The sequence below is a fragment of the Acinetobacter sp. 231_lipA genome (genome assembly GCF_058243005.1).
The window spans coordinates 461,373-519,043 of the sequence record NZ_JBZAYU010000001.1 but is presented as its reverse complement, the minus strand read 5'-3'; the positions used below and the strand labels follow the sequence as shown (position 1 = coordinate 519,043).

The window sequence follows — 57,671 nt, the reverse complement described above, 5'->3', positions numbered from 1 at the left end:
GCTGCTGCTGACCGTACAGGTCACGCACTTCTTCACACGCTTTATCAAAGCAACGTGAAAATGGGTACACAATTCTTTGTTGAATGGATCGCACTTGACCTGATCCGTAACGAAGCGGGTGATGTACTCGGTGTAACTGCATACGACCAAGAAACGGGTAAAATTGCAGTATTCCAAGCCAAAGCGACATTGTTTGCTACAGGCGGTGCGGGTCGTGTTTACCGTGCATCTACAAACGCGTATATCAACACTGGTGACGGCCTTGGTATGGCTGCGCGTGCAGGTATTCCACTACAAGATATGGAATTCTGGCAGTTCCACCCAACAGGTGTTGCGGGCGCAGGCGTATTGTTGACAGAAGGCTGTCGTGGTGAAGGCGCAATCCTTCGTAACGATGCTGGTGAGCCGTTCATGGAACGCTATGCGCCTACTTTAAAAGATTTGGCACCACGTGACTTCGTATCACGCTCTATGGACCAAGAAATTAAAGAAGGTCGTGGCTGTGGTCCGAAGAAAGACTACATCTTGCTTGATATGACGCACTTGGGTGCTGAAACGATCATGAAACGTCTTCCATCTGTATTTGAGATTGGTAAGAAATTTGCGAACGTTGACATCACCAAAGAGCCAATTCCAGTTGTACCAACAATTCACTACCAAATGGGTGGTATTCCAACGAATATCCACGGTCAAGTGGTTGTGCCTGAAGGTTCTGAAACTGAAGCATTTGCAGCACATTATGACAAAGATAGCGATATCTATTCGACTAATGCGGGCGATCGTAACTTTACGAAACCTGTTAAAGGCTTCTATGCAATTGGTGAATGTTCTTGCGTGTCTGTACATGGTGCAAACCGTTTAGGTACCAACTCGTTACTAGACTTGGTTGTATTTGGTAAAGCTGCGGGTGAGCACATCATTGACTACGTGACTAAACATCACGGTGATGAATACCAACCGCTTCCTACGACTGTACTTGAGCAAACTGTTGCACGTATCCGTAAATTGGATGATTCAACAACTGGTGAAAATGCCCAAGAAGTTGCAGATGCAATTCGTGACATCGTTCAAGATCATGCTGGTGTATTCCGTACAACTGCACTTCTTGAAGAAGGTGTGAAGCAGATTCTTGCGATTGAACCGCGTGTACGCAATATTCACTTGAAAGACAAATCTAAAGTATTTAACACTGCGCGTGTAGAGGCTTTAGAAGTTGAAAACTTGTATGAAGTGGCTAAAGCAACATTGATCTCAGCAGCAGCTCGTAAAGAGTGCCGTGGTGCGCATACGGTTGTAGACTTTGAAGAGTCGCCAGATCATCCAGCTTACCCATATGGTCGTCGTGATGATGAGTGGATGAAGCACACATTATGGTTCTCTAGCGATAACCGTCTTGAGTACAAGCCAGTACGTTATAAGCCATTGTCTGTTGCTGCAATTCCACCTAAACCACGTACATTCTAATTGGGAGAAGTAAGATGAGTAGAGGTACTCGTACATTTAATATCTACCGCTACGATCCTGATAAGGATGCAGCGCCGTACATGCAAACTTTCAAGTTAGAGTTGACTGATAAGCACCGTATGTTGCTTGATGCGCTTCTTGCATTGAAAGTACAGGATGAGTCATTAACATTCCGCCGTTCATGCCGTGAAGGTATTTGTGGTTCGGATGGTGTAAACATCAATGGTAAAAATGGTTTAGCGTGTCTTTGGAACCTAAACGACTTACCAGAAGTGATCACAGTTCGTCCTTTACCTGGTTTGCCGGTGGTTAAAGATTTAGTTGTGGATATGAATCAGTTCTACGATCAGTACAACAAAATTCACCCATTCTTGATCAACAACCAACCTGCGCCGCCAAAAGAGCGTTTACAGTCTCCTGAAGAGCGTGAACACTTAGATGGTTTATACGAATGTATTCTTTGTGCATGTTGTTCAACTTCATGCCCGTCATTCTGGTGGAACCCAGACAAGTTCTTGGGTCCTTCAGCATTGTTGAATGCATACCGTTTCATCATTGACTCTCGTGATACAGCAACTCAAGAGCGTTTGGCTCGTCTAGACGACCCATTCTCGCTATTCCGTTGTAAAGGTATTATGAACTGTGTATCAGTGTGTCCTAAAGGTTTGAACCCAACTAAAGCAATCGGTCACATCCGTAACATGCTTTTAGATGCTGCGGGTTAATCTGTAGGCTGATTTATCAGTTAGAAAAAGCACACCTATAGGGTGTGCTTTTTTATTTTATAGCAAGATTTTTGCTGTAAAAAATAAAGTTGAGTGAAAGCGTGAGGTTGGCACTATTTTTGTTTGTGATAGGTGGCTTTTGTATAAATTGCACCAGATTGGTGAAAAGCGCGGCGATTTAAAACAAATGTTATAAATAAGTGCAAGTATGAGTCTGCAAAAAAAGTTATGAAGATGTTAATATGGATGTTGTTGATGGGGAGGGCATATTGAAAGATGATGCTCTCTTTTCGTATGTGTTTTTTGGAGTAGACTTTGGTCTACGTTGAAACTCGGTTTTATTTAAAGCACCATATATTAGATGAAATTTTGATATGTGTATTTCGCCAATTTATGAAAGGTATGTGTCAAAAAAATCAATTGAAATATGGGGAGTATGTTAAAATTTTTGCACATTTATATTTAAAAAATGCGCGCTAAATATGTACATTAATTCAACATTTAAGCTGCATTAGAGCGAGTATAAATGAGGAGTTAGTCGCTTTAGAAAAAATAATGCAATGCCTTATTTTTTCTAAGTCGATTTGCAAAAAAATTGCTCGGTTTTGGCCGGGTATGAATGAGTGATGATGCCGCTGAGGGCGTTATGATTCATTGTCACATTGGGTAATTCTAATGTAGTGATAACGCCTCATGGCATCCGCCTTATGGGGACTAATGTCATGTTACCAATTTGACATTACTAATCATGGGTTCGCTTAAAAAGCATCCTGAAATGTTTTTGCAATAGGAAATGGGTCCACAAATGCAAGAAGTTGCTGACGCATTGCGTCTTGACACTGAACTTTCCGCTGATAGTGCAGCGTATATTGAAGAACTTTATGAGCAGTACTTGGCTGCACCAGACTCAGTAGAAGCTGACTGGCGTGCATACTTCGATAAATACCCGAAAGGTGATCAACCACACAGCAATGTACGTGAGCAATTCTTATTACTAGGTCGTAATTCAAGTCGTGTTCAAGCAGTGGTACAAAGTTCTGTTAGTACAGAACATGAACGTCGTCAAATTGGCGTACTACAACTAATCGCAGCGTACCGTAACCGCGGTCACCAAAAAGCGAAGCTTGATCCTTTAGGTTTGGCAAAACGTGAAATCGTGCCAGATCTTGACCTTGCTGCACATGGCTTAACCCAATCTGATTTAGACACTGTATTCAACACAGGTAATCTTTTGATTGGTAAAGACGAAGCAACTCTAGGTGAAATGGTTCAAGCCATGGAAGCAACGTACTGTGCTTCAATTGGTGCAGAATACATGCACATTGTTGATACCAAAGAAAAACGTTGGATTCAACAACGCCTTGAAGGTGCACGTGGTCAATTCAACTTCACTGCAGAACAGAAAAAACACGTATTAGAGCGTTTAACTGCGGCTGAAGGCCTAGAAAAATTCCTAGGTAATAAATACGTTGGTGCAAAACGTTTCGGCGTGGAAGGTGGTGAATCTTTCATTCCAATGGTTGATGCTTTGATTCAACGTGCAGGTTCTGTAGGTTGTAAAGAAGTGGTCATTGGTATGCCACACCGTGGTCGTTTAAACCTTCTTGTAAACATCATGGGTAAAAACCCAGCAGACCTATTTGGTGAGTTTGAAGGTAAGAGCTTACATAAAAAAGGTTCTGGTGACGTTAAGTACCACCAAGGTTTCTCTTCAAACGTAATGACTCCAGGTGGTGAAGTTCACTTGGCATTGGCGTTTAACCCATCACACTTAGAAATCGTTGGCCCTGTGGTTGAAGGCTCAGTACGTGCACGTCAAGTTCGTCGTAAAGACATTGGTGGTGATGACGTATTGCCAGTAATTGTTCATGGTGATGCTGCATTTGCAGGTCAAGGTGTTAACCAAGAAACCTTCCAAATGTCACAAACACGTGGCTATACAGTGGGTGGTACGGTTCACATTGTGGTGAATAACCAAGTAGGTTTCACAACGTCTGATCCACGTGATGCGCGTTCTACAGAATACTGTACGGACATCGCGAAAATGATCCAAGCACCGATTTTCCATGTGAACGGTGATGATCCTGAATCAGTATTGTTTGTTGCGCAATTGGCACATGACTTCCGTCATACTTTCCGTAAAGACGTTGTCATTGACATGTTCTGTTACCGCCGCCGTGGTCACAACGAAGCGGACGAGCCAGCTGCAACTCAGCCAATGATGTATCAAGTCATCAACAAGAAAACGACAACGCGTGCGCTGTATGCAGACCAATTGGTTCAAGAAAGCGTCTTAGACCGTGCTAAAGCAGATCAAATGGTTGAAGACTACCGTGCTGATTTAGAAGCAGGTAAGCACGTTGCCAATGCATTGGTACTTGAACCAAATACAAAAATGTTTGTAGATTGGGCACCGTACTTAGGACATGACTATACAGACGTATGGGATACAACATGTTCTGAAGATCGCTTAAAAGAACTTGGTCGCAAAATGCGTGAGCTTCCTGAGGGCTTCGTAATGCAGCGTCAGGTTGCAAAAGTGATTGATGATCGCCTGAAAATGCAAACTGGTGAAATGCCATTGAACTGGGGTGCTGCTGAAACTTTAGCTTATGCATCACTTTTGGATGAAGGTTTCCTTGTTCGTTTAACAGGTGAAGACGTTGGTCGTGGTACATTCTCACACCGTCATGCGAAGTTGCATAACCAAGTAGATGGTTCAACGTACATCCCACTTTGCCACATTAAAGAAAATCAACCACGTACAGCAATTTATGACTCATTATTGTCAGAAATGGCGGTGTTAGGTTTTGAGTATGGTTATGCAACCACGCTTCCTAAGAGCTTGGTGATTTGGGAAGCGCAATTTGGTGACTTCGCAAACTGTGCACAGGTTGTAATCGATCAGTTCATCGCATCAGGTGAAACCAAGTGGGAGCGTGTATGTGGTTTAACGCTACTTCTTCCTCATGGTTTTGAGGGTCAAGGGCCAGAGCACTCATCTGCACGTTTAGAGCGTTTCTTACAGCTATGTGCTGAAGACAACATGCAAGTGATGACACCAACTACACCTGCACAGATTTTCCATGCTTTACGTCGTCAAGCGATTCGCCCAATTCGTAAGCCAATGATCATCATGTCACCGAAGTCTTTACTTCGTCACAAGCTTGCAACGTCTACTTTAAGTGAACTTGCAAATGGTACATTCCAAACTGTGATTGATGAAATCGACAACATCAACAAAGCAGACGTAACACGTTTAGTACTTTGTGGTGGTAAGGTTTACTACGACTTGCTTGAGAAACGTCGTGAGCAAGAGTTGAATAACACTGCAATCGTTCGTATTGAACAATTGTATCCATACCCTGAACAACGTATTGCTGAAGTTCTTGCTCAATATCCAAATGTGAAAGACATCGTTTGGACGCAAGAAGAGCCGAAGAACCAAGGTGCTTGGTTATTTATTGCTCCTCGTCTATATGATGATGTAATGAAGTCGGCTAAACCAGTACGTATCAGTTATGCAGGTCGTGAAGCTTCTGCTGCACCGGCTTGTGGTTCACCATATTTGCATGCAAAACAACAAGCTCAGCTCGTAAATGACGCTTTAGCGATCGTAGCTGAATAACAGGAGATTCTTAGTAATGGCAACCGAAATTAAAGCACCGGTATTCCCTGAGTCAGTTGCGGATGGAACAATCGCAACTTGGCACAAACAACCAGGTGAAGCAGTATCACGTGATGAAGTGATCTGTGATATTGAAACAGATAAAGTTGTTTTAGAAGTTGTTGCTCCTGCTGACGGTACAATTGCATCGATCATTAAAGGTGAGGGTGACACTGTTCTTTCAAATGAAGTGATTGCACAGTTTGAAGAAGGTGCTGTATCTGGCGCTGCGCAAACTGAAGCAGTTCAATCTGAATCGAAAGTAGAGCAAGCGGTTGTTCAAACTGAAGCAGGTGCTGCACCAGTCGTTGAACGTGCTCAAGTTGCTGATCAAGCGCCTGCTGTACGTAAGGCATTGACTGAGTCTGGCATTCCAGCTGCTGATGTTGCGGGTACAGGCCGTGGTGGTCGTATAACGAAAGAAGATGTGGCAAATCATCAAACTAAACCAGCAGCTCCAGCTGCAGCACCATTAAGTGTTGCTGTGGGTGAGCGTGTTGAAAAGCGTGTTCCTATGACACGTCTTCGTAAGCGTGTTGCTGAGCGTCTACTTGCTGCAACGCAAGAAACTGCAATGTTGACAACGTTTAACGAAGTGAACATGAAGCCAATCATGGAAATGCGTGCACAATACAAAGACGCATTTGAGAAGCGTCACGGTGCGCGTCTTGGCTTTATGTCTTTCTTTGTTAAAGCGGCAACTGAAGCACTTAAACGCTACCCAGCAGTTAACGCTTCAATTGACGGTGATGACATTGTTTACCACGGTTACTATGACATCGGTGTAGCAGTATCTTCTGAGCGTGGTCTAGTTGTACCTGTGCTTCGTGATACAGATCGCATGAACTATGCTGAAGTTGAAAATGGTATCCGTGACTTTGCTTACAAAGCACGTGATGGCAAATTGGGTATCGAAGACATGACTGGCGGTACATTCACCATTACTAACGGTGGTACTTTCGGTTCATTGTTGTCGACTCCGATCTTGAATACACCACAAACTGCGATTTTGGGTATGCATAAAATCCAAGAGCGTCCAATGGCTGTAAACGGTCAAGTAGAAATCCTACCGATGATGTATTTAGCGCTTTCTTATGACCACCGTCTAATCGATGGTAAAGAAGCAGTTGGTTTCTTGGTAACAATCAAAGAATTGTTAGAAGAACCAGCTAAATTGATCCTTGACCTTTAATTCTAAAGAATAAAACATGGGCTTAGAGCGATCCTCTAAGCCCATTTTTGGAGATAAAAATGTCTCAACAATTTGATCTTGTTGTAATTGGCGGTGGCCCAGGTGGTTACGAAGCAGCAATTCGTGCAGCGCAGCTTGGTTTTAAAGTTGCGTGTATTGAAAAACGTATTCACAAAGGTAAACCATCTTTAGGTGGGACGTGCTTAAACGTGGGTTGTATTCCGTCTAAAGCATTGCTTGATTCTTCTCACCGTTATGAAGATACAGTGCATCACTTAGCTGATCACGGTATTACAACAGGTGAAGTGAACTTTGATTTGTCTAAACTCCTTGCACGTAAAGACAAAATTGTTGACCAACTGACCATGGGTATTGATGGCCTTTTAAAAGGTAACGGTATTGAGTGGTTAAAAGGTACAGGTAAATTACTTGCAGGTAAAAAAGTAGAATTTGTATCTCACGAAGGTGAAACTCAAGTTTTAGAGCCTAAATATGTGATTCTTGCGACAGGTTCTGTGCCAATTAACATTCCATCAGCACCAGTTGATCAAAACATTATCGTTGACTCAACTGGTGCTTTAGAATTCCAAGAAGTACCTAAGCGTTTAGGTGTCATTGGTGCGGGTGTAATCGGTCTTGAGCTTGGTTCAGTATGGCGTCGTCTAGGTGCTGAAGTTGTTGTATTTGAAGCAATGGATGCATTCTTACCAATGGCTGATAAAGCTTTGGCAAAAGACTACCAAAAACTGTTGACTAAGCAAGGTCTTGATATCCGTGTTGGTGCTAAAGTTGCTGGCACAGAAGTTAATGGTTCTGAAGTCACTGTTAAATATACTCAAGGCGGCGAAGAAAAAACTCAAGCGTTTGATAAGTTGATCGTTTGTGTAGGTCGTCGTGCATACGCTGAAGGTCTATTGGCTGATGATTGCGGCATCAAACTTACTGAACGTGGTTTAGTTGATGTGAATGATTGGTGTGCGACTTCTGTTGAAGGTGTATATGCAATTGGTGACTTAGTACGTGGTCCAATGCTTGCACATAAAGCAATGGAAGAAGGCGTAATGGCTGTTGAGCGTATTCACGGTCATGCAGCTCAAGTTAACTATGACACCATCATTTCTGTGATTTACACACACCCAGAAGCGGCGTGGGTCGGTTTAACAGAACAGCAAGCGATCGAGAAAGGACATGAAGTTAAAACGGGTCAATTCGGTTTCGCTGCAAACGGCCGTGCAATGGCTGCGGGTGAAAATGCTGGTTTCGTGAAGTTTGTTGCTGATGCAAAAACAGATCGTTTACTGGGTATGCACGTGATTGGACCTGCTGCATCTGACATCGTACACCAAGGTATGATTGCACTTGAGTTTGTATCTTCGGTTGAAGATCTACAGTTGATGACTTTTGGTCACCCAACATTCTCAGAAGTGGTTCATGAAGCTGCACTTGCAGTGGATGGTCGAGCGATTCACGCAATCCAGCGTAAACGCAAATAAGACAACGAAAAGAGCGACTACGGTCGCTCTTTTTTGTTTCAGGTGTTGTCTTCTCATGAAGAATCATCTAAAAATAAAGATAAGAAGTTTTAAAAATCCAAAATGGTTACTGTGATAGTAAACAGTTTCGGTGCAACAAAAAGTAAATAAGCAGTAATAAAAAGGTTAGTCGATGAATTTACATGAATATCAAGCTAAAGCGCTATTAAAAAAATATGGTATGCCTGTCCAAGAGGGCGTACTTGCCACCACCCCAGACGAAGCAGTAAAAGCCTTTGAACAAATAGGCGGAAAATTTGCTGTCATGAAAGCCCAAGTGCATGCGGGTGGTCGTGGTAAGGCGGGTGGCGTAAAAGTTGTAAAGTCAGTAACGGAAGCTGCTGAATATGCAAAAAGCATCATCGGGACCAACCTTGTTACCTATCAAACCGATAGCCATGGCCAACCTGTAAATAGCGTACTTGTCGCGGAAGATGTGTATCCTGTAGAGCGTGAACTGTATTTAGGTGCAGTGGTTGACCGCTCAAGTCGTCGTGTGACCTTTATGGCTTCAACCGAAGGTGGCGTTGAAATTGAAAAGGTTGCTGAAGAAACCCCAGAAAAAATTATCAAAGTTGAAGTCGATCCTTTGGTTGGCTTATTGCCATTTCAAGCACGCGAAGTTGCATTTAAGTTGAACCTTAAAGATGGTCAAGTGAATCAATTTGTGAAAGTCATGTCTGCTGCGTATCAAGCATTCATTGAAAATGACTTTGCTTTATTTGAGATTAACCCGTTATCTGTGCGTGAAAATGGTGACATCCTATGTGTCGATGCCAAAGTGGGGATTGACTCAAACGCGCTGTACCGTTTACCAGAAATTGCTGCGCTACGTGATAAGTCACAGGAAAATGAACGGGAGTTGAAAGCGTCTGAATTTGACCTCAACTACGTCGCGCTTGAAGGCAACATTGGCTGTATGGTCAATGGTGCGGGCCTTGCGATGGCAACCATGGATATTATTAAACTCTATGGCGGCCAACCTGCGAACTTCCTTGATGTTGGCGGTGGTGCAACCAAAGACCGTGTGATTGAAGCATTTAAAATTATTCTGGCAGATACCTCTGTACAAGGGGTATTGATTAATATCTTCGGTGGAATTGTACGTTGTGACATGATTGCTGAAGCAATTATTGCAGCGGTTCAAGAAGTAAATGTGGCCGTACCTGTGGTTGTTCGTTTAGAAGGGAACAATGCTGAATTAGGTGCCAAATTACTTGATGAATCAGGTTTAAAACTTATTTCTGCAAATGGCTTATCGGATGCCGCAGAAAAAATTGTTGCTGCAGTAAAAGCGTAAGGAGTATCAATATGAGCGTATTAATTAATAAAGACACCAAAGTATTGGTACAAGGTTTTACAGGCAAAAATGGTACATTCCACTCAGCACAAGCGCTAGATTATGGAACCAAAGTCGTTGGTGGGGTTACACCGGGTAAAGGCGGCACAACTCATCTAGATTTACCTGTATTTAACACCATGAAAGATGCAGTTGCCGGTACAGGTGCAGATGCGACTGTGATTTATGTGCCGGCTCCGTTTGTATTAGATTCAATTATTGAAGCAGTGGATTCAGGTGTTGGGCTGATTGTGGTCATCACAGAAGGTGTGCCAACTTTAGACATGCTCAAAGCTAAGCGTTATCTTGAAACAAATGGTAATGGTACGCGTCTGATTGGTCCAAACTGTCCGGGTATTATTACTCCGGGTGAATGTAAGATCGGGATTATGCCTGGTCATATTCACCAACCGGGTAAAATTGGTATTATCTCTCGCTCTGGTACATTGACGTATGAAGCGGTTGCGCAAACGACTAAGCTTGGTTTAGGTCAATCCACCTGTATTGGTATTGGTGGTGATCCAATTCCGGGCATGAACCAAATTGATTGTTTGAAACTGTTCCAAGAAGATCCGCAAACTGAAGCGATTATCATGATTGGTGAGATTGGCGGTACGGCTGAAGAAGAGGCAGCTGAATATATTCAATCGCATGTGACTAAACCTGTTGTGGGTTATATTGCAGGTGTAACGGCGCCGAAAGGCAAGCGTATGGGGCATGCGGGAGCGATTATTTCTGGTGGTAAAGGTACTGCGGAAGAAAAGTTTGCAGCATTTGAAAAAGCGGGGATGGCGTATACACGTAGCCCAGCAGAACTCGGTTCAACGATGTTCCAACTTTTAAAGGACAAAGGTTTAATTTAAGCCTTTACATTTTAAAATAAAAAGCCGTAGGTGTTAATTGCACATGCGGCTTTTTTGTGGGGAGTATTTTGGTTTGCTCTAAGACAAAAAATAATATGAGGGTTTAGAGTAACTTAATCCCTGTTGAAAATTATATTCAGCCGCATTGAAAAGCCATACTGAACAAAAGATAAAATGGTGAAATTAGAGCAAGATTTGCTATGTACCTACCAATCTGAGTATCGATAAATATTTAGTGTGCACTGTTTCTATAGGGGAGTATGCTATATTCATAATTAAAATAATTCTTTTGAAGACATAGTATTGCAGATGTTAAAGCCGATTCATTTATTGTTTTTCTGCTGCTTATTCTTATTCGGGTTGGCGGTTAATAGCGCTTATGCTGAAAATGAAGATGTCTATTTGGCAGAGTCTTTGAGTGATGATATCTTCCACCATTATCAGCAGTTAGCTGCACAACATGATGAAGAGGAAAACGATTATACCTTGATCAATAATGATTTTTATGAGAATGAATATATTCGTGTATTTAACTACTCGGCCTACAACTCGGATAGTTTGAGCCATAAATTAGGGACAGGGGAGTTTCATAGTTCAGACTTGGATGCACTCAGCATTTCATTTGGGTATGGTATTGAAATTAAAATCAACAAACGAAATAAAGTTGGATATGAGTACCTTTCAAATTTTCCTTATGATCGTGGGCAATTGATCCGTTTCTTTTGGGTGCGTTTGCACTAAATGGATTAACTCAATTTATTTATAAAAACGTTGCAGTTATACATCGTTTAGAATATTTTCACTCAATTGTAGTGTTTAGGATGTTTACATTACTTCTTTGCATTTTCTGATGGTCGACGAATCGTTTACCAAGCTAAACTAACTTAAATTTTTATAATAGATGATAGGCTTACTATGCTGAGTGAATTAGAGGGTCTATCGTTTAAAAAGCTTAAATGTGTATTTTGTAGAAAGTTGAATATTAAAGCAGATGATAAAAACGCGACAGATCGTCGCGTTTTTTGATTGTAAGTCTAACTACTATTGAGCTTTGCTTTGCGGTTTTAAGCTTTGGGTTAAACCATTGATGTCGCCGCCTTGAATCCCCAGTTCATTCATCAAGCTATCGATTAGTGGTGCTTGGGTACGATAGCGTAGCGCACTATTCACCACTTGATCAGACAAAGCAACTTGTGAAGATTCCGTACCATCACCTCCAGTTGTAGCTGAACCGACATTGCCTAAACCATTAATCTGTAGAATTTTGATGTCATCAATGTTTTCCATCGGTTTAACACTTTCACGAATGATCTCAGGTAAGTATTTTAACAATGCTAGGCGAATTTGCATTTCGACTTGCTCTGGAGATAAGATGTTGTTGGCTTCATTGACAGCACGTGTACCATCTGCGTCGACTTGGTATTGTTTTTCCATTGCTTGAGCCAACAGTATTTTGGCATCTGCTTCACCTTTGGCTTTTAAGCGAGCTTGTTCGGCTTGAGCTTCCGCTGCAATACGAACGGCTTCGGCATCATCTGCAGCGGCTTGTTTGCCTGCTTCAGCTGCAACCGTAATTGCAATCGCATCTTTTTCTGCAGCTTGTTTCGCCGCAACCAACTCAACTGCTTTTTGACGCTCAGCACGCTGGGTTTCGCGTACCGTAATCACTTCTTCTTCAGCTTTAACCGCTTCAGCGCGGGCACGGTCAGCAGAAGCTTTGGCTTCAGACTCTTCACGCGACTTTTCCGCAATCGCAATGGCACGTGATTGTTCTGCCAGTTCGATGGTTTTCTTTTGTTCAACCTGGGCTTGTTCAATAATTTGTGATTTTTGAATGTTTTGGCTTTCCACATCACGTGCTGCACCAATACGCTTTAACTCGACTTCACGCTCAGCTGCAATACGTGCTTCTTCTGCTTCACGTTTTTTCTCTGCTTCTTGAGAGGCAATTTCAGCCAATTGTTCTGCACGGCGAATTGCAATTTCACGCTCTTGCTGTAGTTTGGCGTATTCTTCTTCACGAATGATTTGTAGGCGAGCTTGTTCTGCTTCTAAGTTTTTGGTCTTAATGGCAAGGTCAGCGTCTTGCTCAATGTGATTACGTTTACGACGACGGTCTTCAATTGTTTCGGTCAGCTTGGTTAAACCTTCGGCATCGAATGCATTTTGAGGCAATGTATACTTACAAATATGGAATTTCAATGTAAACTAGATAAATTATGGAATTGAGGAAATAACTTGAAATGGATAAGTTTGATAATGAATGTAAAAAAGAAAATAAAATTGAATGTAAGAAGATTAGAGAATATCGACCTACTGAATATGATGTAGAGAGAAATGAACATATTGAGACAGGAGAATATTGTTCTAGTTATCCAATCGTTCTTAAGAGTGATGGTACTGTCTGGGATAAGGCTTCTTTATATATTGATTTTTTGCGTTCTGATAGGAATAGATCCTCGGCCTTACTAAGAACTGCTGGAAACGATTTATTAGACTTTTTAAGATTTATGGAAGCTAATAATCTTAATATGCTGCATTTATCTATTAAAAAAGCACAAAGGGTTACTTTTAGATATAGACATGATCTATTAGAAAGAGAAAAGGAATTTAAGCTAAATGGGCGTAAAAAAATTGGTAGAAATACTATTAGTCAAAGAATAAATAGGATAGTTGATTTCTATGAGTTTTGCATTGAAAATAAAATCTTCACTTTTACTGAACTAGATAATAGACCATATACTCTATTGAAAAAAAGAATATATTTTGAGGGTGAAAAAGGATTTACTCAAAAAAAAATTGTACGTTCATCCGATTTAAGTATTCCAAGGGCACCACGTGCTATTCAAACTTCTGATTCAATTAAAGATGGTAGAAAACTACATCCTTTAACAGAGCAGGAGCAAAGTATTTTTATAAGTTATTTGAAAGAATCTAATAATAGAGCGCTTCAATTAATATGTCTCATAGCATTGACTACAGGAGCTAGAATTCAGTCAATTTGTACATTAAGAGTAAATGATATTAAGAATATGATGATTAGTGAAAAAGTAAATGGAAGTTTTAAAAAAATACAGATTGGTGGTGAGTCTATAGATAATAAAAATGATAAAAAATATATAATTTTTTTTCATACTGAATTATTAGAGATGTTGAATAACTACATAAATTCAGAAGAGTGGATTGAACGGTCAACTCAAAGTTATTATAAGAATAAAAATAACTATGTATTTTTAACTAAGTTTGGAGAGCCATTTTATACAAGTAAAAAAGAGCTAGAGGATAGAAAAAATAGACTATTTCCTGTTAGTAAGCCATTTTCTGAAAAAGATGGTAAAGCTGTGTATAAAAATATGAAAGATCTTTTCCAGAAGATGGAAAATGATAAGCAATTAATACGAAAATTTAGTATTCATGATTTAAGAGCAACATTCGGTTTAAATTTAGTACATCTTCTTCGAAAATATGGTGTACCTGAGTCTCATATAATCGAAGAAGTTAGAGAGAGGATGGGACATAAAGACAGAGAAACAACATATCTTTATTTGAATTATAGTGCGAAAAATAAGTTTTATGAAAGTGTGAAGCAGGAATTTGTCGAGCTTATTTATTGTTTTAATTAATTGATATTGATAGAAGTGACACTATGTTTGAAGAAAGAAATATTGAATTCGTCCATATAGAAGATTTCTATAAGTTTTCAGAAAATGGTTACGATGTGGAAAAATTAGTTTTAATTACAAAACAAGGCAATACAAATAGTTATGTTGATATAGGTTCTCTTTGTTATGCTAAAAGATCTAAATCATGCAAAACAAACCATAATGCAAAAGTTATTAAAAGTACATTTAATGAAAAGATTGCAAGTGCAATCAAAGAGTTTCTAGATTACAAATGTACTAAGTTAACCGTTGGTTCAGCGAGAGTAATCTTAGGGCGGTTAAAAGTGACACTTGATGAATTGTATTCTATTGGTAGCGAACAGAATATAGAGATAAGTTTTGATGATATTAATCAATGTCACATTATTTATGATTTTTATACTAAGTTTCTTATTGCAAAGATTAAAAATGAATTTAAGAATCCCAATTTTAAATCTACAAAAAATATAGCTGCTAGGCAAAAAATTTGTGCTGAATTAATATCTTCAACTTGTAACGTTGATTTGGAAGATTTTATGGGTAAATATATTAATATTAAAGGGTATGATTCTCCAAATAAAGATAAAGAAGTATCTGAAACTGAGGATTACCGTGTATATCTAAATAATTGCCAAAAGATATATAAGATCTTTTCTCAGTTTTCTTTAAGTAATGGTAATTTTCCAATTAATTTTAATATCAATGGTAACATTTCTGAAGTGCCTTCTGTTTTATATATTACACGTACTTCTGCTCTTGTAAAAAAATATTTTTATAATAAGGAAGGTAGGTTTTTAAACCGAATTGAAGCAGTTCAGAATGTTAAAAAGATTGATGATGTAGACGAGTTGAAAATTCGTTATAAAGATAAAAATGACGAATTACCCTTTGATCTTAAAAAGAGCTATAACAAGCATTTGAAAATGCTTTTAAATGCTAATAGACATAATAGTAGAGAGCGGTTAAAGGTTATTAATATAGCTATGTCAAGTATGGCATTATGGATAATAACAGATTCAGGATGTAATTTGTCTGTGATATATGGACTACAAACTCAAGATTTGAAGAACTTAAATCCTGATGTACCAAATCAAAAAATATTTTATGTTAAAGAGCGTTCAGGTGGAGGGACTGTTGCTGTAGGGTTAACTAATAAAATTGTTCAGCCTTTAAAAGACTTTTTAGCCTTTCGTGAATATGTATTGAATTTAGTTGATGAAAAAGAACGAAAAAAAATAGGGAATTATGTTTTTTTTACATTTAAATTAAATGCTAATAAAAATATTAAGGATCTAATAGGTCTTTATAGTGATAAAGATCTGAATTTATACAAAAATTGGTATAACTCAATATTTGGTAAAGGGTCCTATATAGGTCCAAGAGTAGGACGAGGGAGTCATGCCAACATCTACAAGAATTTGGAAGGTGTTGAAAATTATAATCAAGCAATTGATATTAGTGCAGAAATATTAGGTCATACCTCTACAGTAGATTTTAAACATTATACTGATGCTACCAAGGAACAAGTACGTTCTCAATTTACTAAATTTTTTGATAATGTATATGACCATATGATTTTTAAGAATCGTACTACAAGGAAAACTATTCCTGTTATTACTGATATTGAAAGTAGCCCTACCATGGCTGGACATTGTACTGATACATCGCCTATTAGAGCTGATGGTTTTAACGAAAATATAGAGCAGCCAAATTGTTCAAATCCATCCACATGCTTATTTTGCGAAAATTATGTTTTACATACAGATGAAATTGATTTACGTAAATTACTTTCTTTAAGAAAAATTACAGAGATGCATTCTGATCTAAACGAGGAAATGCTAATAGTTAAGTTTCGTATAGATGAAATATTGAAACAGATAGTTAATAAATATGATCACGTAAAAAGTCTTATACATACTATTAAAGCTGAAGTGGATGATGGGTATTTTGATGAAAACTGGCAAAATATATTAGAGTTATTGATTGATTTAGGGGTGCAGTTTTATGTTGAAGACTAAATTTATAAATTTAGAGAAAATTAAGCTTTCAAATACATTACCCAATCAATATACAATAGTAATTTTTGAAGATGATAAGCCTTTAAATTACTTTACTGATGATTGTTGGGATTTTAAAGATTATATTACAAGTTATGCTCAAGCGACTGTAATTGATTTTAGTAAATCTAATTTGAGTGATGATTCAAAATATTATGTAAAGTTATGTTTGTATTATTATATATACTATTATTCAAATAATGCAGCAGGACTTTCCTTTAATACTATTGAAGGTAAATATTCAGATCTAAGAAGATTAGCAATCTTATGTGAATCCTTTAAATTGAATTTTTCTAATATGAGGGATAATGTTCTTTATTTCAATGCATTAATTGACACATTGGCAACTGATAATAGAATGCTTATCGAAAAGTATATATCTATTTTATCTTTGATTAGTAAAACTGGTATATTTTTTAATCTTGAAAACTTTGGGATTTCAAAAAATCAGTTCTCCAAACTTTATAAGATGAAAAAGGTGGCCACTAAAGAACCTAATCAAACTATATTGATTCCTTCAAGAATACTTGCCGATTTTATATATAAATCAACTGAATTTTTTCAACTTTACCATAGTGTTTGATCTGAACTTATAGATTTTATTAATCATGAAAAATTCACTAGTAGACGCCCTAGTAAAGGTTTTAGATGCTCTTTTAGAAAACTTTTGATTAATCTTAATATATCAAATGAGCTTAAACTTTATTTTGACAAATATTCAATTACACAAAGACCTCATTTAATAAGTCATTTTCTTTACATTCAATCTTTGGGAAGTGCATTTATTTCTTGTTTTAGTGGTATGCGTAAGAATGAGATTACTAATTTACCTTATTATTGTTTAGAGGAAATAACGAATAAGGCGGATAATAGTAAGACTTTTATTTTAAATAATTTTACTTCTAAGCTCACTAAATTAGGAATAGTGTCTGCAATTTGGGTAACTTCAAAGCAAGTAGTTCAAGTTATTGAAATTCTACAAGATATTGCTAAACTACATAAGTTTTTATTGAGCATAGGGTTTATAGAAGAAAAAATAATAAATATCCCTCTTGAAGAATACCCTTTATTACCAATTTTTAATCAGCAGAAACACCCTGTTGGTATAAATCCTTTATATGATTATGCTACTTTGTTTACACCTACTTTAGGTAAAAATATTTATAAAATAATTGAACCTATTATAATTGAAAAATCTGATCTTGAAGAGTTGTTTAATTTCAATATGTTAGTAGACTGGGAGAATGATTATAACATCCAAATCGGTCATGCATGGAATTTTGCCTATCACCAATTTAGAAGAAGCCTAGCAGTTTACGCTTCTCGTAGTAATATAGTTAAGCTACCTGCACTAAAAAAACAGTTAAAACACATTAGTTTTAGTATGACTATGTATTATGGAAATAACTTTCATAATGCAAAAAACTTAAACTTTCAAAAGGATATAGTTAATGAGTATAGAGCAGAAAGAGAGTTATTCCAATTTTCCTCCTTCTCGCATAACGTTATTGAAAATGATTCAGTCTTATTTGGTGCAAAAGGAACTTATTTTGAACTACAGAAAACTGCCCCTCACCAACCTAAGTATTTAACTGATCGTCAGCAAACTCTTAAACATATTAAAGCAGGTCGCATTTTTTATAAAAAAACTCCCTTAGGAGGCTGTGGTAAAAGTGATAACTGTAACAAATTGTCTTTTGCATTTGCTACTGCATGTGTAACTTGTAGCGAAGCAATTTTTGATGATAATTCGTTGGTTGCGTTGAATACAGCAAAGGAAAATTATTTAAAACAAATTGATAAATTGGATGAAAATTCAATTACATATAAGCAGTTTAGAATAGAAATTGATGCTATTGATAGAGTATTAGCGAAAAGAAATTTATTGGAGGATAACAATGTCTAAAATGCGTGAAAACTATGAGTTAGCATTAGACCGTTTAATTTTAAATAAGCCTACCCATCCTGAATTAATTAATAAGAAATACAAGATTAATAAGGCAACTGTAGCAATTGAAGCTGGTAGAGACCCTAGTTCAATTAGAAATGATAATCCAGAACTTGAAGAGTTAAGAGATAATATAAAAAAGGCTGAGCTTGCTAGAAGAATTGCATCAAATTCTCCTGTTCAGAAGGACCTGAAAGCAAGTATTACTATAAAAAATGATAAATACAAAGAATTATGTGCTCTCTATGAAATAGCGTTAGGACAAGTTAATTCATTAATTATTGAAAATAAAAGACTAAAAGATGAACTTAAAGTTTATAGAAAAAAGGATAATATATTAGATTTTAAGTAAAAGTTTGATCCCTAAAAGTTATATCTAGTTTCTAAAAATTATATTTGAAATTATTTTAATTTTAAAGTTTTTTAGATATTGGCTTTAAGTAAATCTTAGCCAATATCTAAAATATTTATACATTAGAAATGCGTGGTTATGTAGATTGTTATCAGACTTATTCTTATTGTTGCTGTTATTTTGGAAGATTATGAAATATTCTCTAAAATAATATCTATAGCTAGCAATTCTGATTCAAGTTTTAAAAGTTTATAATCTCGTTCATTCATAAATGAAGCAATTTTTTCCTGAATCTTGGGATACAGTAATAAATACTTATTAAAAATTTCTAGTTCTGCTTTAATTTTATGTAATTCTGAATTTTTTTGATGATAATCGACTAACAGTTGCTTCTGTAAAGCATTTTTATCATATGATTGCTCTAATAAACTTAAGAATTTTTTTTGGTCAGTATTCGTACTGTATTTATAAGTACAGCCAGATTTATCAATTTCAAGTAAGTTTAATTCCTCAAACTCTCGGATGAGATGATAAATTTTTTGGTAATACTTTTTTGACTTAAATTCAGGTAAGTTTTGGGTAAATCCTTCATATATATACTTAAATTCACTTTTCTCAAAAGTATTTTTAGATAGATATATCAAAATATCCTGTTTGAGACTGTGAGCAACATTCATTCTAGAACCAAAGACTTATAAGATATCCTATTTTGGGATATTTTATCTCATAGTTCAATATCTGTTTCTATGAGTTCATTACATGACCCTAGATATCGGGCATTCATCAGAAAGTTAATTGAATTACGTGAGTCTAAAGTAATGACTCAGGTACAACTTGCTTCGTCTTTAAAAAAGCCGCAGTCATATGTGGCTAAAGTTGAAAATTTTGATCGGAGACTTGATATTATTGAATTGCAAGACTGGCTCAATGCATTAGATATAGATATATCTAAATTTTTTAATTAATTTTTTTTCTCATTTTAAAAATATAGGTGCTGATAGGGATTTTGTTAAAAACTCAATCAAAATTGAACAAATTAGAAGATCTTGTTGTTAAATATTATATAGCTGGTGATCACGGAATCTTAATGTCTTAATAAATCATAAACTGCTTGTAAAGAAATTATATTGAAAAATAATTAAATATTAAAAGAAATCTCTTTTATTACTATATTTAAGTATTTAAACGCCAAACCCTGTCGCATCTCCTTTAATTCAAATAGCTTTTTTTGTTGATTTCTCCCACAATACTCTCAAAGAAATTTGAGAGTCATCTACGTGATTACAGGCGAAATTAAAAGCAAAATTGACCAGATTTGGAATGCATTTTGGAGTGGCGGTATTTCCAATCCTTTAGAAGTCATGGAGCAAATGACCTATTTGCTGTTTATTCGCCGACTGGATGAAATTCAGATCACCAAAGAAAAGAAAGCTAACCGCTTAAAAACTGCTGTAGAACATCCAATTTTCACGCCTGAGCAAGATCATCTTCGTTGGTCAAAGTTTATTACTTTAGGCGATGCTGCAACTTTATATAATACCGTTGCAAATGAAGTCTTTCCTTTCATTAAAAACTTAGGTGCAGAAGATGACACAACCTATAGTCATCACATGAAGGATGCACGTTTTACCATTCCTACGCCTGCGCTTTTAACCAAAGTGGTGGATTTGGTTGCAGATGTGCCAATGGATGACAAAGATACCAAAGGTGATATTTACGAGTATATGCTTGGTAAAATTGCTTCAGCAGGTCAAAACGGTCAGTTCCGTACGCCTCGCCATATCATCAAAATGATTGTGGAGTTGATGCAGCCAAAGCCAACCGATACCATTTGTGACCCTGCGTGTGGTACAGCGGGCTTCCTTGTTGCTGCAAGTGAATATTTAAACGATCATTACAGCACTGAGATTTTTGCTAATCCTGAAGCTGCAAAGCGTTTTAGTGAAGAAACTTTCTTTGGTTATGACTTTGATAGCACCATGCTTCGTATTGGTTCGATGAACATGATGCTGCACGGTGTAGAAAACCCAAGTATTGAAAACCGTGATTCTTTGAGTGAAACGCATTCACATATTGCGGAAAAATACAGTTTGATTTTAGCCAATCCGCCATTTGCAGGCAGTTTGGACAATGAAAGCTGTGCCAAGAACATTCAAGCCGTAGTCAAAACCAAAAAGACCGAATTGTTATTTTTAGCCTTGTTTTTACGTTTGTTAAAAACTGGTGGTCGTGCTGCGGTAATTGTGCCTGATGGCGTGTTATTTGGTTCATCAACTGCACATAAAGCATTACGTCAAAAGATTGTGGAAGAGCAAAAGCTTGAAGCGATTATTTCCATGCCTTCAGGTGTGTTTAAGCCGTATGCAGGTGTTTCAACTGCAATTATGATTTTCACCAAAACCATGTCGGGCGGTACGGACAAAGTTTGGTTTTATGACATGCAGGCGGATGGTTACTCGCTGGATGATAAGCGTAATGAGCTAGATAGTTCTAAGCATGAAAATAATAACATTCCTGACATTATTGCCCGTTTTAAAAACTTAGAGGGTGAAAAAGACCGTAAAGCCACAGAGCAAAGCTTTATGGTGGATAAAGCCCATATTGCTGCCAATGGTTATGACTTGTCGATTAACCGTTATAAGGAAGTAGTGTATGAGCAAGTGGAATATGAAGCACCAAGTAAAATTTTGGCGGATTTAGAAGTACTTGAGCAGGATATTTTAAAAGGAATGGCTGCGCTTAAGGAGATGCTTAAGTGAGTTTTCCTAAAATGAAGTTAGGTGAATGTGCTGAAATTCATTCAGGCTCAACGCCACGGACGAATAATCCTGATTTTTGGGATGGTGATATTACTTGGGTGACACCTAAAGACCTTAGTAAATTAAAGTCTAAATTTATTTCTAAAACAGAAAGTAAGATTACTCAATTAGGTTTTGATAGTTGTTCAACTAAATTACTTCCTGAAAATTCTGTTTTATTTAGCTCTCGTGCTCCTATCGGGCATGTTGCAATTAATACAATTCCTATGTGTACTAACCAAGGGTTCAAAAGTTTTGTACCCAAAGCTGATTTATTGGATTCGCAATATTTATATTATTGGTTAAAAGCGAACAAAGAATATCTTCAAGATCTAGGTGTTGGTGCAACATTTAAGGAAATTTCTAAAACAGTTATTGCTAATGTTGAAATCCCACTCCCACCACTTGCAGAACAACGCCGAATTGCATCAATTTTAGATCAAGCGGATGAGTTACGCCAAAAACGTCAGCAAACGATTGAAAAGTTAGATCAGCTTTTACAAGCCACTTTTATTGATATGTTTGGCGATCCTGAACAGAATCCTAAAAAGTGGAACAAAGTAATTTTAGGAGATATTTGTGATGCAAAAGATCGAGTTAACTATGGAGTAGTTCAGCCAGGGAATGACTTTGAAGGAGGAATTCCACTCATTAGGGTTGGTGATATAGATGGTGGAATATTGTCTTTTACTTCAATAAAAACAATAGATCCTGAAATTGAGAAAGACTACAGTCGATCTAGATTAAAAGGGAATGAAATTTTAGTTAGCTGTGTTGGCTCAATAGGTACTATTGCTAAAGTTCCAAATAAAGCCATTGGTTTCAATATTGCAAGAGCAATTACACGAGTTCCTTTACAAGATAAAAGAATTATTAATTTTGTTGCTGAGTGTCTAAAAACTGAAGCGATTCAAAATTACTTTAAAAAAAATACTCGTACTGTAAGTCAGCCTACTCTAAACGTCTCTTTTGTGAAAGAAACTGAAATTATTTTCCCAAATGAAGAGAAGATATTAGATTTTTGTAAAATAGTTGATAAAGTTGAGTTCCAGAAAGAATTACTGCAAAAGGCTCTTGTTATGCAAGAGAGTTTATTTCAATCATTACAAAACCAAGCATTTAACGGTACTTTATAACATTTAATTTAAAATATGAGGGAATATATTCATGAGCAATTTTCAGTTTTTAGAACCTGAATTTAAAAGCTTGGCAGCGACTGCCAAAGAAGCCGAAAAGCTCACGTATATATCCCCCCAATTTGCTCTTGCTGCTGCTCGTACCTCACTTGAAAACCTTGTACTGTGGCTGTATAAATACGACAAAAAACTGACTCAGCCTTACGATGCTTCACTGCATAACTTACTCAACGACCTCAAATTTAAAGACCTGATTCCGCCCTATATTTGGGACAAAATGGACAATATCCGCATGGTCGGCAACAGTGCCGTACATGGGAAAAAGTTCAAACAACTCACCACCGAAGAAACCGTCAAGCACATCAGCCATTTATTCCTGATGTATGTTTGGTTTGAACGTAACTATGGTTCACCTTCAAAAGACCGTTCACAGCCGCATATCTTTAAAACCGAACTAATTCCTAACGCAGATAACACACAGCAAATCACCGCCAACCAAGAACAACTGCAAAAAGAAACAGAAGCTAAAGAAAAACAGTTTGCAGAACAACACAAAGCTTTACGCGAACGGGAACAAAAACTATTTGAACTGTCCGCCAGTTTAGAAGAGCGTGAAAAATTACTTGCCGATATTGATGCTGAACTTGCACAAAAACGTGCAGACGTTGAACAAGCCAAGCTTGCCAACAGTAAAGTTCAAGACCATACCGACTATAAAGAAGACGAAACCCGAAAGCTTAAAATTGACCTCATGCTTGAAGAAGCAGGTTGGGAAATTGGCACATCGGTTCGAGAGGAAGTTGCTGTAACAGGTATGCCGAGTCCATCGGGTAAAGGTGCAGTGGATTATGTGCTGTATGATGCCAATGGCTTGCCTTTGGCTGTGGTTGAAGCCAAACGCACATCAACCGACCCTGATATTGGACAACAACAAGCCAAGCTCTATGCAGACTGTTTAGAGCAACAAACAGGACAACGGCCTGTCATATTCTATACCAATGGTTACAAAACCCGAATCTGGAACGATGTGCAAGGTGGTCCACCACGCTTAGTTCAGGGCTTTTATACGCAGGCAGAACTCAAACGTCTGATCGAAAGACGGAAGAACAACCCTGATTTAAGTAGCTTCCCGATCAATGCGGACATTGTCGAGCGTTACTACCAAACTCGTGCCATCAAAGCCATGCTTGCAGCCTATCAACGTAAAGAACGTGCAGGCTTACTGATTATGGCAACAGGCACAGGTAAAACCCGTACCGCCATTGCACTGGTCGATGTGCTGATGAAAGCCAATGTGGTGCAAAAAGCCTTATTCCTTGCAGACCGCACTTCATTGGTCAATCAGGCACACAACGCTTTTAAAGCCAATTTAAAAGATGCCTCATTCGTCAATTTACTTGAGGATAAAAATCAGGTTGGTCGAGTGTATTTCTCGACCTATCAAACTATGATGGGCTTAATTGACGAAAAAAATGCCGATGGTACACGACAATTCGGTACAGGCATGTTTGACCTGATTATTATTGATGAAGCACACCGCAGCGTTTACCAAAAATTTGGCGAGATTTTTAAATACTTCGATAGTTTGCTTGTTGGTTTAACCGCAACGCCACGAGATGAAGTAGATCGTGATACATACGCACTGTTTGGCTTAGAAAGCGGTGTCCCAACCGATTACTATGATTTAGATCAAGCCATTGCCGATGGTTATCTTGTGCCACCGAAAGCCTATTCTGTCCCGCTTAAATTCATGCGTGAAGGCGTGAAATATGACGAACTTTCAGAAGAAGAAAAACAACATTGGGATAGTCTAAATTGGGGCGATGAAGATGCACCTGAAGAAGTTTCAGCATCCAAAATCAATAAAGAGCTGTTTAATACAGGCACGATTGATTTAATGCTCAAGCACTTGATGGAAAATGGTATTAAGACCGAAGGTGGAGATCGTTTGGGTAAAACCATTATCTTTGCCGTCAATCAAAAACATGCCCAGTTTATTGCTGATCGCTTCAATGAAAACTATCCGCAATATGATGGCAAGTTTGCCCGTGTCATTACCCATGCCACTAAGTATCCTCAAAGCCTGATTGATGACTTTAGCAAGAAAGATTTACCTGAACCGCAAATTGCGATTTCAGTGGATATGCTCGATACAGGCATCGATGTACCTGAAGTGGTCAATCTCGTGTTCTTTAAAGCAGTGCGCTCTAAAGTGAAATTTATGCAGATGATCGGGCGTGGCACACGCCTCTGCAAAGAATTGTTTAGCCCTGAAAAAGATAAAAAAGAATTCTTTATTTTCGACTATTGTTCTAACTTTGAATACTTCAATGAAAACCCTGATGGTGCGCCTGTTGCGACTACAGAACCATTAGGACAACGTCTATTTAAAGCACGTTTAAATATCCTGAGTTTACTGAATGCGAAGGACGATGTCACCGAAGAATTAAAAGCTGTACAGCAAGATATCCGTCAGAGTTTACAGACTGAAGTGAAGTCTATGAACAATGAGAATTTCATTGTAAAGTCTGAGCTTGAGCATGTTGAACATTTCAAGAATGATGATGCTTGGAACAACTTAGATGATCTTGCCATCGGTACATTACGAGAACACATTTCTAAACTACCGAATCAACTTGAGCCTGAAACCTTAGAGGCCAAACTGTTTGATATGCTTTGCTACAACCTTGAGTTGGCAGTATTAGAACAGAACAACACCGCTATTCAAAGCTATGCCAATAAAGTGATTGAAATTGCTTCTAAACTGGAAAGCAAAGAAAATATTCCTGTTGTTGCAGAACAGATTGCGCTAATTCAAGACATTCAAACCGTTGAATATTGGAAAGGCATTACCTTGCCAATGCTTGAGGCGATGCGTAAACGTATTCGCGGCTTGGTGAAACTGATTGAAAAATCGACCTCAACTATTGTCTACTCCATGCTTGATGATGAAATTGGAGATATGCAAGCAGTTGATATTCCAGTGGTATCAAGTGGCGTAAACCTTGCCCAGTACCGTAAGCGTGTAGAGAGCTTTATTAAGGCGAATGAAGACCACATTACCATTGCCAAGCTCAAGCGTGGTTTGGCATTGACTCCAACGGATTTGAGTGAACTTGAACGCTTTGTTTTTGAAGCACAAGAAGTAGAAAGCAAGGAAAGATTTGAAGCATGTTTTGGGACAGAAAAATCTTTACCACTTTTCATTCGCTCATTGGTCGGTTTGGATCGTAAAGCTGTACAAGAAGCCTTTTCAACTTATTTACAAGGTTCAAGCTATAATGAAAAGCAAATCCGCTTTGTGGAAATGATGATTGATCATTTGACTCAAAATGGTGTGCTCGATGCTGCACAACTATATGAGCCACCATTTAATCAGATTCACTATGAAGGCATTGATGGTGTGTTTGCTGATGGAGATGCTGACAACATATTTGGGGTGGTTGAAGCATTTAATGAAGCGGTGGCTTAGATTATTAAATAGGTAATAACATGACTAATAAATATTATAATTCATTAAAGCAGGTTTGGGTTTCTGCTGATAAAGATGACGGAATTGAGAACGAAACTTTTGAGTCCGATATTAAAGGGAAATTAAAATCAGCTCTTCAGATGCCTAATCTTATGGTGTTGGCGGGAAGTGGAACATCATTAGGTGATGTTGTAAAAGGTCCCAAAATGTGGGATTTATGGTTGGCATGCACCACTAATGATATGGATATAATTGCTAAGGAGTGTTTTGCTGAAAATAAATTTGATATCACTATTGAGTCAAATCAAAACATAGAAATATGCCTATCCCATTGCGAAGCTTACTCACAAGTTAGTACAACAAAAGAAAAAACGACTCTATTCATAAAAAAATGCAAGGAATTAATTTTAGAAAAATGCCGTTTTATTAATGATAAAGATGCACAACTTCTTGGTCATAAAGAATTTATTAGAAAATTAGCTAGAAGAAAATCAAAAGATCCTAGAGTTAAGCTTTTTACAACCAATTATGATACCTGTTTTGAAGATGCCGCTGGACTATTAGGTATTACTGTAATTGATGGTTTTTCATTCTCTATGCCTCGGATCTATGATGCAAGGTTTTTTGATATGGATATTGTTCGTAGAAACACTTCTTCTTCTTCGACCAACACCCATTATTTAGAAGGTGTTTATCAACTCTATAAACTCCATGGCTCTACAAATTGGAGTCGTCGTAACACTAACTCTTATATCATCGAACAAGCAGAAAATGTAACAGCTGAAAATAGTTGTATGATTTTTCCTGCAAAGGGAAAATATCAGCAGTCATATATACAGCCTCACTTAGAGTTAATTGCTCGCTTTTCTCAAAGTTTAAGAGAGCCGAATACATGTTTAATCATTGCTGGATTTGGATTTAATGATGATCATTTATCCGAGCCAATATTATCCGCAATTCTCTCAAATCCACACTTAAAAGTTATAATTGTCTCGCCAACTATTGAAAGTGATATTGAAAAACCATCATCTGAAACATCGAAGTATTGGGGAATGTTTAAAAAAATTGCAGATGATAGAAAGAATGATGAGATTTTCTTTCTAAATTGTGATTTTCAGCAATTTTCGAGTTTTATTCCTGATCTTACGGCTTTATCTCCTGCCGAAAATTTTCATGAAAATTTGAAAAAATTATTTGGAGATAGAGATGCTTAATGAAAAGGGTGTAATCAAATCAGAATTACTTTTTGGAAAGGTAAATGCAGTTACTGCCAATTCTGTAAACTTTGAGTATATAAATTTACAACACCAAGCAACTTACTATCATGGCAAACGTTATGGAAAAGGAGAAGTTGGTGAGTTCATATTAATTGAAAGTCAAGTGAACTTAATTCTTGGTCGTATCGTAGAAATCAAAAAGGATGATTTAGATAAGTCTAATTTAGACATAGCTGGGCGAATCCAACTTCTTGGCACAATTCAAATGGACAGTTTGTATGTAACTGCTGGAGTTGAATATTATCCAAATATTAATGATCTGATCTATTCAGCACCTCATGAACTTATCGCTCAGCTTCCTAAAAGAATGAATAAAGGAACACCAAAAGTTGAACTAAATTTAGGTTTCATAGATTTAGATCAGGGTTGCGATATAAATGTAACACCTGAAAAACTATTCGGTCGCCACCTAGGAATCTTAGGTTCAACAGGTGGTGGTAAAAGTTATACGACAGCCAAAATATTAGAAGAATGTCGAAGATTTAACTCGAAAATAATTATTCTTGATCCAACTGGAGAATATAAAGATTTCATTGGTGATGATATTGAAAATATTCATTTGAGTGATCCCATTAGCCCAGCCGTTGGGTCTTGCGCTGTAAGTTTGCCAGCAGAATGCTTCCAAGAGACTGATTTTATAGCATTGTTTGAACCTTCAGGCAAAGCACAAGGTCCTAAATTTAGAGATGCTATTCGTAGTCTTAGACTTGTTCATTTATTAATGCTTAAAAACGATCAGCATTTAGAAAAAATTAATGACGGTGTTTTTTTAAAAATTGGAAAAAAAGAAAGTAATTGGACAGAATCTATCAAGTATGTTCGAGGTACAGAGCTTATCGAAGATCCTTATATGCCATTTAACCCATTAAGATTATGTAAACAAATTCACCAAGAATGTATTTATCCAGCAGATCAAAATGGAGTATGGAAACCTGATCCATCGGGTTTCAGCTATTGTCTTTCATTAATATCAAGAATACATGGAATAACGACATCTAAAACTTTTAGATTTGTTTTTAAACCAGAGGATTTGCCAACTCTTGTACAAAAAATAGATGATTTTTACATATCATAGGACTTACGCATTGACGGATTCAAAAAAGTATTAAAATACTTTATAAAGTATCTGTGATCAGACGAATTAAACATGCTTCTACAGCAACTTGTACATTACCCATTTATATGGGCTTTCTCATGACAGAACCGAACTCTATTAGCTGCACACAACTTGCCGAGACTTATAACATCTCGCATGATAGTGTAAATCGCTTTCTAGAACGTGAAGACTACACACCTCACGACCTATATCAAGAAGCAATTCAACATATTGATAATAATAAACTTATAGTCAGTATTGATGATACTGTTTTAGATAAACCCTATAGTCAACATATGGACTTGGTTAGCTATTTTTGGTCAGGCAAACACCACCGATCCGTCAAGGGTATTAATCTCATTACCTTGTATGCGACAGATCAGAATGGTCAAAATATTCCAATTAATTTCCGAATTTATGACAAATCTGAAAGTAAAACCAAGAATGATTACTTTATGGATATGTTAAGTGAAGTACTCAGTTGGGGTGCAAAGATTCAATTTATTACAGGTGATAGTTGGTATTCATCGACTGGAAATCTAAAAACCATAAGAAAATATGGTATTCGATTTATGTTTGGTATCGACTGTAACCGTAAGGTTTCCCCAGAAAAAGGACAATGGTTTCAACTGCGTTTATTGCCAAATTTCCATCAGGGTCAAGTGGTCTGGCTCAAAGATTTTGGCTTTGTACAATTATTTAAGACTCAGTTAAAAGAACAGCAGAGGTTTTATATTGTGCATCAAGATGAAGATGATTTATTGTCCTTTGAGGGTTTTCATGAATTACATTCAAGTCATTGGAAAATAGAGCAATATCACCGGGTGATTAAACAGGTTTGTCATATTGAAAAGTTTCAAGTAAGACGATCTAAACTGATTTTGAATCATATTTTTTCAGCCTTGATGGCCTACGTCGAGATACAAAAGAACCAGTTTGAGCGGATCTTTGAAAATGTATATCGTTGGCAGAAGAAATTATTTAGACCAGTTATCAAAAACTTCATTGATGACTTTATTCTCGATAAAAATCATCTGCTACCACAGAGAATCTATAAATAATAGTGCGTAAGTCCTATATCAGATAAAAAAATTTTAAGAATCGATCTAAGTGATGTAGGTTTTGAATTTAAGGCTAGAGAAATTGTTGCAAATGTAATTGGAAGACATTTGTTAAATCAGGCTAGAGCAAGACGATTTTGTAATAAGCCAATAGTTGTCTTTCTTGATGAAGCACATAACTTTCTTGGAAAAGCTATTGGTAATGAAGATACCATTGCCCAATTAGATTCATTTGAATTAATTGCAAAAGAAGGACGTAAATTTGGTCTGAATATTTGTTTGGCGACCCAGCGACCAAGAGATATCACAGAAGGAGTGCTAAGCCAATTAGGAACACTGATTGTCCATAGACTTACTAATGATCGTGACAGAGAAATTATTGAACGTGCATGTGGTGAGATAGATAAAGCTGCATCCGATTTTCTACCAAGCCTACAACCGGGTGAAGCTGTTCTAATAGGTAATGACTTTCCGATACCACTAACTATTAATATCCACAAGCCTTCGATAACTCCAAACTCATCTGGGGCAGATTTTCAAAATAAATGGTTGTAAATTGATCGGTATATAAGTGAATAGAGATAGTAGAATATGCCAAAAAATATTGATTTGGATGAAGAGCGTAGAAATGAATTAAGCATGCAAATGCTGGAAGACCTTAAAGCAATTGCGGCTTTAGAGCAAAGACCGATAAATTATTTTAAAATGGATAAAAAGGGAATTTTCTGTGAGGTACAAATTTTACAAAATAATCAGGTTAAGAAGAGCAAGGACAATCCGAGTAAGTCAATTAAAAATTAATTTCAGATTCTGTTTTAAATAGATGCTGAAATTGTTTTTAACTTTGACCTCTGTAGATCAATCAGCATAATATGAGGCTTAGTACAAAGTACGTTTGATTGATTATTAAATTTAATTAATCGCAATTTTATATCACTAATATAAATAGGCCTTAGGAATATATAGAAAATTATGACCCTAGAAGATTTAATCAACAATTTGAAAAATGATAAGTTAGATTTGGAAATAAAAATCCGTTCTCTATGTGATTTTTATTTGTATTCGGGGTCTTCTCAAGAAAATGCTAAAATAATAGCCAATGAACATGATGATAATCAAATTGATTTAATTGTTTTTGCTACCCAAGTTGTTGATAAATTGAACAAAAAAGAAGTAATTAATATAGATCAATTTGAACATGTTTTTTTCAACTTAGTAGTTTTAACGAATAGATTAGATTTCCCTGAACTCATAAATATTGTTTTAAATTTTGAGAAAATATTTAAACATGATTCCATGAGGTTTCACTATCTAAAAAAAGTAGCACAAAAAAATATTGGTTATGCAGAATATTTGTTTAATTTCATAGTTACTAGATTAGATGTACATTATGATAAGTTAGGTCTAGCAGTAGCTTGCTTAACCATTTTTGACCCTATCAAAACAAAAGACTTTATTTTGAATCACTTTGACCTAGAGGAAAAGAATATAGATTCATTATTAAATGCAGTTCGATACTTAGAATACTCTTCAACTATTGATGCGCATCAAATAGTAGATAAAATTAATAATTTAATAAACAAAGATCAGCTAAATAGCTCTCAATTTTCTCAGATTTTAGAAATTGTTACTTACATTTCCTTGCAACATAACAATCTAGAAAATCATGTTATTAATACAATAGAGCTAATTCTTAGTAAGATTAGTCCCACTGATATTTCAGAAAAAGCTGCCAACTTATTGTTTTTTGAAAGTGCTAAGATTTCAAAAAGCTTAAAGCAAAATTTTTATCAAATGATCATCAATGCTGAAAATATTTCTCATCAAATTTGTAATAATTTGGGTCTAACTATAGAAAATCAAAGTACTGATGAAGATCTTAGAGAATTAATAGAGATTATTGAACAACTTTTACTAAAACACGAAAATATTTCCATTAAAAACTTTCATACCTATTATATTTGTGAAAATTCAGACCTGCTTAATAAAATAGTTACACGATGGTTTCTCTCCAAAAAGAAAAATTTATGGGAATCTGCATCGGATATAATTACATCTAATCATATTAAGTCATTGCACATAGATTTTTCATGGGTTAATAATTTTAAAGAAGAAGACTCTATTTTTTTAACAAAGAAAGCAATTGGATGGTTATATATACACGAAGGCCTCATTCTTAACTTTATAATGGACATTTTAAATTGTATAAAAAATACAAAAATAGTTCTCCAAATTTTAGATTTAGCTTTCCAACATGTAATTATAAATTATGAACCTCAACAAGTTGCCTTCTTTTTTGACTTAAAGAATTATACTGAGGAAGAAACGAAAAGTATAATTATAGGATTAAAAACCGAACATGAAGTTATTTATACCGATATAAAACAAGCTAGTGATTTAAAAGAGTTAGCCTGCCCCTTAGAGCACTCAAGACTAATACAATATAAAAGACATCATGAAAATGAAAAAATAAACAAATCAGCTGATGCTCAGTCAGTATTTGCTGATCTATTTACAAAAAAAATTATGTTATATGGCGAAACTCATATCCACATTGCGAATACTGGAAGCAATGAGATAACTCTTCAAGAAGATGCTCTCAGTTCTTTTTATTATAATATGACTTTACCTCTACAATATTTCACCGATCCCGTATTATCAGCATATCAAAGACAAATTTTTATGAATGAGGGGATGGAAAAATGAAATTAATATTGAAAGAATACTTAAGATCATTAAAAGAGCGTAATGAACTAGATGCCCTCCTACCTGACCTCTTAACCGAAATGGGAATGATTGTAACATCTTTGCCGCAAAGAGGAACACGTCAAAATGGTGTGGACATAATGGCGGTAGGTAAAAATACTAAGCAGGAAGATACGGTCTTTTTATTTTCAGTAAAAGATGGTGATTTAAATCGTACACATTGGAACGGTGGAAGTGATCAAGCACTGAGACCTTCTATCGAAGATATTATTGATGTATATATACCTAATAGAATCCCTCAAGAGCATAAAAATAAAAAGGTTGTCATATGCCTATGCTTTGGTGGAAATATCTTAGAACAGGTTAGAGAACTTGTTTCCAGTTACACCTCTCAAAAAACAACAAAACGCATCTCATTTGAAGAATGGAATGGAGATAAAATAGCTGAATTAATTATTCAGCATTTACTCAAAGAATCTCTTTTACCAGTTGGTTTTCGCGAAGAATTAAGACGTTCAATTGCAATGATAGAAGAGCCTGAGGCTTCTATTCAATATTTCCATTCTTTGTTGCAACTTATTGAAAAATCAGCACTAAGTGTTTTACGTAAAATTCGCTTGATAAACCTATGTCTATGGGTTCTATACTCATGGTCACGAAACTTATATAATCTAGAAAGTGTTTATCAATGTTCTGAAAAAGCTCTCTTTATATCTTGGTTGATTGTCAAAGATATTTATCCGAATAAAAATAAAGAAGCTACAGAAGTGAGAATTGCTTTTGAAAATATAGTTAGAGTTTATAGACAAATTACTGAAAATTTTATAGATAAATTTAAGCCTTATTGCGATAAACAATATGCAATATCCGCTAATGCGCATTATGGTAGCCATGCAAATACGAATATAAAACTATTTGATATTCTGAGTAGATTTTCTGTTTATGCATATTGGTTATATTCAGATATACAGAATGAAAATGATCAGGATCTTAAACAGAAATTAATCGACAAGCTTTGTAATCATCTTGATGTGTTACAATCATTAATATTGAATAACTCAATTCTTTTTACACCAATAAAAGATTCTCAAATTATAGAAATTTCATTATTTATTCTAGCATTTAATCTGAGTAATGAAGAAGAACATATTAAATTCCTTAAGCTCTACGTAACTAATTTAATAAATGCATTAAAAACATCATACGGTATAAACTACTTGTATCCTGTTATATATGAAGATTTTGAAAAGCTATTAAATCATTCATCACAACATGATGATAGTTATTTTAAAGAAGCAACATCTGGTAGCTTAATGCTTCCAACTTTAGCATTAATTAGTGCTCTTTTTGAAGATGGTCCATCTTTTAAAATAATTCAAGAAATACAAAAGAACAAACTTTCTCATTGTAATTTTCAATTTTGGTTTCCAAGAGAAAAATCAGAAAACATCATGTTAAGCTCATCTGATCGACTGCATGGAGCTTGTTGGTCAAGTGTACCAATTCAAAAAAACATGCCTGAATTTCTGAATGAGGTTCAAATCATGTTATCTCAAAATGAACATTTGAAAAATTTTTCACTTTTGAAAAATAATTTAGATCCTATATTTTTAGTTGCCTGTAGACATTATCGCCAACCTATTCCTTTGAATTTCACAATTTAAGATTTAGATATATTATCTAACTTTCTTGTGGGCAATTAGGATGAAAATATGGAATTTTTATTTATTTTTTATTAAATTTTATGGAATTTTTTAAATATGGAATTTTTTTTTAAATAAATCTTAAAAACAAAAACTTATAGAAAAATTCCATTTTTACTTGTATAGATTGGTTCGCATTAAAGTATTTGAAACCTGTTTGGTCTAAACCTGTTAATGACACCGTTTCAAGCTCTAGACCATTTTTATGTAAGTCTTCAGACACCACTTGTTGTACTTTTTGTACGAAGTCCACGCGCTTTTCATGTAACTCTTCCATCGCCATTTCAGCTGCTACAGCACGCAAGGAATCGACAAATTTACCTTCTACAAGGTTCTTCAACTCATTTGGAGACATGGTTTTTTGTCCCAAAGTCTGCGCAGCCACTGCAATTGATTCAGCCAAAGGCTTTACACGCACATAGAACTCAGCCATGACATCGACACGCATACGGTCTCGGGTAATGAGCGCTTGGTCATCAGCACGGCGAACCTCTAAACGTAGCGTGTTCATGTTGACAGGAATAATTTCATGTAATACAGGCAGTACAATTGCACCTCCACCTAAAATGACTTTTTCGCCGCCAAAACCGGTACGTACGAAAGAGATTTCTTTGCTGGAACGACGGTACAGACGGGCAATAATAATGCCGATAATAACCAGAGCTGCAAAGATAATCCCTGCAAGAATAAGAATGTTATAGAAATTGTTGCTGAGCATAAGGGTCCCGATTTTATTTAAAGTTATAAGTACAAAATGAAAGAATTAAAGTGAAATGGCTTTAAAGCCAATCTTGGTTTTTTGAGTCAAAATGACTTCTTGACCTTGAGAAAAATGAAGGTCTGTTTCAGGTTCAACCAGTACATAATGCGTTTGCCCGAACTGATCTTGAACTCGTGCTTGAGCAGGTGAGTTAACTTTAGCCTCTCCTAAAATAATCAGTGCTGTTCGTCCAATCAGCTCTTCACTGTAAATTGCTGTGGTTTCATCTTGTGGCAAAATTTTAGCAATCAGCATGGCGCTGTAACGAATCATAGGCATCGAAAGTACGAGGCAAAGAGGTGCCATGATCCATGCACTCCAATAGCTCCCGGTCCAAGTTTGAAGAATGGACTGTAGAATAAAGCCACTTAAGCTATACAGGGTGAGGAAGATAATCAGCCAAACCAAGAGAGGAACACGGCCAATAAACAACCAATCCAGCAGGGCATTGAGCCAACCTTGATCGGCATCTAGTGCAATGTCGACGTCTTTAGTACTGCCTAAGTTATCAGGTAGGAATTGGTCAAGTAGGCCTTGTGAGCCGCCGCCTAATACCAATAAAATCAATTCGAGCAGTCCCAACAAAAACATGAGACTGAGGCAAATACTAAAAATTAAATTGGATGGGTGAGTAAATAATTCCCACATTCTAAAGGTTCTCTATTTTTATGCTGTTATCAGTTAAGTGTAAATTTTTAAAAAGAATTGTATTGAAATTGGGCTTTAGCATAGCATTCAAAAAACAGAATGTCTAAGTTTGTTGGCACGTAAAGAGAGAGCAGTTAAATTGTAATTTGATAAATTTTAGGCAAAAAAATACGCAATGATTGGGGTATTCATTGCGTAGAACTACGAATCTGTTGTTACACAGTTTCGGTAAAAAGGAGAAACGTTATATCTCAGGGTTAATCTAAGCTATGAACTCATCATAAGGGTTGAGCATTCTTATTTCATGAGTATTCACGTTAATTACTGTAAATTTAGGTTAACAAACGACACTAAATGTCAGTTTTTGAGATGCATGTGGCTTATTCGTGTTTATTTCGCGATTAAAAAAGCCTTTCTCAGTGAGAAAGGCTTTAAAGAAGCGCATTAGTTTAAGACCGGATTAGAAATGAAACACTCCTAAACCCGATTTAACTTCATCTAGAGTCTGTTGCGTGATGTCACGACATTTGTCTGTACCTGTCTTCAAAATATCCATGATGTAATCAGGGTCTTTCGCAAGTTCCATACGACGTTCACGAATTGGCGTGATCAGCTCTTTCAATACGCCTTCAAGACGCTTTTTCACCGTACCATCGCCCAAACCGCCACGGCGGTAATGTGCTTTCAGTTCTTCAACTTCTTCTTTGTTTGGATCAAACGCATCTAAATACGTAAATACGATATTACCTTCAACCTGACCTGGGTCTTCAACACGCAAGTGGTTCGGGTCGGTGTACATCGCATTAACAGCTTTTTTAATGTCTTTATCTGTTGCATCCAACACAATAGTATTGCCCAAAGATTTTGACATTTTGGCTTTACCATCAAAGCCGGGTAAACGGCTCATATTGGAAAGCAGAGCTTTACATTCAGGCAGTAATTCCTGACCAATCTGACGGTTTATGCGGCGTACGATTTCATTGGTCTGTTCGATCATTGGAATCTGGTCTTCACCCACAGGTACAACCGTTGCTTTAAATGCGGTGATATCTGCGGCTTGTGCAACGGGGTAGCATAAGAAACCAGCTGGAATATCACGTTCAAAACCACGCATCTGAATTTCAGACTTGATGGTTGGATTACGTTCTAAACGAGACACTGTCACAAAGTTGAGATACAAGATGGTGAGTTCATTTAGCGCGGGTAAGCTCGACTGCACGCAAATGGTGGTTTTGGTTGGGTCGATTCCGACAGCTAAGTAATCTGTGGCAACTTCAAGAATATTGCGGCGAACTTTTTCGAAGTTATCTGCATTGTCAGTAAAGGCTTGTGCATCGGCCAATAATAAATGCTGATGGTGTGAATCCTGCAAACCCACACGTGAACGTAAAGATCCGACAAAGTGCCCTAAATGAAGTTGTCCCGTTGGACGGTCGCCTGTCAAAATAACAGGACGGTTGTCTTGATTACTCATTATCTATTTCCAAAGTCGTCGTAGCGACATGCTATTTTCAAAGAATGCAGACATTGTACGGCATAATCTTTTTCAATGTCAGTCTTAAAAAAACTGCAGTGAAAAAATTATAAAATCAGTTAAATTTCAAAAAACAAATATTCAAAAGCTTAGATCACAGATTAAAATGTCAAAATTCTCAAGATGGATAAAAATAAATGGCGAGTAGCTTATTAATATTACTAGATGATATTGCCACGATATTAGATGACGTTGCAGTCATGAGTAAAATGGCAGCAAAAAAAACGGCGGGCGTTTTGGGCGATGACTTAGCACTGAATGCCCAACAGGTGAGTGGGGTTCGTACTGACCGTGAGCTGCCTGTGGTTTGGGCTGTGGCTAAAGGCTCTTTTGTTAATAAATTGATTTTAGTCCCTGCAGCGCTGTTGATTAGTGTGGTTGCACCGTGGCTGATCACGCCACTGTTGATGATTGGTGGTTTATTTCTATGCTATGAAGGGGTAGAAAAAGTCCTGCACAGTTTGCATCACAAAAAAGCCAAAACCGAAGAAGAAGCCAGCCAAGAATTAACTGCGATTGAAACCGATATGGCGACTTTTGAAAAAGATAAAGTCAAAGGGGCGATTCGTACCGACTTTATTTTGTCGGCAGAAATTGTGGTGATTTCACTGGGGACTGTAGCGGCAGCAACTTTTTCAACCAAAGTTATGGTGTTGTCTGTAATTGCTATTTTAATGACTGTCGGTGTGTATGGTTTTGTGGCGATGATTGTCAAAATTGATGATTTAGGGCTGTATCTAACTCAGCAAGCCTCTTCATTTAAGCAAACTATTGGCCGTGGTTTACTGGCTTTTGCACCAAAGCTGATGAAGACCTTAACTATCGTGGGCACTATCGCGATGTTTTTAGTGGGTGGCGGTATTATTTCCCACGGCGTGCCTTTATTGCATCATTTCACTGAAGGTTCAGTGGATTATGCTGAACATATTCCAACTGTGGGCAGTATCATTGGAGCATTAACCCCAACACTGATTAATTTAGTGATCGGTTTTGTGGCTGGTTTGATTGTATTGGCTATTGTGAGCTTGATTAAAAAAGTTTGGCCGAGCTCAAAAAAGGCATAAACTGGATCGGGTCAGCATGAATTAGAAGAAGGAAGAGTGCTATGCGTTGGAAGGGACGTCGTGTCAGTAGCAATGTCGAGGATCGTCGCGGTGGTGGCGGTGTCAAGGCGGGTGGCATCAGTATTTTAGGGCTGATCGTGGCCTTTGTGGCATGGAAATTTCTAGGAGTCGATCCGCAGCAAGCCTACCAAGCCACTAAACAAGTGACCGCACAAACTGGAGCGGCAGAAACTCAAGGTTTGGATAACCCAACGCCTGATCAGCAGGAAGCGATGGACTTTGTCGGTACGGTACTGGCCGACACTGAAGACACATGGAGTCAAATTTTCCAACAGCAATTGGGACAACAATATGTTCCACCGAAGCTGGTGATGTTTTCAGGAGTGATCAATTCGGGTTGCGGTACTGCTCAGTCTGCAATGGGGCCGTTTTACTGTCCAGCAGATCAGAAGGTGTATATCGACACCGCTTTCTTTAAAGACATGCGGACTCAAATGGGTATTGGCGGTGAGCAAAACCAAACGGAGTTGGCGCGCCAAGATCAAGCGGGTGACTTTGCTCAGGCTTATGTGGTGGCACATGAGGTTGGACATCATATTCAGACCATTTTAGGTATTTCTGAACAAGTACAAAAAGCTCGTGCACAGGGCTCAAAAGCGCAAGGCAATGCTTTATCGGTACGCCAAGAGTTACAGGCTGACTGTTTAGCAGGAGTATGGGCGCATCATAACAATCAACGAACTCAGTTCTTAGAGCAAGGGGATGTTGAAGAGGCGATGGATGCGGCACATAAGATTGGTGATGATTACCTACAAAAGCGGGCAACAGGGCAAGTGGTCCCTGATAGCTTTACCCATGGAACCAGTCAACAGCGTATGACTTGGTTTGGCACTGGCTTTAAGTCGGGTCAAGTTGAAAGTTGTGATACCTTTAACCAAGCCATTTAAGCCATAAAAAAAGAGGCGATTGATCGCCTCTTTTTTTATTTCAAGCAATTCATTCTAGCGGTTTAAGAACTGCTTAAAGTTTCGAGCAATACGGACACTCACATATAACGCAATACAGGCAAATAACAACACCCCAAACACCACATACTTTAAGTTGCTCATATCCGCACGGTAAAACTGTTGAATTTGTTCAGGCGTATAACGCAATGTTTTAACATCTTGTGTGCGTGTATCGAGATAACTGACTTGCTGAATATAGTTAAACTGACCTGCTTTGAGTAGTTCAATTGACTGAATTTGGCGGGTATGTTGTTCGTTGTAGTCATCTACACAAATGTCAGTTAAATAATGATCACAGCTGAGTTTGGCGATATAACCCTGATTGGCCACATGCAAATAAATATGATCATCGGGAGCTTTATTGTTTGAAAGTAGAACCAGTGTTTGATCGGGACGAGAGTTCATTTTAAAACTTTGGGCTGAGGCAAAAGTTTGCTCGGCCTGTAAAATTTCTTTGGTTTTTGCAAAGCAGGTCAGAAACAACGCAAAGGTGGTCAGGAAAATAATCAGTGCGAAGAACATCCGAAAGATGGTTTTAAAAGTGAATTGCATAGGAGATCAAACTTGGTCAAAGGGAAAGTTCACGCATAAAAAACATGCATATGCGCTATGTTAATTCATCATCAGGAGAAATGTTAAAAAAATTATTTTTTTCGGGCGTTGAACTGAAAAATGATTAAAATATTTCGAGTATCAATGTGTATGAAATGAATTTTTATTCCATAGATAAGCACTGAAAGCCGCCGTCTCCCCAACCGCCCAATTTGGAAGTTCAATGGGAAATTATTTTTTTCTACAAGTTTTTACCGTTATTTTTGCATTATCCATTGCAACGACTATTTTCAATAAACGCATTTTAGGTTTTCCTCAAGCCATTGGCGTACCCATCGTTTCTGCCATTTTTGTCTTTATTTTACAGTGGGGTGCGAGCCTGCTGAGTGGTAATCAGTTTATTACCATCAATATTCACAACATTGAAGAAGCGGTTCGTCACATCGACTTTTATGACTTTTTAATCAATGGCGTGATTTGCTTTATTTTGACCTCGTCGGCATTGAAGTTCAAAGTCTCAGATTTACGTAGTTATTGGAAGCCAATCAGCATTTTAGCCAGTATTGCGCTGGTGCTGTGCGCCGTGTTCTTTGGGGTGGTGCTCTATGGTTATCAGTTCATCATTGGGCAGCATGTCGATTTATTGGTGCTTTTGTTGTTGGGCGCTGCATTGGGTGCAACGGATCCGATTGGGATCAAAGGCGTGCTCAGTTCTGTACGCGCACCGCATCACTTAATGGTCAAGCTCGAAGGCGAATCACTGTTTAATGATGCCATGTGTATTGCGTTATTTATGACGCTCTTAAACGTCTTACAAGGTGAAAACTTTACCGTCATGGGCGTGTTGCAGACCTTACTCTATGAAATTTTTGTCGCCGTCATTATTGGTTGGGCCTTTGGTTTAGGGATCTTGCGACTGCTGCGTGGTAAGCACGAAATGGAGTCTCTCATTTTGACCACAGCACTCTTGGCCTGCGGTTCGTACTTGGTTGCACTGTTTGCACATGCTTCAGCACCGATTGCTTGCGTCATCGGTGGTTTGATTGTGGGGAATAAATGGAAAGAAATTTTACAAGAGCGCGAAATACGGGAAGTGAACCATTTTTGGCATACGGTTGAAGGGATTATTAACTCCTTCTTATTCACCTTAATTGGTTTGGAACTGTTTATTTTAGATCTCAGCTTTAGTCTGATTTTTGGCGGCATCGTCGCTTTTATTATTCTGCATGCTTCACGTTTTGCAGCCAACTATTTATCTTTTGCCTTTTTTCCCTCTTTCCGTAAGAAAAGTTATAACGGAAGTTTGGCGATTTTGTCATGGGGGGGAGTACGGGGTGGGATCTCCTTAGCACTGATCTTAGCGGTAGCCAACGTGCCTGAGTTAAGTGAATACAGCAGTATCTTGATTGGTTATACTTTTATCGCCGTGTTACTTTCAGGTATGGTCTGTGGTCTAGGATTACCTGCTGTAATGAATGCGTTCTATTACAATCCGAATGAAGAAAAGACGGGTTTTAAAGGCTGGTATCAACGTCTGTGTAATAAAATGAACCGTAAAGGCTTCAAGTACATTATTGGTGAAGATGCACAGGGCTATGAAACCATTATTGTCTATCAACCTGAAGCATTGATTGATGTTAAAGCGGATGACGGCATTGCCGCGGTGCATAACCCTGAGCGAGTTCAGGAAGTGAAACGGCTGGAAAGTCCTGATAATTTTTAGTGATTTGCTCAATCAAGAAGCCCCTGTATTGGGGCTTTTTAGAATGAATGAGCTGGTTTATTTGAATCAAATAATGATGTCATTATGGAATACTTAGAATAGGGCACATTTGAAATGGCAGAATCGATAGTCAAAGAACTAGCCCCGATGATTTTTCAGGTGATCGCTCAGATTCCTTATGGGCGGGTAGCCAGTTATGGACAAATTGCACGTTTAGCAGGCATTCCCAAACATTCGCGTTTAGTGGGCTATGTGCTAAAACATATGGATGCAGACAGTAGTTTACCTTGGTATCGGGTAATCAACTCCCAAGGAAAAATTAGCCTAAGTAAACTGAATGATCAGGGACAAAACATTCAAGCACAGTTACTTCTGGCGGAGGGTATTTTAGTGATTGGGGACAAAGTGAAAATGAAAGAGTTCCAGTGGAATATTTAAAATAGAAATGCTCTACCTCCGTAGAAGTAGAGCACTCGATGTATTACTGACGAACAACTAAAACAGGAATGTGCGCTTCACCTAAAACACTTTGTGCAACACTACCTAGGAATAAACGTTTTAAACCTGTGCGGCCATGAGAGCCTATGACAATCAGGTCTGCTTTAGATGTTTCAGCTTCTCTGATAATTTCACGGTGTACGACCTGACCTTCAAGTAGTTTTGCTTCAACAGGAATGCCCAGATCGCTAAATTTAGCTGCTGTTTCTTCAAGTGTTTTCAAAACTGAAGTACGCGCACGTTCAATTAAGTCATTGGTTTGAGTTGCAGAAATGTATTCAGCAGCAATGTAAGGATCAAGTGCAAGTACTTGAACAACTGTAATTTTACCGCCAAATGCTTTAGCAAGTTCAGCTGCCTGCGCAACTGCTGCATATGATGTTTCTGAACCGTCTACAGGGACTAAAATGTTTTGGTATGCCATGGTTGTTTCTCCTTATTATCAACTGATTATACGTGCAGATTTCTGTTCTAATGTATCACGGGTTAAATACAGCTTATATCTTGATAATAGCTGTATTTTTTAAAGAATAAAACCTAGTAAATTCATATGGATATTTGCATATGAAATGCTAATTTCTCACTTCTAAATTAGCACAAAAGCATGTGAATAATAATCAATTTAACACTAAAGTTGAATGTAAATGTAGCGTTTAAGAAACATAGGCTTTGTCTAAAAAATAGCTTATATTTATGAACAACTTACTACTTTATAAATACGATGAAAGATAAGAATCAACTGAATTGGCAACGGACAAATTTAGAGAATATAGAAACAGCTTGGGAAGGTGACCTTTGGGATCGTAAGCGTTTGGGTGTTCAACTGACGAATTATGTTGATCGTTTGCAGTGTGGGGCTGTACTCGCTTTAGATGCTCGTTGGGGGGAGGATAAAACTTGGTTTGTTCAGCATTGGAAAAAACATTGGCTTTGTTGCATAAATATGTAAGCATCTGATTTAAATAAATTTAATTTTGGATCAAAAAATAATCAAAACTTTTAAAATCATATAGTTATGAAATCTTTGTGCAACAAAGCCAAAAACATTTAGAAGATGAAAACCATAATGTGATTTATCTAGATGCATTTGCAAATGATTATTTAGATGATCCATTTTTAGTTGTGACTTCAGAAATTACAAATACTTTAAGTAAAGACAAAAAGACCAAAAGTAAGGTTAAAAAACTAATAGATCTATTAGCATCTGTAGGTACAGCATTGTTGCCATCTTTACCAAAAATTGCATTAACGCTTGGACTTCATCTTGTTGGAGCTGGATTTTTAGGTGGAATCTTGCAGCAAGGTTATGAAAATGCACATGATGAAATAGATAAATTATCTGATGAGACGAGTGATCGAATTAAAGAAAGTATTCAAGAGAAAATTGCAGGTCATGAAGCTGAAAAGAAAACTTTAGAAGAATTCAAAAAAACATCTAGCTCAAACAGTTGAAAAGTTAGACAAACCACTAGTTTTTATTATTGATGAACTTGATCGTTGTCGTCCTGATTTTGCAATTCGTTTGATTGAAAGGGTTAAGCATTTCTTTGATATTCCTAAAATTATTTTTATTTTGGTGATGGATAAAATGCAATTTTCAAAAGTCATTTGTCATAACTATGGTTACGATGAAAAGTTAGGGGAGGAGTATTTAGATAAGTTTGTAGATTTTACAGTTGGATTAAATACACTAACTCCAAAATTACAAGATAATTTAAAAATTAATATTTATGATGTTTTCAAAAAATTAGGTTTAGATTTTAGTGATACGAAGTTCGAATGCTGTGTTGATTTGATAGCTTTTTATGTTAAAGATCAGAGCCTTTCGAAAAGAAGTATCATAAAATTAGCTAGCCAGTTTGCATTATTATATTCCGAAAAATTTGATAAATATAAAAATCAAATATTAATTATGCTTTTGATTAATAAATCATTTTTATTAATAAGCAATGATTCTCTAGAGTTATATAAAGTTTTATTAAATCAAATGGATGATTACATTGCAAAAAATGAAAGTGATTTTTCAAAATTTAAATCACTTTACGCACAATCTAACTATTCAACTATATTTATTAAAGCTTTCTTTTTTTATGAAGAAAATAACATTTCTGTGTTTAATGAATTGGTTGATAATTTTGAACAATTAAATAGTTCTCAAAAAAGATTAAGTATTGTATCTATGAGAAATCTTAGGCCGACTGAAAATACAGATTTCTTGGGTTCTTGGAAAAATTATATTTTGGGTGGGATTTGATTCTTTAAAAATGATATGAGCTGATAAACATCATCCGTCTGTAACTGCTCGCGCATTTTTAAAAACTGCTTTTCATCTATGTCATAGAGCTTCAGTGCAAGCAGTTTTTCTATATCTGCTTCGGGAAAGCGATACTTAATAATTTTGGCAGGCACACCACCTACAACGGCATAGGCTGGAACATCTTTGGTCACGACGGCACCTGTTGCCACCACTGCGCCTTCACCGAGTGTTACACCCTGCATAATCATGGCACGAGAGCCAATCCAGCAGCCATCGCCAATGATGGTATCACCTGCGGGAATAAAACTACGTGTATCAAAAGGAAAAGCCGAAATCCAGTCAGTACGATGCAGTTGGTTACCACCCATCATAATGACGCATTCTGCCCCAAAACAAACAAAATTGCCGATATAGAGCTGATCAATCGGTTTATCTACGGTCGAGGGCTTATCATGCAAATAACGCACGACACAACGTTCAAAACCTTGATCCCAATACGCTGAGTAGTAAGAGTAATTTCCTTTAATGTGAATATTCGGATTCTTCACCGTTTTAAAGATGAACTCAAACTCACACCAGTGTTTGACAGGAGAATTAATCAGGGGCTCAGACATAAAAAGACAGCGTTGGAGAGTGTGAGAAATTATAACAAATAAAAGTATTGCTTTGAAAAAGAGAGGGTGAAATGGATTCCTTAAATCTATCTCATTCTTGGAGTGAAATTTCCCACGTGCATAACATTAGAGCAAAGGAGAAGTATTTGGGTAAGCGTCCGCTGAACACATCTTATGAATTCGTCCTATAAGCCTTAATTTAGTCCTCACTTAAAAACAAGTGGGAACTTAAATTTATGACTACAAATAATCAGACATCCATCGCATCTCTTACGATAATACGAAGAACATATAGTGCTGAATTTAAACAGCAGATCGTTCAGGCGTGTAAAGCATCGGAGGTTTCAATTGCTTCGGTCGCTTTGCAACATGGATTGAATACAAATCTTGTATCCAAATGGATTCGCTTAATTGATGCTAAGCCAGGGAATGATCGCTCACCCCTACCGAATAAACCTACATTTATTGCCTTATCTTGCTCCGCACCATTAGATCCTATCCCTACTGGCATGTTAACGGTTCAAATTACTTTACCCCACTCAAAAGCAGAAATTGGCTTGAAATGGCAAGTATCAGAAATATCTGCTTTAGCAGAATTACTCAAGGCACTTACAACATGATCCGTATCGATGAAATCTGGTTGTCTACCCAGCCCATGGACATGCGTGCAGGTATGGATACGGCCATGGCTCAGGTGGTGAGAGCCTTTGGCTACATTAAACCGCATTGTGCTTACCTGTTCTGTAATAAACGTGGCCATCGCATGAAAGTGCTGGTACATGATGGACTGGGGATCTGGCTGTGTTCTCGGCGGTTGGAACAGGGCAAATTTCACTGGGCTAAAGTTCATCAGGGTGAAACCCTTGCACTCAGTCCAGAACAGTTACAGGCACTGATCCAGGGTTTGCCTTGGCAGCGCATTGGACGACAGCAAGTGGTCACAATGCTCTAAACTAGCTTGGTCCATTCTGCTATTCTCCAAACGTTCTATTTCATTCTTCTCATGACCTCAGGCATACTGCGGTCATGAATACACTGCCTGATTTAAGCCAACTGACCCATGAACAACTGCTGGAATTTACCCGGCAGTTGGCAATGCAGCATCAGTCTTTGGCACAATCAAATCAAGAATTAGAAAAATCAAACCAGCAATTGGATGCCAAAGTTCAACATCTTTCCATTCTCACGCAAAAATACGAGCATGAGCTCGCACTATTTAAACAGCACAAATTTGGCAGTAAAAACGAACATCTCACCGCAAAACAAATCCATCTGTGGGATGAAGCGGTCGAAGAAGATATTGCCGCTGTTGATCTGGAACTGGAACGGCTGAATGCAGATAAAACTGATGCAGCGACACACAAAGCCACAGTCAACAAACCTAAACGTCGACTGCTGCCCGATCATCTACACACCATCCGTATCGAGCATGAACCAACATCAACCCAATGTGCTTGTGGCTGCACCTTGCGTCGTATCGGCGAAGATATCAGTGAAAAACTACATTTCAGACCGGCACAGTTCTATAAGGAACAGCATGTGCGTGGCAAATGGGTCTGTGATCAGTGTGACACCCTGACTCAGCAAGCGATGCCCGCCTATGTGATTGATAAAGGTATTGCCAGTCCTGAACTACTGAGCCATGTGTTGGTCTCGAAATACGCAGATCATTTACCGCTGTACCGTCAACGTCTGATCTATCAGCGGGCGGGAATCGAGCTTTCTAGATCAACTTTATCTGACTGGATAGGTCGCTGCGGTGTAGAACTGGAACCTCTGGCCAATGCTTTAAAAGAGGTGGTGCTGCAACAGCGGGTGATCCATGCCGATGAAACACCAGTCACCATCATGCGGATGAGTGATGATGAGAAAAAACCGAAGAAAGGTTATGTCTGGGCCTATGCAACAACCCAATATAATCCAATTCAAGCCGTGATTTATGACTTTCAGGATAGTCGTTCAGGCCAGCATGCTGAAGCGTTCCTGAAAGACTGGCAGGGCCATCTGGTCTGTGATGATTACAGTGGTTATAAAGCACGCTTTAAATCAGGCCAAGTCATTGAGGTGGGCTGCATGGCGCATGCTCGTCGTAAATTCCATGAACTGCATGTGACCAAGAAAAGTCAGGTCGCTGAACAGGCCTTAGTGCTGATTCAGAAACTGTATGCCATAGAAGCAGAACTCAGGAGAAAGACCGATGGTACAGCAGAACAGCGCCGCGAATACCGACAACAGCATAGTCAACCGGTGATGCAACAACTGTATGAATGGCTCAACCAGCATCAACTGACGGTGCCATCGAGTTCTCCAACCGCCAAGGCCATCAATTACACTCTGAAGCGTTGGCCAGCTTTAAGCCGCTATCTGGATGATGGCAATCTACCGATTTGCAATAATTGGGTGGAAAACCAGGTGCGGCCTTGGGCGTTGGGACGTAAGAACTGGTTATTTGCAGGTTCGCTGCGTAGTGGTCAGCGAGCGGCAAACATCATGACTTTAATCCAGTCAGCAAAGCTGAATGGGCTGGATCCGTATGCCTATTTAAGTGATGTGCTGAAAAGATTGCCGACCCATAAAGTGACCCAAATAGAAGAATTGCTACCACACCGCTGGAAATCCAACTCAAATTAAAAAATAGACATGGGGTTCAGCGGACGCTTACGTATTTGGGAAAATACAAAAACAAAAAACCCCTCAATCGAGGGGTTTCTACAGCCGTAAATATCAAAGAAACTTAGATATATGCAACTTTTACAATTTCGTATTCAACTTCACCCTGAGGGGTTTGAATTTTTACTTCATCGCCTTCGCTTTTGCCCAAAAGGCCACGTGCGATAGGAGAGTTCACTGAAATTTTATTGATTTTAAAATCAGCTTCGTCGTCACCAACGATCATATAGGTCTTTTGTTCTTCGGTATCTAAGTTTTCGATAGTGACTGTCACCCCAAAAACCACACGACCGTTTTGTTCAAGTTCTTTTACATCGATAACTTGAGCCGCACCCAATTTACCTTCAATGTCTTGAACACGACCTTCACAGAAACCTTGTTGCTCACGCGCAGCATGGTATTCCGCATTTTCTTTTAAATCCCCGTGCTCACGTGCTTCAGCAATTGCTGCAATAATACGTGGACGTTCAATACTTTTTAATTGATGTAATTCTTTCTCTAAGGCTAATTTGCCTTGGGGAGTCATAGGATAACGTTGCATTGTTGTCCCTCAAGTCTGTGAGTGTAAAAAATATAGGTTTATAAATGAAAAAAGCCCGCCACCGAGAGGTGACGGGACTTCTCGGTAAACGAATTAACCTACAGTTTGTAAATCTTGCAAACGGTATACATCCATTGGCAATTGAATCGCAAAAGCTTGGCATACAGCATCAGCACCGTTCAAGGTCGTCGTGTTATACACTTTCGCTTGAAGCGCTGAACGACGAATCGAGAACGAATCTTGTTGAGCTTGTTTGCCTTCAGTTGTATTGATAATGAGGTGAACTTCGCCATTTTTCAAGCGGTCCACGATATTAGGACGGCCTTCAGTGACTTTATTTACACGTTCACACTCAATACCCGCAGCTTTAATGAACTCATAAGTACCGCCAGTCGCAAGTACTTTGAAGCCAAAGCCTACCAGTTGCTTCGCAATACCAACAGCACGAGGCTTGTCTGAATCACGCACAGAGATAAATGCATGCTTCACTTCGCCTTCTGTAGGAAGACCCGGTACGCGTTCATTCGAGCCTAACACAGCTTTGTAGAATGCTTCACCAAATGTTTTACCTACACCCATTACTTCGCCTGTAGATTTCATCTCAGGGCCAAGAATAGGGTCAACACCCGGGAACTTGTTGAACGGGAACACCGCTTCTTTTACAGAGAAGTGAGTCGGGATGATTTCTTTAGTGAATCCTTGAGATTCTAAAGACTGACCCGCCATACAACGCGCAGCAACTTTCGCTAAAGACTCACCGATACATTTAGAAACGAATGGCACAGTACGAGACGCACGTGGGTTCACTTCTAGGATGTAAACGTCTTCGCCTTTCACAGCAAACTGTACATTCATCAAACCAACAACGCCAAGCTCTTTCGCCATAGCAACGGTTTGACGACGCATTTCGTCTTGGATTTCAACTGAGAGTGAGTATGGAGGAATCGAACATGCTGAGTCACCTGAGTGAATCCCTGCTTGTTCAATGTGCTGCATAATACCGCCAATCACAACGTCTTTACCGTCAGATACACAGTCTACGTCAACTTCGATCGCATCATCTAAGAAACGGTCAAGAAGAACTGGCGCTTCATTTGATGCTTGTACCGCATCACGTAAGTAGCGTTTAAGCTCTTCGTCGTTGTATACGATTTCCATCGCACGACCACCGAGTACATAAGAAGGACGCACCACCAGTGGGTAGCCTACTTTCGATGCTTCAGCCATACCTTCTTCAGCAGATTTTACAATGCTGTTGTTTGGCTGGCGAAGTTGAAGACGTTGAATCATTTGTTGGAAACGTTCACGGTCTTCTGCTCGGTCAATCGCATCTGGTGATGTACCGATAATTGGCGCACCTGCTTCTTCTAAAGCACGAGCCAATTTAAGCGGAGTCTGACCACCATACTGAACGATAATGCCTTTTGGCTTTTCAGTACGAACGATTTCAAGTACATCTTCCAATGTGATTGGTTCGAAGTACAAACGATCAGAAGTGTCGTAATCCGTTGAAACTGTTTCAGGGTTACAGTTCACCATGATGGTCTCGTAACCATCTTCACGCATTGCAAGCGCAGCGTGTACACAGCAGTAATCGAATTCGATCCCTTGACCAATACGGTTAGGACCACCACCGATCACCATAATCTTATCTTTATCAGATGGGTTTGATTCACACTCATCATCGTAAGTTGAATACATGTATGCAGTGTCAGATTCGAACTCTGCTGCACAGGTATCCACACGTTTGTAAACTGGCGTTACGCCCAAGTTCCAACGGTGCTTACGGAATTGTTTTTGTGAAATACCCATCAAGTTCGCGATGCGAAGGTCAGATAAACCTTTACGTTTGAACGAACGGATGTTGTCTGCGTTTAGATCACCAAAACCTAAAGTTTTGATTTCATTTTCAGTTTTGATGATGTCTTCGATTTGGATCAAGAACCATTTATCGATTTTCGTCGCTTGGAACACGTCTTCTAAGGTGAAACCATGACGGAATGCGTCAGCCACATACCAAATACGCTCTGGACCCGGAACTTTAAGTTCAACCAAGATCTTTTCTTTCGCGCCTTCAGTTCCTACTGCGATTTTTTCATCAAAACCACACGCACCCACTTCAAGACCACGAAGTGCTTTGTTTACAGACTCTTGGAAGTTACGACCAATGGCCATTACTTCACCCACAGATTTCATCTGTGTGGTCAGTGTTGCATCTGCTTGTGGGAATTTTTCGAAGTTGAAACGTGGAATTTTTGTTACCACGTAGTCAATTGCAGGTTCGAACGAAGCAGGAGTCGTTCCGCCCGTGATGTCATTTTTTAATTCATCAAGGGTATAACCGACAGCCAATTTCGCGGCGATTTTTGCAATCGGGAAACCTGTTGCTTTTGATGCAAGGGCAGATGAGCGCGATACACGCGGGTTCATCTCGATGATCACCATACGGCCAGTATCTGGGCAAATACCGAACTGAACGTTAGAACCACCTGTTTCTACACCAATTTCACGAAGAACTGCTAAAGATGCATTACGCATCAATTGATATTCTTTGTCTGTTAATGTTTGCGCAGGCGCAACAGTGATTGAGTCACCTGTGTGCACGCCCATTGGGTCAAAGTTTTCGATCGCACAAACGATAATACAGTTGTCGTTTTTGTCACGAACAACTTCCATCTCGTATTCTTTCCAACCAATTAAAGATTCATCAATCAATAATTGTTTGGTTGGAGAAAGATCGAAACCGCGTTCACAGATTTCAAGGAATTCTTCTTTGTTATAAGCGATACCGCCACCTGAACCACCCATCGTGAATGACGGACGGATAATCACAGGGAAGCCGAAGCGTGCTTGAATCTCTAAAGCTTCTTCCATGTTTTCAGCAATCGCAGCTTTTGGACATTCAAGACCAATTTTACGCATTGCTTCATCAAACAGTTTACGGTCTTCAGCTTTTTCAATCGCTTCTTTAGTCGCACCAATCAATTCAACATTGTATTTTTCTAAAATACCGTTGGCATCCAGTGCGAGCGCACAGTTCAATGCTGTTTGACCACCCATTGTTGGAAGGACAGCATCTGGACGCTCTTTTTCAATGATTTGTGCAACAGTCTGCCAAGTGATTGGCTCGATATATGTTGCGTCTGCCATCGCAGGGTCGGTCATAATGGTTGCTGGGTTAGAGTTCACCAAAATAACACGGTAGCCTTCTTCACGAAGAGCCTTACACGCTTGCGCACCTGAGTAGTCAAACTCACATGCCTGCCCGATGACAATCGGACCTGCACCAATAATTAAGATACTTTTAATGTCTGTACGTTTAGCCATGATCGCTTCCTTAATTACTTCTTAGATGCTTCGATAAGTTCGATGAAATGATCGAACAATGGTGCGCAGTCATGCGGACCAGGGCTTGCTTCAGGGTGACCTTGGAAGCTGAACGCTGGTTTGTCTGTACGATGAATCCCTTGAAGAGTTTGATCGAACAAAGACTTGTGCGTAGCTTTCAAGTTTGCAGGAAGTGTTTCTGCATCCACTGCGAAGCCGTGGTTTTGAGAAGTAATCATCACTGTGCCTGTTTCCATGTTTTGAACAGGGTGGTTAGCACCGTGGTGACCATGCGGCATTTTCACTGTTTTTGCACCTGAGGCAAGTGCAAGAATTTGGTGACCCAAGCAAATACCAAAGACGGGTAGGTTGCGAGTGTCTTCTACAATTGTTTTTACAGCTTCAATTGCGTAGTCACATGCAGCTGGATCGCCAGGGCCGTTCGATAAGAACACGCCATCCGGATTCAATGCAAGCACGTCAGCAGCAGGAGTTTGTGCAGGCACGACAGTGAGTTTACAACCGCGGTCTGCAAGCATACGTAAGATGTTGGTTTTGACACCGTAGTCGTATGCAACAACATGGAATTTAAGTTCAGGTTGTGTGAAGCCTTTGCCTAATACCCAAGAACCTTCTGTCCATTCGAAACCAGTTGGGTCACAGCATTCTTTCGCTAGGTCTAAACCATTTAAACCACCAAATGAGCGTGCTTTTTCTAAAGCCTGCTCTTCAGTAATATTTTCACCAGCAAGGATGCAACCATTTTGCGCACCTTTGTCACGCAAAATACGGGTTAATTTACGCGTATCAATATCTGCAATTGCGACAACATTATGTTCTTTTAAGTATTCGCCTAAAGATTGCGTTGATCGGAAGTTGCTATGCAATAAAGGTAGGTCACGAATGATTAATCCGTTGGCCCACACTTTATGAATTCGACCTGACTCAGCGTCTTCATCATTACAACCTGTGTTACCGATATGAGGGTAAGTTAAAGTCACAAGTTGCTGTGCATAACTCGGGTCAGTCAAAATTTCTTGATAGCCAGTCATGGCAGTGTTGAAAACGACTTCACCAGTCGTACTACCCGATGCACCAATAGACGTTCCTTTAAAGATCGTACCATCGGCAAGGGCTAAAATTGCTGGGGTGCTCAAACCAAAGCTCCTGAAATTTAGGCTGTAAAAAAGCGAGTAGACGAAAAAAAAGGAAGGCTATCTAAAAACCTACCCTCCCTATGTCTGCTCGCTTGAACTTAACATGGCACTATACGCAACTTCACTAACAAAGTCCATGCCAATAAGATGGAATTAACAAGATAAAGTGCTTTTATTTTGTAGCGGATACTGTTTCTAAGTTTTGTAAAGAAAAATGTAACAACAAATAATTGTCTAACAAATCAAAATCTAAATTTTATCGAATCACGCTAAGCTGTCGCTGTGTATATAACAACAGGAATAACATCATGACTGAACAAGACAAAGTGACCAAACCAAAGCCAGCGTTGAAAGAAGTTGTTGCAGAAAGCACTGAAAAGCTTGAGCAAGTGGCGAAAGAAGCAACAGAGCAGGTCACTGAAGCGGTAGTTGAAAGCAAAGAAAAGCTTGAAGCTGAAGCGAAGCAGTTAAATGCCAGTGTGCAAGAGCAACTCCGCCAGTTTAAACAAGATCTTTTACTGCGCTTAGAAACCATTAAAGGGCAGTTATCGAACTCTCAAAAAGACTTAACTGAACTAAAAGAGTTTGTTAAAACTGAGTTTACGGCTGTTTTAGATGACTTGACCAAACTAGGTAAAGAGTTAAAAGGTGATGTCAGCGAAATTTCAGTAAAACATAAAGATCAGTTGACTGAAACGTTTAAACGTTCAAAAGAACACACCTTAGATGCGTGGAATAAAGTTTCAAACAAATAATCTAGCTGTACGAGGCTCAAGATTAAGTGCATAAAAAAGTGAGGTCATAGCCTCACTTTTTTATTGATCTGGATTAAAACTGATGCAACCAATCACGTTTATTGTGAAAGTCAGCTTGTTGACCACTATGCTGCATGGCATAGAACTGTTGACCTTGTGATGTATTCAACACAGCTGATAGACCTAGATATAGGTCAGCCCATTTGAGTTTGTGTTGCAGCATAAATTCAGTCAGATCAATGCTGACATTTAAACCATAGTGGGTGCGCTTCAATTGATTGAGTTCAATATCATAAGCGACCTGTGGCGGCATATCTTCAGGATAACGATATTCCTCAAACTGATAGGCCTGCCAAGCTTGCGAAGGGGAGAGATTGATCTCGCGATAATAATCTTCGCCTTTTACCCCGATAAAGACTTCAAAACAGGTGTTTTCCCATAAAAAGTCTTGACGAGGATTTGCATTCACGACTTCGGGCCAGTGCATGTACAAATTGGGATCGCGTAACCAAAAGCCGATATTGAGAGCATATGGGCTTTGTTGTTCAATCGCACCAACAAGCGAAATTGCTTGAAAGCGACGATCAAATGCACTGAGTTCGTAACTTGCCATAAAAAACTACAATTATTTTGCTGCGTGAGCGAAACGAACTAAATTAGACAATTTGGCATTTTGTTTCGCCGCTTTTTTGTAAAGCAACGCAATTTTACCAATGGTCTGTACAATCTCTGCACCTGTAGTTGAGGCAATTTCTGCAATGATTGCAGCGCGCTCTTCACGGTCTTCACCCGCGACTTTGACTTTAATCAATTCGTGGTCGTTTAAAGCACGTAAAATTTCTTCAACGACATTTTCAGTCAGACCTGAACCGCCAAGCATTACCACTGGGTTTAAAGCATGACCGATTTGACGCAAACGCTTGCGTTCCTGAATGGATAAAGTCGCCATAAAGATAACCTAATTTTAAAAACGGCTTAGTATAACAAACTGCGAAATTAAACGCTTTATATTCTGTGGAAATAATCGATTTAGATAATAGAAAAAAACAACTAAAACCCAAGATTTGGATACAGATGTATACTGCAAGCCTAGAGAATTTAACGTACAATTAAGTTTAAGAAATTTTAATGTTTTAGAGAGATATGGCAACACGCATTACCAACCAAAAGTTATCCAAAAGTAGCCGTGCGTGGATGAGAGAGCACCTTGATGATCATTTTGTGAAAAAAGCGCAAAAAGAAGGTTATCGAGCACGTGCAGCTTATAAGTTACTTGAAATTCAAGAAAAATATAACATCATTCGTCCGGGCATGACCGTGGTTGACTTGGGTGCTGCACCTGGAAGTTGGTCACAAATTGCAGGAAAGCTGGTCGGTGATCGAGGATTGGTGGTTGCATCTGACATTTTGGAAATGGATGCACTCCCAGATGTGACCTTCTTGCAAGGTGACTTCCGTGAGCAAGAAGTATTCGATAAATTGTTAAATATTTTAGATGGACGTAAAGTAGACGTTGTAATTTCAGATATGGCCCCCAATACTTCAGGTAACAAGGCTGTAGATCAACCTCGCCAGATTTACCTCTGTGAATTGGCCATCGATTTTGCTACGAAAGTGCTCGGTCCAAATGGTCAATTTGTTGTAAAGGTATTCCAAGGTACAGGCTTTGACGAGTTCCGTAAGCAAGTAGTCGACAACTTTGATGTGTTAAAAACAGTAAAACCTGCTGCATCACGTGCCCGATCTAAGGAAGTATTCTTAGTTGGGCAAGGCCGTAAGAAGGCTTTCAAATAAAGTTTACTTGCCAAGTCGTTAAAAATTGTGCATTTTGTACCTTTTTATTATTTTGCGAAGCTGATCTTCAGCAGAAACTTTAAGGTCACCCGATAGGGCATGATCAAATTAGATTGATATGGGAATAAAGCTTTGAGCGATCTCTTCAAGAATGCCATATTGTGGCTAGTGATACTGGGCGTACTGATCCTCATTTTCAGTAATGTCAGTAGCAATGAAAAGCCGACAGCGATGAATTATTCAGAGTTTGTTGCTGCGGTGAATGCTGGTCAAATTAAGCAAGTGACAATTGATGGCGAACGAATTCATGGCCAAAAATCAAACGGTTCAGAGTTTGAAAGTATTCGTCCTGCGGTTCAAGACCCAGAGCTTATGCCTAATCTGATTAAAAATAACGTTGTCGTTGAAGGTACTGCACCTGCACGTCAAGGTTTATTGATGCAACTTTTGATCGCAAGCTTCCCTGTACTTTTAATCATTTTGTTATTCATGTTCTTTATGCGCAACATGGGTGGCGGAGCAGGTGGTAAAAACGGTCCAATGAGTTTTGGTAAGTCAAAAGCAAAAATGTTGGCAGAAGACCAAATTAAAGTGACTTTTACCGATGTCGCTGGCTGTGATGAAGCAAAGCAAGAAGTTGTGGAAATTGTTGATTTCTTAAAAGACCCTTCAAAATTTAAACGTTTAGGTGCAACGATTCCTAAAGGCGTGTTAATGGTGGGTCCACCAGGTACAGGTAAAACTTTACTTGCAAAAGCAATTGCAGGCGAAGCAAAAGTACCATTCTTTAGTATTTCTGGTTCTGACTTTGTTGAAATGTTCGTGGGTGTGGGTGCATCTCGTGTTCGTGACATGTTTGAACAAGCGAAACGTCATGCACCATGTATCATCTTTATTGATGAGATTGATGCTGTGGGTCGTCATCGTGGTTCAGGTACAGGTGGTGGTCACGATGAGCGTGAGCAAACCTTGAACCAAATGTTGGTGGAAATGGATGGTTTTGAAGGCAATGAAGGTATTATCGTCATTGCTGCTACAAACCGTGCAGATGTACTGGATAAAGCTTTACTCCGTCCGGGTCGTTTTGACCGTCAAGTAATGGTTGGTCTGCCAGACATTAAAGGTCGTGAGCAAATCTTAAATGTTCACATGAAGAAACTTCCTTCAGTGACTGGTGTCGATGTACAGGTGCTTGCACGTGGTACACCTGGCTTCTCTGGTGCACAATTGGCGAACCTTGTGAACGAAGCTGCACTCTTTGCTGCGCGTCGTAACAAGAACACTGTCGATATGCATGATTTTGAAGATGCAAAAGACAAGTTGTACATGGGCCCTGAACGTAAGTCGATGGTGATTCGTGAAGAAGAACGTCGTGCAACTGCGTACCATGAAGCTGGTCATGCGATTGTGGCTGAAATTCTACCGGGTACAGACCCTGTACATAAAGTGACTATTATGCCACGTGGTTGGGCGCTGGGCGTAACATGGCAGTTGCCTGAACATGACCAAACCAGCCACTATAAAGACAAAATGTTGAATGAACTTTCAATTTTGTTTGGTGGTCGTATTGCTGAAGAAATCTTTATCAACCAAATGTCGACAGGTGCTTCAAACGACTTTGAACGTGCAACTAAAATGGCACGTGCGATGGTGACCAAGTACGGTATGTCTGACAAACTTGGTGTAATGGTGTATGAAGATGACTCTCAGCAATCATTCATGGGCAGCATTGGTAGTCGTACGATTTCTGAAGCAACACAGCAACAAGTAGATGCTGAAGTTCGTCGTATCATCGATGAGCAATACCATGTAGCGCGCAATATCTTGGAAAACAATAAAGATATTGCTCATGCGATGGTTAAAGCTCTGATGGAATGGGAAACGATTGATCGCGAGCAAATTCGTGACATTATGGAAGGTCGTGAGCCACAACCACCAAAAGTATATGTTGCAGAAAATCCTGTGATGGATGTAACTCCAACGGATGGTCCAAGCACACCACCACCATTACCATCGGCAACTTAAGATTTAAATCTTGAAATAAAGGACCACCTTCGGGTGGTTTTTTATTGTGCATATTTTTGATGTTTTAAAGAAAAATAAGCACACAGCTCTGCTACACGCGTTAAGATAATCCTAGTTGAACTGGAGTAAATTAGATGCAATTGATGGATTTACCAAAGAAAATCCTACATTGTGGTGAGCTATCACTCGATTTGTCGGTACCGCAGGTGATGGGTATTCTGAATGTGACGCCAGATTCGTTTAGTGATGGTGGAGAACATAATGGTAAAGTGCAGGCGATTGCACATGCGAAGCAAATGATTGCAGATGGAGCAACGGTGATTGATGTAGGGGGCGAGTCCACACGTCCAGGTGCATCTGTGGTTGAGGTCGAGGAAGAAATTCGTCGTGTTGTTCCAGTGGTGGAAGCCTTGGCTGAACTTGATGTGGTTATTTCGATTGATACTTCTCAATCTGAGGTGATTCGAGCCGCTATTGCCGCTGGTGCGCACATTTGGAACGATGTCAGAGCTTTGACACGCCCGAAGGCATTAGCGACTGCTGCTGAGCTGAATATTCCTGTAATTATTATGCATATGCGTGGTGAGCCGACTACCATGAATGGCTTAGATCACTATGATGATGTCACTCAAGATGTAATAACGGAGCTTTCCCAGCGTGTGGCGGATGCACTCAAGGCAGGTGTCAAAGCTGAAAATATCATTATTGATCCGGGT

The 57,671-nt window shown here is 38.4% G+C and carries 44 protein-coding genes and 5 pseudogenes (2 of these 49 cut by a window edge); 36 read left to right on the top strand and 13 right to left on the bottom strand.

Going from position 1 to position 57,671, the window contains the following annotated elements; genetic code table 11:
* The 8 genes from AC4CUX_RS02630 to AC4CUX_RS02595 all read left to right on the top strand — a co-directional run.
* Positions 1–1,464 carry the 3' portion of an FAD-binding protein gene (locus tag AC4CUX_RS02630; RefSeq protein WP_125273218.1) on the top strand. 435 nt of this gene lie to the left of the window's left edge, so the window shows 1,464 of its 1,899 coding nt (coding positions 436–1,899); its start codon lies beyond the left edge, outside the window; it ends in the stop codon at positions 1,462–1,464.
* A 14-nt stretch (positions 1,465–1,478) separates the two neighbouring features.
* On the top strand, positions 1,479–2,189 hold the full coding sequence (locus AC4CUX_RS02625) for a succinate dehydrogenase iron-sulfur subunit (RefSeq protein WP_004982744.1): 711 nt from the start codon (positions 1,479–1,481) through the stop codon (positions 2,187–2,189).
* Positions 2,190–2,994: 805 nt separating this feature from the next.
* The gene (locus AC4CUX_RS02620) at positions 2,995–5,817 is read left to right on the top strand and encodes a 2-oxoglutarate dehydrogenase E1 component (RefSeq protein WP_058870103.1); all 2,823 of its coding nucleotides are present in this window, start codon (positions 2,995–2,997) and stop codon (positions 5,815–5,817) included.
* Positions 5,818–5,833: 16 nt separating this feature from the next.
* Entirely contained in the window at positions 5,834–7,048 is a 1,215-nt protein-coding gene (odhB, locus tag AC4CUX_RS02615; protein WP_058870084.1) for a 2-oxoglutarate dehydrogenase complex dihydrolipoyllysine-residue succinyltransferase, read from the top strand.
* Between the two features lie 59 nt (positions 7,049–7,107).
* Entirely contained in the window at positions 7,108–8,541 is a 1,434-nt protein-coding gene (gene lpdA / locus AC4CUX_RS02610) for a dihydrolipoyl dehydrogenase (RefSeq protein WP_078388586.1), read from the top strand.
* 172 nt (positions 8,542–8,713) lie between these two features.
* Entirely contained in the window at positions 8,714–9,880 is a 1,167-nt protein-coding gene (sucC, locus tag AC4CUX_RS02605) for an ADP-forming succinate--CoA ligase subunit beta (protein WP_178928748.1), read from the top strand.
* 11 nt (positions 9,881–9,891) lie between these two features.
* Positions 9,892–10,782, top strand: coding sequence for a succinate--CoA ligase subunit alpha (gene sucD, locus AC4CUX_RS02600; RefSeq protein WP_114836768.1), 891 nt, complete (start codon positions 9,892–9,894; stop codon positions 10,780–10,782).
* A 309-nt stretch (positions 10,783–11,091) separates the two neighbouring features.
* Entirely contained in the window at positions 11,092–11,523 is a 432-nt protein-coding gene (locus tag AC4CUX_RS02595) for a hypothetical protein (protein WP_114392792.1), read from the top strand.
* A gap of 300 nt (positions 11,524–11,823) precedes the next feature.
* Here the strand turns inward: AC4CUX_RS02595 and AC4CUX_RS02590 are convergent.
* A pseudogene (locus AC4CUX_RS02590) lies at positions 11,824–12,966 on the bottom strand (flotillin family protein); the annotation flags it as partial.
* Positions 12,967–13,025: 59 nt separating this feature from the next.
* Here AC4CUX_RS02590 and AC4CUX_RS02585 point away from each other — a divergent pair.
* The 5 genes from AC4CUX_RS02585 to AC4CUX_RS02565 all read left to right on the top strand — a co-directional run bounded on the left by AC4CUX_RS02585 (position 13,026) and on the right by AC4CUX_RS02565 (position 18,780).
* Complete coding sequence (locus AC4CUX_RS02585) at positions 13,026–14,405, top strand: tyrosine-type recombinase/integrase (protein ID WP_490792156.1); 1,380 nt, start codon at positions 13,026–13,028, stop codon at positions 14,403–14,405.
* A gap of 23 nt (positions 14,406–14,428) precedes the next feature.
* On the top strand, positions 14,429–16,441 hold the full coding sequence (locus AC4CUX_RS02580; RefSeq protein ID WP_490792155.1) for a hypothetical protein: 2,013 nt from the start codon (positions 14,429–14,431) through the stop codon (positions 16,439–16,441).
* The gene (locus AC4CUX_RS02575; RefSeq protein WP_490792154.1) at positions 16,428–17,063 is read left to right on the top strand and encodes a hypothetical protein; all 636 of its coding nucleotides are present in this window, start codon (positions 16,428–16,430) and stop codon (positions 17,061–17,063) included. The genes AC4CUX_RS02580 and AC4CUX_RS02575 overlap by 14 nt, the downstream gene beginning before the upstream one ends.
* Before the next feature lie 84 nt (positions 17,064–17,147).
* Positions 17,148–18,386, top strand: coding sequence for a hypothetical protein (locus tag AC4CUX_RS02570; RefSeq protein WP_490792153.1), 1,239 nt, complete (start codon positions 17,148–17,150; stop codon positions 18,384–18,386).
* The gene (locus AC4CUX_RS02565) at positions 18,379–18,780 is read left to right on the top strand and encodes a hypothetical protein (RefSeq protein WP_278345187.1); all 402 of its coding nucleotides are present in this window, start codon (positions 18,379–18,381) and stop codon (positions 18,778–18,780) included. Before AC4CUX_RS02570 ends, AC4CUX_RS02565 begins: the two co-directional genes overlap by 8 nt.
* A gap of 188 nt (positions 18,781–18,968) precedes the next feature.
* Here AC4CUX_RS02565 and AC4CUX_RS02560 read toward each other — a convergent pair whose 3' ends face one another.
* Entirely contained in the window at positions 18,969–19,457 is a 489-nt protein-coding gene (locus AC4CUX_RS02560) for a hypothetical protein (protein ID WP_333653360.1), read from the bottom strand.
* Positions 19,458–19,526: 69 nt separating this feature from the next.
* Between AC4CUX_RS02560 and AC4CUX_RS02555 the strand changes: the two genes are divergently transcribed.
* The 11 genes and pseudogenes from AC4CUX_RS02555 to AC4CUX_RS02505 all read left to right on the top strand — a co-directional run bounded on the left by AC4CUX_RS02555 (position 19,527) and on the right by AC4CUX_RS02505 (position 33,990).
* A complete protein-coding gene (locus AC4CUX_RS02555; RefSeq protein WP_130131375.1) occupies positions 19,527–19,745 on the top strand; it encodes a helix-turn-helix domain-containing protein in 219 nt (72 codons plus the stop codon).
* 312 nt (positions 19,746–20,057) lie between these two features.
* A complete protein-coding gene (locus AC4CUX_RS02550) occupies positions 20,058–21,539 on the top strand; it encodes a type I restriction-modification system subunit M (protein ID WP_291389890.1) in 1,482 nt (493 codons plus the stop codon).
* Positions 21,536–22,714, top strand: a complete 1,179-nt coding sequence (locus tag AC4CUX_RS02545) for a restriction endonuclease subunit S (RefSeq protein WP_291389889.1) — start codon at positions 21,536–21,538, stop codon at positions 22,712–22,714. The genes AC4CUX_RS02550 and AC4CUX_RS02545 overlap by 4 nt, the downstream gene beginning before the upstream one ends.
* Positions 22,715–22,745: 31 nt before the next feature.
* On the top strand, positions 22,746–26,186 hold the full coding sequence (locus AC4CUX_RS02540) for a DEAD/DEAH box helicase family protein (RefSeq protein WP_490792152.1): 3,441 nt from the start codon (positions 22,746–22,748) through the stop codon (positions 26,184–26,186).
* A gap of 20 nt (positions 26,187–26,206) precedes the next feature.
* Positions 26,207–27,400, top strand: coding sequence for an SIR2 family protein (locus AC4CUX_RS02535; RefSeq protein ID WP_291390259.1), 1,194 nt, complete (start codon positions 26,207–26,209; stop codon positions 27,398–27,400).
* Positions 27,393–28,535 (top strand): annotated as a pseudogene (locus AC4CUX_RS02530) (helicase HerA domain-containing protein); the annotation flags it as partial. The gene AC4CUX_RS02535 and the pseudogene AC4CUX_RS02530, both read left to right, overlap by 8 nt.
* Before the next feature lie 56 nt (positions 28,536–28,591).
* Entirely contained in the window at positions 28,592–29,620 is a 1,029-nt protein-coding gene (locus AC4CUX_RS02525; protein ID WP_007116247.1) for an IS701 family transposase, read from the top strand.
* An 18-nt stretch (positions 29,621–29,638) separates the two neighbouring features.
* Positions 29,639–30,175 (top strand): annotated as a pseudogene (locus AC4CUX_RS02520) (ATP-binding protein); the annotation flags it as partial.
* Between the two features lie 36 nt (positions 30,176–30,211).
* Entirely contained in the window at positions 30,212–30,421 is a 210-nt protein-coding gene (locus AC4CUX_RS02515) for a hypothetical protein (RefSeq protein WP_291390255.1), read from the top strand.
* 171 nt (positions 30,422–30,592) lie between these two features.
* Entirely contained in the window at positions 30,593–32,326 is a 1,734-nt protein-coding gene (locus tag AC4CUX_RS02510) for a hypothetical protein (protein WP_490792151.1), read from the top strand.
* Complete coding sequence (locus AC4CUX_RS02505) at positions 32,323–33,990, top strand: hypothetical protein (RefSeq protein WP_291390251.1); 1,668 nt, start codon at positions 32,323–32,325, stop codon at positions 33,988–33,990. Before AC4CUX_RS02510 ends, AC4CUX_RS02505 begins: the two co-directional genes overlap by 4 nt.
* Positions 33,991–34,141: 151 nt before the next feature.
* Here the strand turns inward: AC4CUX_RS02505 and AC4CUX_RS02500 are convergent.
* The 3 genes and pseudogenes from AC4CUX_RS02500 to trpS form a co-directional block, all read right to left on the bottom strand.
* Positions 34,142–34,747 (bottom strand): annotated as a pseudogene (locus tag AC4CUX_RS02500) (flotillin family protein); the annotation flags it as partial.
* Between the two features lie 45 nt (positions 34,748–34,792).
* Positions 34,793–35,437, bottom strand: a complete 645-nt coding sequence (locus tag AC4CUX_RS02495; RefSeq protein ID WP_178928295.1) for a YqiJ family protein — start codon at positions 35,435–35,437, stop codon at positions 34,793–34,795.
* Positions 35,438–35,897: 460 nt separating this feature from the next.
* Entirely contained in the window at positions 35,898–36,911 is a 1,014-nt protein-coding gene (gene trpS, locus AC4CUX_RS02490) for a tryptophan--tRNA ligase (protein ID WP_490792150.1), read from the bottom strand.
* A 197-nt stretch (positions 36,912–37,108) separates the two neighbouring features.
* Between trpS and AC4CUX_RS02485 the strand changes: the two genes are divergently transcribed.
* On the top strand, positions 37,109–38,035 hold the full coding sequence (locus AC4CUX_RS02485) for a DUF808 domain-containing protein (protein WP_114836765.1): 927 nt from the start codon (positions 37,109–37,111) through the stop codon (positions 38,033–38,035).
* Positions 38,036–38,076: 41 nt separating this feature from the next.
* The gene (ypfJ, locus tag AC4CUX_RS02480; RefSeq protein ID WP_004695581.1) at positions 38,077–38,982 is read left to right on the top strand and encodes a KPN_02809 family neutral zinc metallopeptidase; all 906 of its coding nucleotides are present in this window, start codon (positions 38,077–38,079) and stop codon (positions 38,980–38,982) included.
* A 54-nt stretch (positions 38,983–39,036) separates the two neighbouring features.
* On the opposite strand, the gene AC4CUX_RS02475 is transcribed toward ypfJ, so the two are convergent.
* On the bottom strand, positions 39,037–39,594 hold the full coding sequence (locus tag AC4CUX_RS02475) for a hypothetical protein (protein ID WP_078425319.1): 558 nt from the start codon (positions 39,592–39,594) through the stop codon (positions 39,037–39,039).
* A gap of 223 nt (positions 39,595–39,817) precedes the next feature.
* Between AC4CUX_RS02475 and AC4CUX_RS02470 the strand changes: the two genes are divergently transcribed.
* Together AC4CUX_RS02470 and AC4CUX_RS02465 are read left to right on the top strand one after the other, a co-directional pair.
* Positions 39,818–41,317 carry a cation:proton antiporter gene (locus AC4CUX_RS02470; RefSeq protein ID WP_004695584.1) on the top strand — a complete coding sequence of 500 codons (1,500 nt, stop codon included), beginning with the start codon at positions 39,818–39,820 and terminating at the stop codon, positions 41,315–41,317.
* A gap of 114 nt (positions 41,318–41,431) precedes the next feature.
* The gene (locus AC4CUX_RS02465) at positions 41,432–41,755 is read left to right on the top strand and encodes an MGMT family protein (protein WP_178928296.1); all 324 of its coding nucleotides are present in this window, start codon (positions 41,432–41,434) and stop codon (positions 41,753–41,755) included.
* Between the two features lie 43 nt (positions 41,756–41,798).
* On the opposite strand, the gene AC4CUX_RS02460 is transcribed toward AC4CUX_RS02465, so the two are convergent.
* Positions 41,799–42,239: a universal stress protein gene (locus AC4CUX_RS02460; RefSeq protein WP_178928297.1), complete on the bottom strand. Its 441-nt coding sequence runs from the start codon at positions 42,237–42,239 to the stop codon at positions 41,799–41,801.
* Positions 42,240–42,536: 297 nt separating this feature from the next.
* Between AC4CUX_RS02460 and AC4CUX_RS02455 the strand changes: the two are divergent.
* Positions 42,537–44,069, top strand: a pseudogene (locus tag AC4CUX_RS02455) (KAP family P-loop NTPase fold protein).
* On the opposite strand, the gene AC4CUX_RS02450 reads toward AC4CUX_RS02455, so the two are convergent.
* The gene (locus AC4CUX_RS02450) at positions 44,048–44,686 is read right to left on the bottom strand and encodes a CatB-related O-acetyltransferase (protein WP_490792149.1); all 639 of its coding nucleotides are present in this window, start codon (positions 44,684–44,686) and stop codon (positions 44,048–44,050) included. The pseudogene AC4CUX_RS02455 and the gene AC4CUX_RS02450 sit on opposite strands and share 22 nt — an antisense overlap.
* Before the next feature lie 236 nt (positions 44,687–44,922).
* Between AC4CUX_RS02450 and AC4CUX_RS02445 the strand changes: the two genes are divergently transcribed.
* The 3 genes from AC4CUX_RS02445 (at position 44,923) to tnpC (ending at position 47,317) form a co-directional block, all read left to right on the top strand.
* Positions 44,923–45,306: a transposase gene (locus AC4CUX_RS02445; RefSeq protein ID WP_010327285.1), complete on the top strand. Its 384-nt coding sequence runs from the start codon at positions 44,923–44,925 to the stop codon at positions 45,304–45,306.
* Positions 45,303–45,638, top strand: coding sequence for an IS66 family insertion sequence element accessory protein TnpB (gene tnpB, locus AC4CUX_RS02440; RefSeq protein ID WP_004684362.1), 336 nt, complete (start codon positions 45,303–45,305; stop codon positions 45,636–45,638). The genes AC4CUX_RS02445 and tnpB overlap by 4 nt, the downstream gene beginning before the upstream one ends.
* 74 nt (positions 45,639–45,712) lie before the next feature.
* Entirely contained in the window at positions 45,713–47,317 is a 1,605-nt protein-coding gene (tnpC, locus tag AC4CUX_RS02435; protein WP_205667426.1) for an IS66 family transposase, read from the top strand.
* Positions 47,318–47,420: 103 nt separating this feature from the next.
* On the opposite strand, the gene greA is transcribed toward tnpC, so the two are convergent.
* From greA to carA, 3 genes are all read right to left on the bottom strand, one after another.
* Positions 47,421–47,897: a transcription elongation factor GreA gene (greA, locus tag AC4CUX_RS02430; protein WP_004695598.1), complete on the bottom strand. Its 477-nt coding sequence runs from the start codon at positions 47,895–47,897 to the stop codon at positions 47,421–47,423.
* Positions 47,898–47,990: 93 nt separating this feature from the next.
* Entirely contained in the window at positions 47,991–51,224 is a 3,234-nt protein-coding gene (gene carB / locus AC4CUX_RS02425; RefSeq protein WP_010327274.1) for a carbamoyl-phosphate synthase large subunit, read from the bottom strand.
* 14 nt (positions 51,225–51,238) lie between these two features.
* Positions 51,239–52,381, bottom strand: a complete 1,143-nt coding sequence (carA, locus tag AC4CUX_RS02420; RefSeq protein WP_178928299.1) for a glutamine-hydrolyzing carbamoyl-phosphate synthase small subunit — start codon at positions 52,379–52,381, stop codon at positions 51,239–51,241.
* Between the two features lie 308 nt (positions 52,382–52,689).
* Here carA and AC4CUX_RS02415 point away from each other — a divergent pair, with 308 nt between their 5' ends.
* The gene (locus AC4CUX_RS02415; protein ID WP_004982703.1) at positions 52,690–53,136 is read left to right on the top strand and encodes a hypothetical protein; all 447 of its coding nucleotides are present in this window, start codon (positions 52,690–52,692) and stop codon (positions 53,134–53,136) included.
* A 73-nt stretch (positions 53,137–53,209) separates the two neighbouring features.
* Here AC4CUX_RS02415 and AC4CUX_RS02410 read toward each other — a convergent pair whose 3' ends face one another.
* Positions 53,210–53,749, bottom strand: coding sequence for a DOMON-like domain-containing protein (locus tag AC4CUX_RS02410; RefSeq protein WP_004695605.1), 540 nt, complete (start codon positions 53,747–53,749; stop codon positions 53,210–53,212).
* Positions 53,750–53,761: 12 nt separating this feature from the next.
* Positions 53,762–54,085 carry a ribosome assembly RNA-binding protein YhbY gene (yhbY, locus tag AC4CUX_RS02405; protein WP_004695606.1) on the bottom strand — a complete coding sequence of 108 codons (324 nt, stop codon included), beginning with the start codon at positions 54,083–54,085 and terminating at the stop codon, positions 53,762–53,764.
* A gap of 194 nt (positions 54,086–54,279) precedes the next feature.
* Here yhbY and rlmE point away from each other — a divergent pair, with 194 nt between their 5' ends.
* The 3 genes from rlmE to folP form a co-directional block, all read left to right on the top strand.
* Entirely contained in the window at positions 54,280–54,930 is a 651-nt protein-coding gene (rlmE, locus tag AC4CUX_RS02400; protein WP_004695608.1) for a 23S rRNA (uridine(2552)-2'-O)-methyltransferase RlmE, read from the top strand.
* Between the two features lie 132 nt (positions 54,931–55,062).
* A complete protein-coding gene (gene ftsH / locus AC4CUX_RS02395) occupies positions 55,063–56,955 on the top strand; it encodes an ATP-dependent zinc metalloprotease FtsH (protein WP_004695609.1) in 1,893 nt (630 codons plus the stop codon).
* A 134-nt stretch (positions 56,956–57,089) separates the two neighbouring features.
* Positions 57,090–57,671, top strand: the 5' portion of a protein-coding gene (gene folP / locus AC4CUX_RS02390; RefSeq protein WP_490792148.1) for a dihydropteroate synthase. 270 nt of this gene lie beyond the right edge of the window; only the first 582 of its 852 coding nucleotides appear in the window; the start codon lies at positions 57,090–57,092; the stop codon falls past the right edge of the window.

Bases quoted from the DNA above. Each gene is read 5' to 3' on its own strand.
- AC4CUX_RS02585 (WP_490792156.1), top strand. From the start codon at position 13,026: ATGGATAAGTTTGATAATGAATGTAAAAAAGAAAATAAAATTGAATGT.
- AC4CUX_RS02560 (WP_333653360.1), bottom strand. From the start codon at position 19,457: ATGAATGTTGCTCACAGTCTCAAACAGGATATTTTGATATATCTATCT.
- tnpB (WP_004684362.1), top strand. From the start codon at position 45,303: ATGATCCGTATCGATGAAATCTGGTTGTCTACCCAGCCCATGGACATG.
- AC4CUX_RS02620 (WP_058870103.1), top strand. From the start codon at position 2,995: ATGCAAGAAGTTGCTGACGCATTGCGTCTTGACACTGAACTTTCCGCT.
- sucD (WP_114836768.1), top strand. From the start codon at position 9,892: ATGAGCGTATTAATTAATAAAGACACCAAAGTATTGGTACAAGGTTTT.
- AC4CUX_RS02445 (WP_010327285.1), top strand. From the start codon at position 44,923: ATGACTACAAATAATCAGACATCCATCGCATCTCTTACGATAATACGA.
- trpS (WP_490792150.1), bottom strand. From the start codon at position 36,911: ATGAGTAATCAAGACAACCGTCCTGTTATTTTGACAGGCGACCGTCCA.
- AC4CUX_RS02625 (WP_004982744.1), top strand. From the start codon at position 1,479: ATGAGTAGAGGTACTCGTACATTTAATATCTACCGCTACGATCCTGAT.
- AC4CUX_RS02565 (WP_278345187.1), top strand. From the start codon at position 18,379: ATGTCTAAAATGCGTGAAAACTATGAGTTAGCATTAGACCGTTTAATT.
- AC4CUX_RS02470 (WP_004695584.1), top strand. From the start codon at position 39,818: ATGGGAAATTATTTTTTTCTACAAGTTTTTACCGTTATTTTTGCATTA.
- AC4CUX_RS02465 (WP_178928296.1), top strand. From the start codon at position 41,432: ATGGCAGAATCGATAGTCAAAGAACTAGCCCCGATGATTTTTCAGGTG.
- AC4CUX_RS02415 (WP_004982703.1), top strand. From the start codon at position 52,690: ATGACTGAACAAGACAAAGTGACCAAACCAAAGCCAGCGTTGAAAGAA.
- AC4CUX_RS02515 (WP_291390255.1), top strand. From the start codon at position 30,212: ATGCCAAAAAATATTGATTTGGATGAAGAGCGTAGAAATGAATTAAGC.
- sucC (WP_178928748.1), top strand. From the start codon at position 8,714: ATGAATTTACATGAATATCAAGCTAAAGCGCTATTAAAAAAATATGGT.
- AC4CUX_RS02475 (WP_078425319.1), bottom strand. From the start codon at position 39,594: ATGCAATTCACTTTTAAAACCATCTTTCGGATGTTCTTCGCACTGATT.
- AC4CUX_RS02410 (WP_004695605.1), bottom strand. From the start codon at position 53,749: ATGGCAAGTTACGAACTCAGTGCATTTGATCGTCGCTTTCAAGCAATT.
- tnpC (WP_205667426.1), top strand. From the start codon at position 45,713: ATGAATACACTGCCTGATTTAAGCCAACTGACCCATGAACAACTGCTG.
- AC4CUX_RS02495 (WP_178928295.1), bottom strand. From the start codon at position 35,437: ATGTGGGAATTATTTACTCACCCATCCAATTTAATTTTTAGTATTTGC.
- AC4CUX_RS02450 (WP_490792149.1), bottom strand. From the start codon at position 44,686: ATGTCTGAGCCCCTGATTAATTCTCCTGTCAAACACTGGTGTGAGTTT.
- AC4CUX_RS02510 (WP_490792151.1), top strand. From the start codon at position 30,593: ATGACCCTAGAAGATTTAATCAACAATTTGAAAAATGATAAGTTAGAT.
- AC4CUX_RS02505 (WP_291390251.1), top strand. From the start codon at position 32,323: ATGAAATTAATATTGAAAGAATACTTAAGATCATTAAAAGAGCGTAAT.
- yhbY (WP_004695606.1), bottom strand. From the start codon at position 54,085: ATGGCGACTTTATCCATTCAGGAACGCAAGCGTTTGCGTCAAATCGGT.
- AC4CUX_RS02580 (WP_490792155.1), top strand. From the start codon at position 14,429: ATGTTTGAAGAAAGAAATATTGAATTCGTCCATATAGAAGATTTCTAT.
- odhB (WP_058870084.1), top strand. From the start codon at position 5,834: ATGGCAACCGAAATTAAAGCACCGGTATTCCCTGAGTCAGTTGCGGAT.
- AC4CUX_RS02540 (WP_490792152.1), top strand. From the start codon at position 22,746: ATGAGCAATTTTCAGTTTTTAGAACCTGAATTTAAAAGCTTGGCAGCG.
- ypfJ (WP_004695581.1), top strand. From the start codon at position 38,077: ATGCGTTGGAAGGGACGTCGTGTCAGTAGCAATGTCGAGGATCGTCGC.
- AC4CUX_RS02595 (WP_114392792.1), top strand. From the start codon at position 11,092: ATGTTAAAGCCGATTCATTTATTGTTTTTCTGCTGCTTATTCTTATTC.
- lpdA (WP_078388586.1), top strand. From the start codon at position 7,108: ATGTCTCAACAATTTGATCTTGTTGTAATTGGCGGTGGCCCAGGTGGT.
- greA (WP_004695598.1), bottom strand. From the start codon at position 47,897: ATGCAACGTTATCCTATGACTCCCCAAGGCAAATTAGCCTTAGAGAAA.
- AC4CUX_RS02485 (WP_114836765.1), top strand. From the start codon at position 37,109: ATGGCGAGTAGCTTATTAATATTACTAGATGATATTGCCACGATATTA.
- AC4CUX_RS02575 (WP_490792154.1), top strand. From the start codon at position 16,428: ATGTTGAAGACTAAATTTATAAATTTAGAGAAAATTAAGCTTTCAAAT.
- rlmE (WP_004695608.1), top strand. From the start codon at position 54,280: ATGGCAACACGCATTACCAACCAAAAGTTATCCAAAAGTAGCCGTGCG.
- AC4CUX_RS02535 (WP_291390259.1), top strand. From the start codon at position 26,207: ATGACTAATAAATATTATAATTCATTAAAGCAGGTTTGGGTTTCTGCT.
- AC4CUX_RS02460 (WP_178928297.1), bottom strand. From the start codon at position 42,239: ATGGCATACCAAAACATTTTAGTCCCTGTAGACGGTTCAGAAACATCA.
- AC4CUX_RS02555 (WP_130131375.1), top strand. From the start codon at position 19,527: ATGAGTTCATTACATGACCCTAGATATCGGGCATTCATCAGAAAGTTA.
- carB (WP_010327274.1), bottom strand. From the start codon at position 51,224: ATGGCTAAACGTACAGACATTAAAAGTATCTTAATTATTGGTGCAGGT.